This is a genomic window from Streptomyces sp. NPDC023541 (assembly GCF_055559995.1).
In genome coordinates this window covers 1-56,460 of sequence record NZ_JBVHJO010000022.1, presented here as the reverse complement: position 1 = coordinate 56,460, position 56,460 = coordinate 1, and the positions used below count along the sequence as shown (strand labels likewise).

Sequence of the window (56,460 nt, the reverse complement as noted above, 5' to 3'; positions counted from 1 at the left end):
GGCCAACGCCCGACCTCGGGCGCGCCGATCCGTGAGCGAGCCGCCCAGCGCCTCGGCCCGGTCGGTCCACCCCGCACTCGCCATGGCCACGGCGATGTCCGCTCGCACCCAGTCATCGGCATGGCGGTCCGCGACCGAACCCATGATCGCCGCCGCCTCCTCGGCCAAGGCCCGCGCACGCCCGGTGTCGCCGGCGTCGGCAAGCATCCGTGCGACGGTGGCCACGATGTCTGCCCGCAGGAAGGGCACCAGCCCGTTCCCGATGTCCAGGGCAAACTCGAGCCCGCCGGCCGCCGCGAGCGCACCTGCCAACTCGCTGAGCCGCCAGGTCTCCAGATCGGCATGTCGGTCGCTGCGTCTGGAGTCGTAGGCGTAGGCGCGTGCGGTGTAGGCGCCGGCCTCCTCGCGGCGGCCGGCCTTGGCGAGAGCGGCGGCAATACCGGCAAGTGCCAGCGCCTGGCTGTCCGCTGCCCGGATCGTGGCGGCGAAGGTGTTCGCCCGCTCGATGTCACCGGACCGGGCCAGTGCCACCACGACGCTCTTTTGAGCCGTCGAGTACTGCCACGAACCCCTGTCCGAGGCCTGGAGGAGGAGATTCTCCGCTCTGTGCGCCACCGGCAGGGCACGGTCAGGGGCGCCCGCGGCAACGAGGCCGACGGCGAGGCAGGCGAGGGTCTCCGCCTGTGACAAGGGCTCGGGTGAGCGGGCGGTTGCCTCGGCTTCTTCCGCCGTCGCGCGTGCGCGGTCGGTGAGCCCCGCATCCGCCATGGCGCGGGCGACGCGGGTGAGCGCAGTCGCCCTGTTCCGGGAATCGCCCACCTCCAGGGCGCTCTGCTTCGCCCGCCCTACCAACTCGCTGGCCCGGGCGGCATTGCCGGCTGCCGCCAGTACCCGGGCCGCCCCGGCCAGCACCGTCGTGCGCTGGAACGGGTCGTGGGAGCGAGCCAGTGCCTCGGCTGCCTCGGCGCGCGCGACGGCGGAGATCGAGTCGCCCACGGCTGCCTGTGCCTGCGCCAGGGTGATCAGCAGCCACGCCTCGTCCATGACCCCGCCGAACCTGGTCACGAGATTCACGGCTCGTTCGACCGCAGTTCGGGCGCGCGGCATGTCACCCACCGCGACCAGCGAAAGTGCTTGTTCGACCAATGCCCCCATCCGGGCCTCGGAATCGTCCAGGGCTGAGATGATGGCCTCCGCCCGCTCAAGGGCGCCTACGTACGACATAACACCGACGATTTTGACCATCGCCCAACGGATGCCGTGGGCTGCCTCTTCGGCCTCCTCTGCCATGCGCAGGGCCAGGCCCAGGTCGCCGGCCGCGGCATACGCCCGGGCCGCAGCAGCAAGTGCGGGCCACCGGTCACCCATGGGGAAGTGGGTGAACGCTTCGGTCTGCCGGGCCAGGACGGTGGCCCGGTCGGAGTCGCCGGCACTGGCGTTGTGCTGCGCCACGGCGCTCAGCGGCACCGCTCGCGCGTGCAGAGGCATCGCCCAGGACAGAGCCTCGGCCCGGTTCACCTGGCCCAGTGCACACCAGACGCCGGGCAGGTCTTGGGGCATGTTCCAGTTGCGGCCCGACAGGGCGGCCTTGTGCACGCTGAGCCGGCCGAGTGCGACCAGATCGGGCGGGGTCCCGGCAGCAAGGGCATTGAGGGTGGTGTTGACCTCTTCCAGTGCGGCGGCATCGCCGCCGCTCAGATCGAGCATGCGGTCGTGACGGGCGGAGTCCACCGCGCAGGCGAACATCCGGTCCAGGTCGCCGGCCCCACGGACCAGCCGGAAGTAGCCGCGCAGCAGGTACTCGGGGCTGTGGGCGGGCCACTCGCGGGCCCGGTAGCCGTCGGCCCAAGTGTGCAGCCGCAGCCTGTAGGCGTGCAGGTAGCCGCCGGCTACGTCCTCGCCCCGGGCAACACCCGCAAGCGCATCCGCGTCTACGGCGCCACGCGCAAAGAGGCGCTGGCCAAGCTCACCGAGAAGATCGCCACCAGCAACCGCGGAGTTCCCGTCCCGTCCGCACAAGGCAGCGTGGCTGTGTACCTGACGTACTGGCTGGAGGCCGTCGCCGTCCACCAGCTCCGCGAGAACACCCACACCCGCTACACGGCTTGCGTCCGCCAGCACCTCATCCCTGGCCTGGGCAAGAAGAAGCTCGCCAAGCTCACCGCCAAGGACGTCCGCACCTGGCTCAACCAGCTCCGCACCACCTGCCAGTGCTGCGCCCGCAGCGTCGATGCCAGCCGTAATCAGCCCCGTTGCTGCGCCGCCGGAGCGTGCTGCTCCAAGCGGCTCTCCCCGCTGACGCTGGCGTACATCCACTCCGTCCTCAAGTCCGCCCTGGAGCACGCCGTCCGCGAGGAGGAGATCACGCGAAACGTGGCCCGCAACGTCCGCACCGGTACACCGCGTCCTCGTCGGTTCGAACCGCTCACGGCAGATGAAGCCCGCCAGTTCCTCGCTGCCGCCCGAGACGACCGCCTGCACGCGCTGTACGAACTCGCCCTCCGCACCGGCCTCCGCAAGGGCGAGCTTCTCGGCCTCCAGTGGGAAGACGTCGACCTCAGTGCCGGCACTGCCAGCATCCGCCGCACCCTCCAGCGCACCCAGACCGGCGGGCTGACCAGCCTGCCCACCAAAACCCGCGCGTCCGACAGGCGCATCGCCCTCCCGCGCGAGTGCATCCACTCGTTGAAGGAACACCATGAAGGTCAGGTAGCAGGACGTGAGGCGGCAGCGGAAGGCTGGAAGGACAACGGCCTCGTCTTCACCACGCTGGCGGGCGGGCCGATCGATCCCGCGAACTTCAATCGCAACTTCCGTGCCCTCCTCGATCGGGCCGGGCTCCGCCGCATCCGCTTCCACGACCTACGGCACTCAACCGCCACCCTGCTGCTGGAGCAAGGTGTCGAACTCGTCGTGATCAAGGAACTCCTCGGCCACGCACACATCGGCGTCACCGCCACCGTCTATGCCCACGTAAGGCTCCGCCTCCAGCGCGACGCCATCGACCTCCTCGGCCGTGCGCTCCACAACCCTGCCGAGGCGGTCGACACTCAGCTCTCTTGCACGTCGCCAGTCCGCTGACGTTGCCGTCAACTACTGCCGTCAAACCGCCAGAAGCCCCACCGGACCGAAATCCGGTGGGGCTTCTGTGAATGTCCTCAGGAACACGTGGTGAATTTCAGCCACGCAACCCGCAGGGGACATGACTATTCGGGAGCGAGAGACCCTAGCTCGATCTCTTCAAACACCCGAGACCACCAAGATTCTTCACTCTCAAAAACCTCGGGGTCGGCATCTCCCGCCTCGGAAACAACTCGCTCTACCAAGGCGTCGTAGGCGTCATCATCTTCATGAACGCCAGAGAAGATGAATCCTTCCCAGACCTTCAGGATCTCCTGAAGGGCATGCAGCGATGAATTCACTCGCGTGAAGCTACCCTCCGAATTCCCGTACCCCTTCTTCATCCAAACGGATCCCGCATCGACGGAGAGCCAGTAGCTATTGACCCCGTCCTCGAAGTCGCCGAGGAATACCGCAGGCCCCACTTGGGGAATTTCCTGCACCTCCAGCTCGCGGCTCGGGTTGCGGACAAACATCCGGTTTGAGTCATCCGGCAGCCCGCGCTCGGACAGGAGCCTTACATCCTCACTCGTCAGCCTCAAGGGCTGCAGGGCCACTTCGCTGAAGGGAAACCATCGAACTGCACTCACGCCATACCTCCAGGAGCGTCGAGAACCTACAACAGCCCCTGCCGGATAGCCGTCAGTCCGCGCTTCAGCGCGTTCATTCCGGATCTCCTCCCGTTCCGGTCAGGGCCGTACGTGAAGCTATATGTTACTGGTACTCCTGCGGGCGCGTTCCGCCCAAGCCATGCAGAGCAATTCTGGTAGTCAGGACCGCACGGCGCGAGCTCGGTGTAAACACCCCTCAGGCTGCTTGAATCAAGGCCAAGCGAGGCCCATTCCTCAACAGCCAAACGTTCGGAATGGCGGCCAGCACTGCGCCTCACTATGTGGTCAATGGTCCCGTTGGCATTCTCGTAGGCGACCACTGCGACATTCCTGCCTCCGGTTGTCCAGCCGTTGTCCCTACGGGCCTGAATGGCGACCTGGCTGAGGTTGTCACCACCATATTCAACCTGGGTTGCACCACAGTTATGGACCAGGACCGGAGCGGCTCCCGCCAGCACATAGTACGTGTGGAAGTCGTCGACGGTGAGGTTGTGCGTGGTGACGGCGTAGGGGTAGCTGCGGTTGTTCTGGACGGTGAGGGTGGTGCCGTCGGGCTTGCGGAGCTGCTCGCCTGGGACGAAGTCACCCGCGTCGAGCCACTGGCGGCGAGTTTCGTTCCAATGCGGGTGGTGGGAGGTGGAGGTGAGGGTGGCTGGCGGGCCGCGGGGGCTGGCGTCGTCGGTGACGGTGAGGTCGGTGAATTCCTTGTCGTCGGGGGTGGTGATGGTCGCCGTGACCGTCTTGGGTGCGGTTTCGCCAGTCTGGGGGTCCGTGGCGAGGACCTTGTCGCCTACCTCGACGTCCTCAATGGCCTTGCTCATCCCGTCGGCCGTTTGGACGCGAGTGCCGGTCGGGAAGCTGTTCTGCTTTACGCACGCCGGTGCTGCTGAGTCGCCGGAGCGGGCGTCCGCCCCTCCACCGCTCGTTTCGGCGTCAGTCCCGCCCCTGTCCGCAGTAGATTGCGTGCCCGGGCTATCGCTGGCTGTCTCCGTCGTTGCTTTCTCGTCCGCTGACTTGCGTGCTTGAGCTGCTGCTGCGGATGCTTCGTCTTCGGCCTTCTTGGCCTTGGTGAATGCAGACATCGCCCGCTTCACCTTGGATTCGGCCGCATCGATGGCAGAGTAGGCCTTGTTGAGCTGTTTATAGATCTTGTAGGCCTCGATGCTGACCTTGATGGCCTTGGCGATCTTCCCGGCAGGGACGGCGTTGAGGCCGGTGCTGATGCAGGCCATGACGTCGCCCTTGGTGAAGCAGTCGCGGGCGTCGTTGTAGCCGATGAGGTCCATGACCAGATCGATGACGGCGTGCTTCAGTGCATCGCGACGCTTCTTGGCCTTGTTCAGTTCACCATTGGCCTCGGTCAACGCCTTCGAGGCATCGCCCGAACTGCTGCCTCCGCCCCCGTTGGCGGACTGGGAGGCGTTGGTGTTACTGGTCGTTCCTGTGGTGGTGTTGTGGGAGCAGGAGGAGAAGTTGTCGCAGAAGACCTTCAGGCCGGTCGCGTCCGACTTGTTGATCGGGTCGTTGTTGGAGTAGGCGTACGCGTTCCACTGCTGCGGGTCGCCCGGATCGATGATCGGGTCCGGGCTGATGAAGCGGCCGGTGGTGGGGTCGTATTCGCGGGCGCCGAGGAGGGTGAAGCCGGTGGCCTGTTCCTTGGTGCCGCCGACGAAGCCCTTGTCGCCGGCCCAGGTGCCGGGATTGGGCTGGGTGCCGCGATCGTTGCCGAAGGGGTCGGCGGGGCGGCGGATGTGGTTCAGGTCGGTGGCGTTGAACTGGACGCCGTTGGTGCCGTGGTGGTCCGAGGACTGGTAGGAGAGGTTGGACGTTCCTGCGGTGGTGGTGCGGGTGATGGTCAGGCCGCCGGGGGCGGCGTAGGTGCGGACGTTTGAGACCTTGCCGGTTGCGGTGTCCAGGGTGATCTGGTCGGTGCCGAGGTTGAGCGTGGTCTTGCCCGGGTCGCGGCGGATGAGCTGGTTGCCGCCGGTGTCGTAGAGGTAGCTGGTGCCGGCGCTCTCGCCGGTACCGGTGATCTTGTCGAGCTTGCCCTGGTCGTTCCAGGTCAGGGTCTTGGTGCCCGGCGTGCTCGTGATGGAGGCGGTATTGCCGCTGGCGTCGTAGGTGTACGAGGTGACCTTCGTACCGGAGGCACTGGTCTCGGTGGACTTCATCAGGGCGTGCGGGCCGCCCGTGCCACCACGGGTCGTCGGGTCCGAAGACGGGACGTTCGGGCCGATGCCGAAGGTCTGGGTGACCGTCGTGTCCTTGGCCGTGTTGCCGGTGACGTCCTTCTTCACCAGCTTGGTGCGGTTGCCGATCTTGTCGTACTCGTACTGGTGCCAGTACGGCGCCGGCCCGCCCACACTCGGCTTGCCCGTGCCGTCGACCGCGGGCGCAGAGCTGTTGGTGCAGCCCCCAATACCGCGGACGCTGGGCTGGGGCGCCGTCATCGTGGCGCCGGTGTCGGTCCACGCCTGGGTCAGACGGCCCAGGTAGTCGTGCGTGAAGCACTGCAGGTCCCGGCTGGCACCGTCCTGGGTATTGCTGACCGAGGTCAGCTGACCGACCCGGTTGTAGGTGTAGTCGACGACATCCACGCTGGCCCGGGTCCCGGTCTGCTTGTCCAAGGTGGAGCGGACAGGCCGGCCGGTTGCCTGGTCGTAGTCGATCGTGGAGACGACCTGCCTGCCGGTGTTGCCGATGGTGGTGCGGATGGCACGGCCGTAGGGGTCGTAGCGCATATCCACGACGTACGGCGTGACCACCGAGTTGATCGTGCTGTCGAGGAAGGTGAAGCTGCCCGCGATGTTGTAGTTGTACGTCAGCGTTTCCGCAGCCAGACCGGCGGCCGGGACGGCCGGCAGGTCGGTCGCCTGAAGCTGCCCGTACTTGTCGTAGGTGTTCTTCGATTCGTAGGTGCCGGCGAGCTGATTCTCGGTGGCGGGGATGGTGACCTTAGTGCCGAGGGGCCGATAGCCGCTGTCGTAGCCGGTGATCTCGGTGGTGTACTCACTGCCCCCCTTACCGCCTACATAGCGGGTGGTGATGGCGGGCTTGCCGAGGGCCTTGGGCTTGGTGTCGTAAATAAAAGCGCCGACCTGCTTCGCCGGGTCGACGGCCTTGCCCTCGTACGTCGCGACCGTGCGGCCGAGCATGTCGCTGGCGGTGGTTGCGCTCTTGCCGCGGGCGTCGGTGACGGTGACGAGGTTGTTGGCGTCGTCGTAGGCCGTGGTGGCGGTGCCCGAGTCGGGGTCGGTGGTCTTCACGATGCGGCCGAGGAGGTCGTACTCGAAGGTCCACTCGTTGCTGGCGGAGTCCTTGCGCCGCAGTTCCTGGCCCTGAGTGTTGGTCTCGTAGAGGGTCTCGTCGTAGGCGCCGGTGGGGGTGTTGCTCTTGTACTGGCGCAGGAGGGAGGTGGTGCCGTTGGTGATGGTGGCCGTCGCATAGCCGCCTGCGGGCGGGATCGAACGGACCTCGTCGGCTCCCGGGTACTCAGTCTTCGAGCGCCACTGCTCGATCCCATAGGACTGGAAGACGGACGCGGTCGGGCGGCCGAGGCCGTCGAAGACCGAGACAGTCTGCGCCGGAATCTTGCTGTCCGGGTTGACTCCGCCGTTGGGCAGGAACAGGACGCCACCAGGGGCGGCCTGGTCGTTGTAGTAGGGCGCGCTGGTCTTGACCTGCCGGCCGTGGGAGTCGAACAGCGCGTCGGTGATCATCCGGCCGTAGGCGCCGGAAGGCGTGTGGGCCTGGGTCTGGCGGACGCGGCCGAGGCCGTCGTAGATGGTGTAGCTGTTGATGTAGGAGTTGTCGTTCATGAGCGTCTGGCTCAGAACGGTCGTGGGCGCGTTGGCGCCGTTCATGCTGTACGAGAACTTGCGGACCGGCGGGTCGACGGTCCGGTCCTGCCCGGGCTGCCAGATGGTGGTGACCCGGCCGAGGGAGTCGTAGCCGCGTTCGGCGACGTGACCGTTCTCGTCGGTGGTCTTCATCGGCAGCGCGCGGCCGGTGTCGAGGGTGGTGGTGGTCTTCCAACCGAGCGGGTTGGTGTGGGTGACCTCGTACGGCAGGGCGTTGGGGAGGGACTTGTACTCGGTCTTGGTGACGGCGCCGTCGGGGTGGGCGGTGTCTTTGCGGAGCTTGTTGGTGCTGGTCGCCAGGCGCCCGTAGACGTCGTAGCTGGAGGTGATGTTCAGCCGGTAGACCGGCTGGCCCGCGGCGTCGTACTTCTCCAGGACCTCGGTGCCGGTCTGGTTGGCGGTCGCGCCAGCCTGGCCGAGGGGCTTGTCGTCGAAGTAGGCGCGGGTGTCACCGACCGTGTTCGCAGCCGTGGGCGTTTGGGCGCAGCCGCTGGCGCCCTTGAGGACCAGGGTTCGTGAGGCAAGCTCCGTCAGTGCGCTGCTGGGGCCGGCGGCGTAGGTGAAGGTGGTGCACAGCCGCTGGTCGGGGCGGGACAGGTCGCTCTTGTCGTCGACCTGGAGCGGCCTGGAGAAAGCGGTGTCATCGTAAGTGGAGCTGCGTTCGCTGACGCGCCAGGTGATGCCGTCGGCGAGCTTGGCGCGGCTGGTGACCTTGCCGGTGTTCATCACGCGGGCGGTGATGGCGGGCATGCCACCGGACTGGGCGCGGGTGGCGGTGGGCTTCTCGCGGGTCCAGGGGGTGGAGACCTCGTCGGCGATGACGGTGCCGCCGTCGCGGTCGTAGGTCTGGCTCTGGCGGACGAACCCGGAAAGGTGTTCCTCGTCCTTGATGGTGCCGCCGTGGGCGTCGGTGACGTTCACGCTGCGCTTGGTGCCGTTGGCGAGGACGTCGCCGTCCATGCCGCGCAGGAACGTGGCGACGGACTTGGTGCGCGGTGCCTCGGCGCTGTTGCCGTTGCCGGTGCGGGTGGTGACGGTGGCGTAGCCGCGGAACTGGTCCCAGGTGCGGGTCTTGGAGTCGGTGAACTCGGAGTCGTTGCGGTGCCAGGCGATGCCGCCGCCGTACTCGTAGTCGGTGACGACGGTGGTCTGGCCGGCGACCATGTCCTGCTGGGTGACGGACTGGACGACGACCTTGTGGAACCAGTCGTCGACCGGGTCGGGGAAGGACTGGTCGGGCAGGTACCACTTGACCGGCATGCAGGCCATCGCGTTGGTGTCCGCGGCGGCGGGCATGGTGCCCTTGACGCGGGAGCACTCCGGGGCCTTGTAGACGACGTTGATCCGGCCACCGGTCTCGGTGGTGATCTCCTGGATACGCGGACGGTGGAACGGCGAGGTGGTGGCCTCAGTGCCGTTGGGACGCTTGACCGGACCGTCGACCCGGTTGGGGATCTGCTTCGGCAGCCCGAAAGTCACGGGCGGTACGTCGAGCTTGGGCCGGGCGTTGGTCGCGCTGCGCTGGATGGACTCCAGCCACAGCGTGGGCGCGGAGCCGTCACCGGAGGGCTCGAGGCGCTGCTTGAGGTTGTAGGTGTCGATGTTGCGGTAGCCGCCGGTGCCGAGAACCTCGGTTTCGATCTTCGCCAGGCGCTTGGTGGAGAAGTAGGTGGGCGACAGGCTCAGGCACTGGCCCGATGCCGCGCATTCCTGGTCGACCGGGGTGTCACCCCACGCAGTCGGGTTGGTCTTGCGCTTGGTGGGGTCACAGGCGGTGGCCCCTTCGAAGCAGCGGTCTTCGATGCCCAGCTTGATCTGGGCGGCGGTATTGGCGGTGCCCTTGGCGGTGACCTGGTCGGGCAGGCGCTGGCCGTAGCCGATCCAGGTCGGGTACGAGGCCCGCTGGTAGATGGTGGGGCTGCCGGTGCCGTTGTTCTGGCCGCCGCCGCGTGCGTAGTAGTTGTGTTCCTGGGCGTAGCGGTAGGAGGTGAGGTTCTGGTGCGGGTCGATGACGTAGTCGAGGTTCCACTGCCAGCCCAGCTGCTGCCAGGTGCCGTTGGCGGGCGTGGCCGCGCCCAGGCACTTGTCCTGGCCGCTGTTGAAGTAGACCGGGACGGTGGAGACGGAGTCGGCCTGCGGGTCGGTGCCGTCGCCGCCGGGCAGGCGGTTGGAGCCGAAGTAGTACTGGGTGCCGTCGGTCGTGGTGACCTTGAAGGCCTCGCCCTTCCAGGCCGAGTTCCGCTGATCGGTCAGGCGCTCGATCTTCGTGCCGTCGTCACCCTGGAGGCGGTACTCGCAGGTGGTGTCGTCGCGGACGATCTGGCCGGCGTGGCCTGCCATCGAGAGGGAGAGGATGTCGCCGGCCCAGCACTCGTCACCCGAGTCCTTGATGCCGGCGTCCTTGCAGCCCTTGTAGGAGCGGGAGATAGAGCCGGGGTGCCAGTCCCAGCCCTCACCGATCAGACCGGCCTGCGCGTTCGTGGACGCGGTGCGGCCGTCGATCGAGGAGGAGTCATAGCCGAGTACGACGCTCGGCGCCGCGCCGGCGATGGCCGACGGAACCTCGGCCGTGTAGCCGTACGTGAAGTTTCCCGCGTTCGCTCCCGCCTGCCACGAGGCTGACGGCAGGAGCGGTGTTGCCGAATAGTCACCGAGGTTGCTCGAAGGGCCCGGCTCCATAGCCAGGACGACGTTCTGAGGGGCCAGCATCTGCGGCGCCGCTGCGAGAGCCGCCTTGGCGTCGGTCTGCGCTGTCAGGCTAGACGTGTGCGCTGCCGGCCTCTTCGGCATGTCGATCTCGGCGACAAGACGGCCGGAGGCGTCCCGGTGTGTGGTGAGTGGCTTGCGGCTGGTGCAGCCTGCTGTGCCCGGTGTGGTCAGCGCACAGGGGGGCAGCTGGACCAGGCGGGCACGGTCGCCCCAGTTGGCGCCAGCGTTGGTCGCCCAGGTCGAAGCGTCGACTGCGAGCTCGACCTTGCCGGATGTGGCGGCCCCGACGGGCGCGGTGAGGGCGATCAGTGCACCGTTTACACCGGCGGCGCGGGTCGTCTTCGCGTCCTTCACCTCGACGTTGACGCTGCCCGTGCTGGGCGTGGCCGGGGAGGTGGCGAGTTCGGACAGCGGCTTGGAGCGGTTTGCCGTCTTTCCGGGTGTGACCCAGACGGGCAGCTTGCCTGCCTGCCCTGCCTTCGACGGTTCGGCGTGACGGCCAGCCGGCTGGTTGCTGATCTCAACCCGGTGAGAACCGGTGGGTGTCTTCGATGCCTTGGCGGGCTTCCACGGCTTGCCGGTGGAAGCCTCCTTGGCGGCGTTCTTGGCGCTGGAACCCTTGACTGCCTTGGCGTTCGGCAGAGCCGTCTTCGGGGGAACCCACACCTTTGGCGGCTTGTCGGCCGCGTGGACGGCGGGAAGCCCCAAGCCTGATATGACAACTGCTAGTGCGGCGACTACCGCGACTCTCGCCCGGCCGCGCTGCGAACGCACGGCAAAGCCAACCCGATGAAACAAGAGAATCCCCCACAGAGCAAAAATGGACGAAACGGGACGGTTGTGCCCGAATCAGCCGCACTCTATGAAGGCTTTGTGTGAAAGGTAAGGGATCTTTAAGGATTTTCCGAGGTGGGAGATGTCACGCACGGTACAAGGTTCACGTCGCACCGATATGTGGACATCTTGATCTTCAACACTTTGACAAGCTCGCCAACGGCAGGCAAATGTGCGCCTGACTTCTGTTCATTTCTGCCGACAGCGAGGACCCTCGCCCATGAGGCCAGCCATCCGTTCATCCCATTCCGGCCCCGGGGTCCGACGCAGACGGCGAGCCACCGGCTCGCTCACGCTCCCCATAGCCGGGGCCGTGTTGCTCGCCCTCAGTGGCACGCTGCTCGCAAGTCCGCCCGCGTACGCGGAAGATGTCCGCGGACACGGCCCCGCCGACAGTGCGTGGCCCGTCCCCGGCTCGAACCCCAACGCCGCCCAGGCCGCGGCTGTCGACGCCGCGAAGGCCCAGGCCAAGAGCAGCGGCAAGCCCGTGCTCATCGAGTACCTGACGACGGCCAACTCGCAGACTTTCGCTACGCCGGGCGGCTCGCTCAGCACCGACACCTCGCCGGTGCCGCAGCGCGTCAAGACCGCCTCGGGCCAGTGGCAGGCGGTCGACGCCACGCTCCGGGCCAACGCGGACGGCACCGTGTCTCCGGTGGCCGTCCCCTCCGGGCTCAGCCTCTCTGGCGGCGGCACCGGCCCCATGGCCACCATGACCACCGCCGACGGCAAGAAGCTGTCCCTCAAGGCGCCTTTCTCGCTGCCGAAGCCGTCTCTCAACGGCGACAGCGCCCTTTACGCCTCCGTCCTGCCGGGCGTCGACCTCGAACTCAGCGCCACCACCCTGGGCGGCTGGCGCCAGGTCCTGATCGTGCGCACTCCGGAGGCCGCGGCCAACCCCGCCGTCAAGAAGCTGCAGCTTGCGGTAGAGGCCGACGGTCTCACCGTCAGCGCGGACGGAGCGGGCAACCTGAAGGCCGCCGACAGTCAGGGCAAGACCCGCTTCTCGGCCCCGACCCCGCTCATGTGGGACTCGGCCGGCTCGGCCGCCCCTGCCCCTGCTCCGCTCGCAAAGTCGGCGCAGACCCAGGCCGCCCGATCCTCTCTGGCGGAAACCTCCGCAACGCCGTCGAGCACCGACGGTCCCGGCACCGGAGCCACAATCCAGAGCATCGCCACCACCGTGGATGCCAAGGGCATCCAGCTCGTCCCCGACGCCGCGCTCCTCGGCCAGGGCACCGGCCCGTGGTACATCGACCCGGGCTGGAACCCCACGCTCGACAACGCCAACCAGGCCTGGGCGCAGGTCCAGGAGGCGTTCCCCGACACGAACGAGTACAACGGGACCCAGTACGGGCAGGACAAGCCGGCCGCCGGCTACTGCGGCTACATCGTGGGCAACCCGCCGTGTGACAGGGAAGGCCGCTCCCGCGCCTACTTCCAGATAGGCATGGACTCCCGGCTCCACGGCGCCGAGGTCATCAACGCGACGTTCTACGCGGACGTCGTGTCCTCCTCCAGCCCCAGCACGGTCACCCCGATGGGCCTGTACTCCACCGGCTACATCAGCAGCCCGACCAGCTGGAATCGCCAGCCCTGCGACAAGAACTCGCGCATGGGCGGCTGCAGCAAGGTCGGCACCGTCAACATGTCCGGCTCCGGCGACATCCAGTTCGGCGTCAAGGATCTGGTGAAGACCGCGGTCGCGAACAAGTGGCCCACCATCACCCTCGGCCTCGCGCCCGACGACGAGTACAACAAGTACTACCGTCAGCGGTTCACCAACACCCCTCACATCGTGGTCGAGTACGACATCCAGCCCACGGTGTGGTGGCCCCGCACCAGCCCCACCCCCGGCTTCGCCGACACGGCCTCGTACGCCGACTGCCGCACTCCTGGCACCGCCAACCCGTGGGACAACCCCGGCTGGGTCGGCGCGAACAACAACATCGCCCTCACCACGTCCACGTACTCGGCCACCGGCCAGCAGCTCTGGACGGCGTTCCAGTACTGGGACGACGACAAGGGCGGTGAGACCAAGTACGCCGAGACCGGATGGCAGAGCAGCTACGGCGCCGTCACGGTCGACATCGGGTCACTGACCGACGGGCATCAGTACGGCTGGGGGGCTCGCACCACGGACGGCACGCTCACCAGTGCCGACACCGAGATGTGCTTCTTCCGTGTCGACCGCACCCCGCCGACCGCGACCGTCACCTCCACCGACTTCCCCGCCTCCGGCACCATCGGCGCCCACCCCAAGCGTGCGGGAGAACCCGGCAGCTTCACCCTCACCGGCGCCGACCCCAGCCCGGCAGGCGGCGGTCGGACCTCCGGTCTGGCCTGCGCCCGCTGGACCACCGACCCCGTCAAGGCAGCGGCCACCGGCTGGAAATGCACCGACACGGCAGCCGGCATCGTCAAGCTGACCGGCGGCAAGGCGACCGTCAACATCACACCGCCGCGCTGGGGCACCAACTTCGTCTACCTGCAAACCCAGGACAACGCGGGCAACATGTCCCAGCCGTTCGTCTACAGCTACTACGCGCCCTCCAACCCGGACGCGGGCACGCCCGTCTTCGGCGACATCAACGGAGACAACAAGCCCGACATTCTGCTGCCCGACACGGCAGGCGACCTCCGCAAGATCGGCGGCGGCGAAGACCCCTACGGAGCGCCCCGCGCTAAGATGGTCACCGCGCCCGGCAACAGCGGGAACTGGAACGGAATCCAGATCAGTCACCGCGGCAGCCTGGGCTACAAGACCGTCGACGACCTCTTCGCCCACCAGTCCGGCAGCCCGTACCTGTACGTCTACGACAATGACGGCAACGGTGGCTGGTTCGACGGCCAGGCTGCCACCAAGATCGACAAGCCCACCGGCTGCCTGAAGTCCGACAAGACGACGGTTATCCCCTGCGCCACCAACGGCTACGGGACCGACTGGGCCAAGGTGACTCAGATCGCGGCGTTCGGCGGATTCGCCGGGGAATCCGGCGGGTCTCTCCCCCAGACTTCCCTGCTGTTCGTCGAGAACGGACGCCTGTGGCTCGCCACCGCCGGCACCGGCAGCAAGCTGGCACCCCAGGCGATCCTGCTGTCCGGGAACGACACCAAGTGGGACGGCTACGACCTGATCGCGCCGGGCCGCGCCCAGGGCACTGCCTTCCCGACCCTGTGGGCCCGCGCCAAGACAGACGGCGGCACCCTGCACGCCTTCACCGTCAAAAGCACCACCGACCTGTCCGGGTTCACCGACCCCGCGGCAGGACTGATCGCAGGCAAGGTCGATGCGAAGACCTACCCCCGTATCGGCTCCAACGGAGACATCAGTGGTGACCGCGTCCCCGACCTGTGGGCTGTCGACACCAACCAGCAGCTCGTCTCGTTCAACGGCACGGGAATCGGTTCCAATGGCCGAGATGTTCTGCATCCCACGGTCACTGGTGTCGACATCTCACCCGTCGCCCTGGCCGACCTGAACCGTCCCTCCGCCCAGTGGGGTCTCACCGGCCTGGCCGGTACCAAGGTCCGTGACGAGGTCGGCTTCGACGCCGCCACAGCACCCGCCGGCAGCAACCCCGCCACCCCGGCGGGCGTCACTTTCGCCAAGCAAGCCATCGACGGCCGCGAGACCACCCACGCGGCGTTCAACGGCAAGGCCTCGAGCATCACCAGCACCACTAAGGCCGTCGACACGCGTGGCAGCTTCACCATCACCACCTGGGCCAAGGCCGATACGGCCAACGGCGGCATCATCGCCAGCCAGGACGGCACCCGCAGCAGCGCCTTCCTCCTCTACGCCGACCTCAACGGTCAAGCATGGCGCTTCGCCATCGCCCGCGGTGACACCGACGGCCTGATGTACGACTGGACCGACCTCGCCGTCAACAGCGCGGCCCGCTTCACCCCCGGCCAGTGGACCCGCATCTCCGCCGTCTACGACGCCACCACCGGCCTGATGCGCCTCTACGTCAACGGCACCCTCGCCAGCACCGGCCACCACACCGCCACCACCAGCCAGGCCCCGACCGGTCCGCTCGTCATGGGCCGCTTCAAGAAGGACGGCGCGCCCGCCCACGTAACGGACAACGGGTTCGTCGGCGGCATCAGCAACCTCGCTGTCTACCCGTACGCGGCACCGGTCACCGCCCTCAATGCATCCAGCCCCATCCACCTGGCCGGCGCAGCAGCCAACTGCGTCGACAACGACTACGACCGCGACACCGACGGCAACAAGATCCAGATCGCCGGCTGCAACGGCACCAACGCCCAGCAGTTCCAGATCCGTAACGACGGCACGATCCAGACCCACGGCAAGTGCCTCAACGCCGCCGCTGCCGGCACCGCGAACACCACACTGATCGAACTGCGCACGTGTGATGCGAGCGCCAAGAGCCAGCAGTTCCTCACCCGCGCCAACGGGGCGATCTACAACCCCGTCTCCGGGCGCTGCATCGACCTGGGCAACTACGACACGACGCCAGGCCGGCAGCTCTGGCTCTACGACTGCAACGGCTCCCCCGCCCAGACCTGGACCATTCCCAGCCTCGGCACGGCTCCACTGCCCCTGCCGGTTCCGGTACCGGAAACTTCCAACCCGTAACCGCAAGATCGGCAGAGCACAGCACGGGCCCGCTACCCCCGACGCGGGGTGGCGGGCCCGCCCTCTGCCGCGAGCCCGAAACCCTAGGCTCAATGCCACACCAGCAGCCCTGACGCCTTGCGGGACTGCCCCAACAGAGCAGATACCGGCAAGCCCGGCAGCCTGTGCAAGCAACCATCACAGACCAAGGAGCCCCGTGCCCAAGCGCCGACTCGTCATAGCCGCAACTGCTCTAGCAGCCGGCGTCGGACTCATACCCGGCATGGCCCAGGCCCAGCCGGCGGCACCCGACCCCCACACGGCGGCCGCTCCCGATGTGGATCCGGTCAAGGCCAAGGCCTCCGGAGCCGAAGTCTTCAGCAGCTCTGAGGACCGCACACTCCGCACCCCGGCACCGGGCGCCAGGAACCAGACAGCGGCCGCCGCCGACAACGACGCCCTCTCGGTCAGACTGCACAGCTGGGGCACCACGGCGCACGGGATGTTTCTGCATTCCACCTTCACGGGTCTCGATGGCCCCCTCAATGTCACCATCTCCTGGGGCGACGGGACCACCGACACCGTCACGGCCACTACCGAGAGACCGTTGGAGAGCCAGCACGCCTACGCCGAGGTCGGCGAGTATACGATCACCGTCACCGCGACCGACCCCGTGAGCAACACTCAGGCCACCAACAAGGTCGCCGTGAGGACGAAGGGCTCGGACTTCACCCCTCACGCGCCCCTGCGTCTCCTGGACACCCGCAACGGCACCGGCGTCGCGAAGGGCAAGGTCCCCGCGAACGGGTACACCAGCGTCAAGGTCACCGGACAGGGAACCATTCCCGACAACGTCACCGCCGTAGTCCTCAACCTCACCGTCACCAACACCACCGACAGCGGCCACATCATCGCCTGGGATGGCTCTGGCCGGCCCAGGCCGGAAACGTCCAGCGTCAACTACGGGCCGGGGCAGACCGTCCCCAACCTGGTCATCATGCCCGTCGGCAGCGACGGACGCGTCAACCTGGACAACATCGGCTGGGGGTCCGTCGACCTCATCGCCGACGTCACCGGCTACTTCACCTCCACCCCGTCAAGCGGCTACAAGGCCCTCTCCCCGGCCCGGTTCGTCGACACCCGCGAGGGCAAGGGTGCTCCCAAGGGCCAGGTAGCAGGTCAGAGCTCCGTCGTAGTACAGATCGCCGGGGTGGGCGGGGTACCCAAGGGCGCCACCGCCGTCTCCCTCAACCTGACGGTCACCAACCCTCACGAGGCAGGACACCTGACCGTCCACCCCAGCGGACAACCCACGCCGACCGCGTCCAACCTGAACTTCACCACCGGCCAGACCGTCGCCAACTCCGTCATCGTCCCCATCGGCCCCGACGGCCGGATCACCGTCCGCAACGGCTCCTGGAAGCCCACCGACGTCGTCATCGACGTCAACGGCTACTACACCCCCGACAGCAACGCGGCCTTCGTACCCCCTCCGGCGATCCCGACACGGCACCTCGACACCCGCAAGACCGGTAGCCCTCTCGCGGCCCGCAACTACCTACCCCGACTGCACTCACCCGGCGTCGAGGCGTACGTGCTGAACACCACCGTGACCAACACCAGCGGCAACGGCTTCCTGTCCGTGGCCCCGGACCCTAACAGCCCGGAGCAGTACGAGAACGGCACCGCCACCCCGCCCGCGCGTCCGGTCTCGTCCAACCTGAACTGGACCGCGGGCACAACCGTCGCGAACCTCGTCCAGGCTCCCCCCGCCCCAGGCGGCATGGTCGCCTTCTGGAACCAGGGCTGGGAGAACATCGACCTGATCGTCGACTACTTCGGCCACTACGGCACCGACTGATCTACCTGTGACGGGGTGGCTGGCCGCACCCGACAGCCACCCCGTTCGACCAAGATCGAACTGGAGACGACTCTGGCACGGGCCTGCTATGAGCTGGGCCGGCACCAGACGACGGGCTCGCCATCGAGGACCAGATCCTCGGGCAGTTGCTCGGCGGCCGCGACCAAGTCGGTGAACCGGTCCTGACGGGTGCCAGGCCCGAAGCCAGCGGTGAGGGAGGCCTCCCCGAGTATCGCGCTGGCCACGGCCAAGCTCAGATCGTCCTGACAGATTGTGTGTGCATACAACGTCGAGTTCGACAGGTCCGTGATCCTCGGAGACATCGAGCGGGCCGGGAAGAAGCCCCCCTGCACCTGGAGCTCTACGACTCCTGGTACTGCCTCAAGGAGGAACACCTGAACTGCGAAAATGGCTGCGCGGCAAGCGCATCGGCGTCCGCATCGCCCGCAAGGACATCGAGTCCTCAGAGCGGCTCGGCCGCCGTCGGTGGGTGATCGAGCGGACCATGTCATGGCTGACCGGCTACCGCCGGCTCAACCACCGCTACGAGCGTCATCCCCGCAACTACCTGGCCTTCCTCGGCTTCGCCGCCGCCATCTGCTGCTACAAACGCCTCGTCCGTCTCACCACATAGGACACGGTCTTAGACGGGCACGACGCTGGTGACCGGAGCGAGCAGGCCGAAGACAGGATCGAGAGCCCCCGTCACCTGGCTCAGTTGACCGAGCTGATTCAGCTGGTTGCGCTTGTTGGTGGCTCCGGGGTAGATCGACTGATCGTCCGCGTTGGCCGGGCTAGCAGCAAAGGCGAGGGCGCCGGGTGCGAGCGCCGAAGAAGTAAGCAGGGTGCGCATGTTCATCATGTCTTGATCAACGAATGCAGAGGCGCGTGGACACCCCTGGCAACAGGTTCTGCCGGTGCTCCGGCAGGCGCACACAGCTGGCCAACTAAAACGCTCCTTACCTTGTTGGCGGGTTGGTTACGGTCCTTCGTACGATCGGGAGACCCGCCAACAAGGTAAGGAGCGCGATAGGTGGCGCCGATGGACAACTGCGATGCATAGAAGAGGGCGTGACCGAGGTACACGCCAAAGGGGCAATGGGATGATCTTGAAGTCCTGAGAGCTCCGCGGCCGCTACCCGTGGCCGGAGGACCCGGCTGCGGCCGAGCCGACCCGGCGGCTCAACGCGCCCAAGTAGCGGCAGGCTGCCCCGCACCGCCTGCCGCCGGCTGCATCGACGGGCGCTCCCCGGCCGGGGAGCGCCACGGGCAGCCCGGGGTCAGCCGCCACCCGAGTTGGCCGAGGCCGAACCGCCGGAGAACCAGGTCGAGTGGGACCGAGGCAGATCGCGCGTGCGGCGCTCGGTGCGCAGCTCCACCACGACCGCAGCCGGGCCGAGCAGGGCCTCCAGTGCGTCGGCGAGCCGCTGCGGGTCGCCGCCGAACGGGAGCGGGGCGAGCCGCTCCCGGCCGCCCCGCAGGACGAGTTCCAGCGCGAGCGTGGAGACGGCCGGCTTGCGGTCCCCCTGGTACGGCTCCACCACCTCGTGCGTCAGCCGCACCTCGCGCAGGGTGTCGACGGGCAGCCAGTCGTCCGGCCCGGCGGCCCGGACCAACCGCAGGGACGCGGGCACCCCTGTCGGCGCGAACTCCACCCGCAGGATGTCCCGGGCCTGGAAAAAGGCCATCGCAAGCCAGCCGAGCAGGTACTCCAGCCCGGCGATCACCCCCACCACCACGAACACGGTCGACGCCCGCGCCCCAGCCAGCGCCATGCACAAGGCGACGAGCAGGGTCGGCACGCCCAGAGCTAGCGGAATCAACAGCGCCGACTGGGCCGAGGTCAGCGCGTTCCATGCCGGCCCGGCCGGGCCGGCATGCATGACCAGTTCCGTCGAGTCGGGGCCTTGTCTCAACAAGGGATCGGTGGCCATGCCTCCAGCGTAGGACCGGTCCGCAAGAGCGCCTCGACCCCATTCGGCCGATGAGGCAGAACTTCTGACGGCCCGTATCCCTCAGTCGGCGGGCGCGGCGGGTTCCCAGGGCTCGAACCACGGGTCGGGCCACTGCTCGGCGACGGCCATCAGCGGCTAGAGGGTGGCGCCGTCCAGGGGTACGCGGTGATCAGCTCGACCCGCTCCCGCCGGTCCGTCGCTGGCCACAGTCAGATAATTGCTGACCCGTTCCACACAACGAGCGGTCGCCACCGGGTGCACGCGGAGGGGCGCCCGGGCGCCTCCGACCGTGCGCACCCGCTGGGCACCATACGGGCGACGCGCTCGCGCGGCCCGGCACGAGGGCCTGCACCGCGTGCGACGCCGCCGAGACGCTGCTACCGCCCAGCGCGCCGCCCTCGTCGAACTGGGGTGGGCTGGGGCGTTAGGTAAGACAGCTGAAACCTCATGGATCCCGCGGACGATCCTCTGGGAAGATCCCCACCATGCCGAGTCCCACCGCAGAAGAACTGCTCGCCTCAATCAGCGGGCTCTCCCCCGAGCTGGCGCAGCAGGCAGCCGACCGCATCGATGCAGAGCCCTCCTCGCGGCAGGCATCGACATGGACGCCGTCCAGCAGCATCTGAAAGACCAAGGCGTCCCCCTCATGCACGCAGTGCTCGTCACCACCAGACTGATCGGCGACCACCCCAGCAAACTGAAGGCTGCACGAGAGATCGTCGAAGGCAGCCCAGCACGCACCCCCGACAGTGCACTGAGCAGGCCACGGAACTGACCGACACCTGCACCAGGCAGCTGCAAGGCACCCCGCCACGGTCAGGGTCCCCACCCGCAGCAGTGCCGCTCGGACAGCCCCCGGCATGGCGAGGACGTCCGACGGTGGCTCGCACCCAACGACGCAACTGAGACCGGCCGGGCGCCGAGCAGCAACAACGGCTCGGCGAACTCGACGTGACCAAGGCCCCACGGGCCCGCAAGGCGGCGGCGAAGGCGACCACGGCCGCCGGGCCGCGCACGGGCGGGGAGGCCTTCCAGAAAGGCCTGAAGGCACTGCAGCCGTACACCGCGCGGGGGCCGGCTGCCGGGGCGCGCCATCGTCGAACGGTTGCCCGACGCGCCGAACACCGCACCGGCATCTGGTACGCCAACCAGAAAGCCCACCGCGACCGGCTCGACCAGACGCAGCTCGCCGAACTCGCGGCGTTGGGCGTCGGCGGCCGGTGACGGTCCGGGCGGACGGTACTGCGGACCTGGAACGTGCCAGACGGCCCGGACCGGACTGCGGGCAGTCCACCGACGCGGCAGGTCGTTCGTACACCGGGCCGGCGACATGGGTCTACGACACCTACCCCGACGAGAAGCCGGGGATCAGGTTCGGCTATCAGGGACCCGCCACCGCCAAGCCGTGCAAGATCTACCTCGTGGTCTTCCCCCAGAAGGACGGCGCGAAGGGGTTCCTCCCTCAAGACCCGCCCGGCGTGAGCTACGTACGCTCGCCCGGCCAGCAGAACTGAACCAAACCATCACTTCGCACCAGAAGGCCCGCCGCGGCTGGGGGACCTCTTCGGGGGTGGTGAGCATGGACACCAGTGCGTAGAGCATGTCGGCCTTGCCGTTGGGGCTGCTCTCCTCGGCCCGCTGTTTGATCATGTAGAGGATGCGCTCGCTGAATTTGCCGCCCCGGTGCTCGGTGAAGTCGTCGGCCAATTCCAGGGCTGGCCCTCGGGGCGGGGCCAGTGGGCGTTGGCGACGGCCGCCCGCTGGGCGCCGCTGAAGAGCTCCTCCAGCTCGTTGTAGCCGTCGCTCTCGCCGGCGTATGAGACCTGCCGGGTGAGGTCGAGGCCGACTTTGATGAGTTTCTCAGTCTTGAAGTGCTCATTTGTGCGGCTGTCGGCGTCCACCATCAGCATGACGGAGCGGTGGTGCTTGACGAGGTAGCCCGCGAGGTGGAGTGCTCCTTCGTTGTTGTCGCAGGCCCACAAGGCGGTGCCGGCCGCCTGCAGGGCAGTTCCTGCGAGGAAACAACGCTCGGGCAGCAGGACGGAGTTGCGCAGTCCCACCGCGGCGGCCGACTCCCCCGGCGTCCGCCACAACGTCGTCCAGCGCCGCCACGGAACCGAGGAGCAGGCCTACGCCGACAACCGCGGCGGCCCGGGGTCCGGCGAAGAAGGCTTTGACGGAGCCGAGTTCAAGACCCTGGTCGCGGCGGCCGGCGGGGGGCGTCCCGGCCGCCGTGCAAAAGCGGCTCGTCGACACAACAAGACCGCGGGGCTGGTGGCCTTCCTTTGCGCCGACGAACCGTACCCGGCGATCAGGCGCGGGAAGCGGAAGGGGGGCACCTCACAGGACCGTCCTGCTGGCGATGGCCGCCACTGCCGCACTTGCGGCGGTATACCCGTTATGGAGCCAGGCCCCCTGGTGAGTTGCCTTGCTGATCTGCACGCCTGGGGTCGAACTGCTGACGACGCCTCTGTGCAGCACTGATCAGCAGACGGACAGTCCGGCGCCGACGGAGCGGGGCGCGGGAGATACAGGGCGCCCGAGCACCACGCGCCGGCCAGCACCACCCCCGGCTACGCCCTCGGGCTCCGTCGGGTCGCTGCCTCACAGGAGCAGTCGTGGCCGCCAAGCACTTCCTCGTGTTGGTGCGCTCCCGGAGGGGCGGTCGATCACCGCCCCTTGTCCTTCTTGCCCTTGGCCTTTCCGGGGATCTCCTCCGCCTTCGCCGCCCCAGGAGCCTTCGACGGGCGTTCTGTGACCTGCCGCGCCGAAGAGGTACTGGTGAGTGCCTGGAGTTCTTGTGGAGTCGAGGGCGCTGCGGCCGGCGAATGCGGGGTGGACGTCGCGGCTGCGGGGAGCGACGGCGCGGGCGGCCCTGCTGGTGAGGATCCTGCCGGGGCTGCCGCCTCGGTGTTCTTCGATGCCGCGGGCTGCTCATGCGTGGGAGCGGTGACGGGTGGGTTGTTGCCCGCTTGGATGCCGCCCATCACCAGCACGCAGGTGCCCGCGACGCTCGCCGCCGCAAGGCTCCACCGGAGCGGACGGCGCCCTCGGGCAGCCCCAAACGGATCGGGCGTTCGCACGGCAGCAGCGGCAGAGGGCAAGAAGTGGGAGCGATGTGTGCTGGTGCCGTTGGGCGTGGCGCCGGCTGGGGTGCGGGGTCGCGGTGCTTGCGCCATGTCCTGCAGGCATTGGTGGACTGCGGCGGCGTCGGGACGTGCCGCAGGAGCCTGGTCGGTCATCCTTTCGAGCAGGCGGGCGAGGTCTTCCGGCAGTCCTTCGGGTATGTGGGGCCGGCGCAGGAGGTGGGCGGTGCCGATCTCCATGGGAGTTCCCTGGTACTCGCGCCGCCCGGTGAGAGCCTCCAGGAGAGTCACTCCCAGGGCGTAGATGTCGCTGGCCGTACTCGCGCCTTCGCCCAGGAACTGTTCCGGGGCCATGTAGGCGAGGGTGCCGACGAGGGTGTCGGGCGCGCTGTGGGAGCGCTCGTGGACGGTCCGTGACAGCCCGAAGTCGGCCAGGTGGGGCGAGCCCTCTTCACCGAGGAGGATGTTGGAGGGTTTCACGTCGTGATGGATGACGCCGTGGGCGTGCACGTGGTCGATGGCCGAGGAGATGTCGGCGCCGATCCGCATGACCTGGACGGGGCTCAGGGGGCCCGCGTCCATTCGGGTGCGCAAGGTGACGCCGCGGATCAACTCCGTGACCATGAAAGCGCCTTGGCCGTGTCGGCCGGCGTCATAGACGGTGACAAGGGCGGGATGGGAAAGACGGGCCAGTGTGCGGGCCTCGTCGCAGAAGCGGTCGGCAGTGACCGTATCCGTGCCCGCGCGGAACACCTTGACGGCCACCTCACGGCCCAGCACCTCGTCGACACCATGGAACACGTCCGCCGTACCGCCCGACCCTATGGGGCCCTGGAGGCGATAACGGCCGCCCAGGACGGTGTCGCGTAGAGGCGGTACTCCGTGCTCTGGGACGGACAGGGCCGACATGGGTCCTCCTCTACTCGCTGGCAGTGACGCGCGCCTACCCCTCGGAAGTCGCGCTACTCACCGGGCTCCGGGAGCCTCTGCCCAGTACACGGGACACAGTGCCGCCAGCAGCTCACCGCCCTCGCGAAAGCTGGGCGTGGACTGGGCGTGAGACGCCACCTCCCTCGTTGTTGCGCCGGGAGGTCAGCGAAGTGGAGGCCCGGGACGTCGTGCCCCTGGGGCGAAGTTGTACTCCTCATCTGCGTCGGGGGTGGGCGTCAGACGGCACCGGGGCCGAACCCGGGGCTGCGTGCGTCAAGGGCGCGCACCGTGGTGGATGCATGCCTGGCAAGCAGGCCGTGAATCGTGTCGGACAGCGACTGCAGCGTTCCAGCCCCTTGAGTGGACCGCCGACGAGCGCTCGCCCACCGCCACGCCGCGACCGGCACGGCAGCCGGCCCGCAATCTGGCCCTCGTCGAACACCTCACGCACCGGACGCCGCAGGCAGGCCGCCACCATCCGGTGGCGGCAGTCCTGCCGAGGGAGCCACCGGCCCCCGGGCGATCAGCACATCGGCTTCGTGGCGCCAGCCGAGGCAGGAGTAGAGGCGCCGGCCCTCCTCACTGGCGATGAGGAGACCGGTACGGGCGCCCTGGGCCACGGCGGCCTCCGCCAGAGCGCTCATCATGGCGCGGCCCAGGCCGCGTCGCCGGTGCGCCGCGTCCGTCTCGATGCGATCGGCGATCGCATCGGCGCCGACCACGGCGATGGTGCCGCGCGCCGCCACCTCTCCGGAGGAGTCGTGGAGGGAGACGACCGTGACCGGCCCCTTCCTGCGGACCTCGCGCTCGTACGGCGCGGCGGGCGCGTGCTGCGGGTGCTCGGCCAGATCGGTCGTCATGAACGACTCGGACCGGTGGAGCAACTCCAGTCCGGCGGCGCCGACGACGGCTTCGACGGTGCCTGGGCGCAGTGTGGGGACCGTGAGCCAGGTGGTCTGCCTCGCGGCCGCGACGGCTGCCGCCAGCCGTGCCACGGACTCGGGCTCCTCGTCCGCGCGCAGCGCGAAGACCTCGACCTCGCGGCCGGGTTGGTCGCACTTGGACCGCAGGCCGTCCCCGGCGGACTCGACCGGCTCGGCCTCGGGCAGGTCGCGAGCCGCGGTCCAGCCGTTCAGCCAACGTCGTATCAGCTCTGATTCGATCTTCGCCATCCGGCGATTAGAGCATGACCGCAACCGGTGGACTGCGAACCGTCCTCCCCGTCTTCCGCCGCCGTCAGGCGACGCCGCCCTCCATTCACCGAGCGGTCTGAAACGGACATACGTGGCACCGGGCAAGGGAACCGTCGTGTCTTCCGACGACCGTGATTTCCGTGCGGCGGCTGCGTGTCATGGCGGCCGGCGTTCGCGGTGCCCAAGAGGTGGAGGGGGTGCCAGCCGCTCCCGTGCGGACCGTGTGGTCGGTGATCGGTTCGCGATGGCCTCGAGTCTTCGGCGGTGATCAGCCCACCGGCGTCCAGGGACCGGATCGGCCGGCATCAGCGGCTCGATCCGGCCCCGCACCGCATCAGTGATCACTAAATCGGGCGGACACATCCGATCAACTGACCACCTCATCGAAGAGCCGGGCGCCAGCCCCTCAACCGACCGGGTTCAGAAACAGGGGTCCAGGAGCCGCCACGCGGTGAGCGCGATCCTGGCCCGGGTCAGGCCCGTAGGTTCGGTGAGTTCGATATCCAGGGTTTTCGCGATGTGTTCGAGGCGGCGAGCGATGCTGCTGTGGTGCAGGTGGAGCACGTCGGCGGCCCGGCGCAGCGATCCGGTGGTGCAGTAGGTGTCCAGCGTCTCCAGATCCTCGGAGTTGCCGGCGATGCGTGCGATGGCGGCCACGTCGGCGTTGTCCCGCGCGGTCTGCGGGGGCACCTCGGCCAGGAGCGCCAGCGCGCCCAGGTCGGCGTGGCGGATGACGGGTTCGCGCGGGGTCGTGAAGCGGAGGGCGGTGCGCGCCTGCCGCCAGGACCGGTCGGGGCTGTCGGCGGCGCCGATTCCCGCGCGCACGTCTGCCGGGAACCGGGCCGGGTCCACGAAGGTGGCCAGGATGACGCCGACGTCGGCGAGTGGCGCTGCCTTCACGGCGCGGGCCGGGCAGATCAGGCCGCCGATCCGGTCGAGCGGCAGCTGCGAACGCACGGCGACGACGTGGAGGGGCAGTTCGGCAGCGAAGCCCAGGAGCCGAAGGGCCCGGGCTCGGGCCGCGTCGTCGCCGTCCGAGCTGATCGCCAGTTCGACGAGGGCGGGGTCGGCCATGGTGGTGCGGGCAGGGCCGTACCGCTCGGCGACGGCCGCCGCGGCGATGGCGAGCCTGTCGAGGAGCACTTCGTCGAGCGGGTTGGGCCGGCCGGGGCGTTCCAGCCACACCCTGCCGATCTCCTCCTCGTCGAGCGTGATCGGCGCCGTGGTGGACGCGGGCGCCGGCGGGGCGGAGGCGGGCCTGCCGTCGGGCGCGACGCGGGTCGCCCGCCCCGCGCCGTGGAGCCGTATGCCGGCCACGCACTCGGCCAGTCCCGCCGAGGCCCGGGCGAGCGCCGGGAGATCCACCCGTCGGCGCATCAGGGTGTCGTAGAACGCCACGATGCGCATCGCCCCGTCGACATAGGGATCCAGTCCCGACAGCCGAACCGCCAGTGCCTCCATGGCAGAAGGATAGAAGGGCGGGGGTGCGCCGACCGGTGCGTGATCGGGGCGGGATGCGCGACGGATGGCGGGTGACCCCCCGGGTGAGGACCGTGAGGATGGTCGCCATGGACGCCGAACTCGAAGCATTCATCCCGTTTCTCCCGCAACTCGACATGAACGAACCGGTCACCGCGCGCAAGGACTTCGCCGAGCGTGCGGCTGCGGCGCCGGCACCGGACACCTCGGACATGGAGGTCGAGGACCGCACGGTGTCCGCCGATCCTGACGTGGCGGTCCGGGTCTACCGCCCGCACCGGGCACAGGGCGCCGTCGTCTGGCTGCACGGCGGCGGCGGAGTCTTCGGTGACCTGGACACCGAGCATCCGTGGGCCGCCCGGGTCGCGTCCCTTTCCGGGGCTGTGGTGGTCTCGGTGGGCTACCGCCTGGCGCCCGAGGACCCGTTCCCGGCCGCCTTCGACGACGCCTACGCCGCACTGGCCTGGACGGCCGAGCACGCCGGCGAACTCGGTATCGACCCGGCGCGGATCGCGGTCGGCGGTCACAGCGTGGGCGCGAACCTCGCGGCCGCGGTGACGTTGCGGGCGCGTGACGAGCAGGGACCGGCCATCTGCTTCCAACTGCTCAACCAGCCGGGGCTCGACGACCGGCAGGAGACGTGGTCGGCGCGGAACTTCACCGACACGCCCTGGTTCGACCGCGACAGGCTTTCCGCAGCGTGGCGGCACTACCTGGGCTCCCGGCCCGCCACACCGTACGCCGCCCCCGCCCGGGCCGCCGATCTGTCCGGGCTGCCACCGGCCTACATCGCCACCGCGGAGTTCTGTCCGAACCGCGACGAGGGCATCGCCTACGCGCTGCGCCTGATGCAGGCGGGCGTGTCGGTCGAGCTCCACCAGTGGCCCGGCACCTTCCACGGATCGCAGGCGCTTTTGTCCGCCGAGGTGTCGCAGCGCCAGAACGCCGAACTCGGCGCCGCTCTGCGCCGCGCCCTGGCCTCTTGAGCCGTGCACGTCGTAAGGCACGGGGAGCGTCCCCGCCGCCTGCACTCATTGATCACGAAAGGACGACCGTCTTGAAGATCCGACTGGCGATGTGTGGAACCGTGGCCGCGCTGAGCGTCTGCGCGGGCACGGTGGCGGCAGCTCCCGCGCCCGGCGGGACGCATACCGTGACGGCCGGCGCGAGCCCGTCGTCCCCCTTCCGCCCCGCCGAGCTGAAGTCCGCTCTGGACGGTGTCCACCGCGCGGGTGTGCCCGGGGTGTACGCCGAGGTGCGCGACGGCGGCCGGACATGGCGGGGCGCTTCCGGGGTCGCCGATGTCACCACCGGCCGTCCCGTCACGCCCGACATGCGGCAGCGCGTCGGCAGTATCACCAAGACCTTCACGGCCGCCGCGGTCATGCAGCAGGTCGAGCAGGGCCGGATCGAACTCGATGCGCCGATCGGCGACTACCTGCCGCAGCTGGTGCCGGGAGAGCGGGGCCGGAGGATCACGGTGCGGATGCTGCTCAACAACACCAGCGGCATCCCCGATTACATCCGGTACGCCTTCCCGTTCCTCCAGGCCGGCTCGCCCCAGAGCCTGGACGACAACCGGTTCAGGCAGTTCCGCCCGGCCGAGCTGATCGAGTTGGGCCTGAACGCGCCTCCCGCCGGCGAGCCAGGAGGCCCCACCGGTGTGTACTCCAATACCAACTACCTCCTCCTCGGCCAGCTCCTGGAGCACGTGACCGGTACCCCGGCCGAGGAGTACATCACCCGGAACGTCATCCAGCGGGCGGGCCTGCGGCACACAGGGTTCCCGACCGGGACGCGGATCCGGGGGCCGCACTCACGGATGTACGAGGCCCTGTGGGGACTGCTCGACCCGCCCCGCGACTACAGCGTCTACAACATGTCCTGGACGGGGACGGGGGCCGCCCTGGTGTCGACCACGGATGATCTCAACCGTTTCTACCGCAAGCTGCTCGACGGCGAGATCGTGAACCGGTCGTCACTGGAGCAGATGCAGCGCACGGTCCCGGTCATCGCCCTGGACGGATCGACGATCCAGTACGGCCTCGGTCTGCACAAGGTCGACATCACGGATTGCGGCACCTTCTGGGGCCACGACGGCACGGTCTGGGGGGCCGGAACGATCTCCCTGACCCGGGCCGACGGCAAGCGTCAGATGTCGGTCGCGGTCAACCTCCAGAGGTGGAACGCGCCCGACTCCTCGGGGAAGCCGCAGCACCACCCCATCGACGACGCGCTGGAGACGCTGTACGGGCAGGCGATGTGCGGCGACGGTAAGGCCGCGCGGCAGTAGCCGTCCGGGGCGAGATCGAGGCGGCGGCCGCGGAGGCGTTCGAGGCCACGGAGGGGGCCCGCCGCGCGGGAGTGCGTCCGCGCCGGCGAGCCGGACCCGGTGCTCATGGCGAACGTGGCTTTCGCGTCGTTCCCCGAGGCCTTATCAGGCGGGCTGGCAGTAGAAGTCGCCGGCGCCGGTGGGCGGGGTGCCGTCGCAGGCGTGGCTGGTGCCTGCCGAGCCCATGGCGACCAGGACGGTGAGGGCGAGTGCGGTCAGGGTCCTGCGCAGTGCGGTCATCGAGTTGTCCCCCTATGGGCGGACGGGACTCGGAGTCCGTCCCGGAAGGGAGGCCAGGGCCGCAATCCGGGCCACCGAAGACGGTATACGGCCAAAGGCGCCCGAAAGGCGGCGTGTGACGGAAGGGAGACGGGGATTCCCGAAGCTGGGTGAGCGTGTCCGGCTGCGCCGCGATACCTGGACCGGCGCGCCATGCGCAGGGTCCAGCTGGGTTGAGGCGGCTGCTCTCAAGAAGGGACAGCGCAGCGGCCGGCGCCGGGGACAGGCATGGCGCTGCGTCGTCCGTCGGGCTCGGCCCGTGCCCTGGAGGAGGGCGCGGGCCGAGCCCGTTTCGGAGCCGCTGCGCCCTGGCGCGGAAACGGCCGAGCACCCCAGGTGCGTCGCGAACCGCTGCAGCGTCGCGGGGAGCCCGCCGCCGTGGCGTCCGGTGCGGCGACGGCCGTGGTCTCGTTGATCGGGACCTTTGGAAATCCCCACCCTGTTCCGCCCGCCGGCTGAGGGTTCGGGGCGCTTCCTCTCAGCGCATCTTGTCGAAGAACTCGCGGAGGTCGCTGACGAGCAGTTCTGGGGCTTCCATCGCGAGGAAGTGGCCGCCGCGGTCGAGTTCGGTCCACCGCACGATGTGGTGGTCGCGTTCGGCCCAGCGGCGGATGGTCACATCGTGTGCGGAGAGCAGCACGGCGGTGGGCACGGTCCCCCGTGGCCCGGCTGCCCAGTCGCCCTGACCGTCGCTCCACGCGGTGCCGTGGGCGGCGCCGGGTTCAGTCCAGTCGTCGGCTGCGGCTTCGCTCCGGGTGTTCGCTGAGATCTCCTCGTAGTAGACCTGAGCGGCCGAGGCGGCGGTGGAGGTCAGCCAGTACAGCGAAACCTCGGTCAGGATGCGGTCGAGGTGGATGCTGTCCTCGGGCAGTGCGTCTTCCGGGGCGGTGAGCTCCTTGAATTTCTCCACGGTCCAAGCGAGCTGGCCCGCAGGGGAGTCGGTGAGGGCGTAGGCCACGGTCTGTGGACGTTTTGAGTTGCACTGCAGATAACCGTCGTTGAAGTTCTGCATGCGATGCCATCGTCGCTGTTCGGCCTCCGTCAGGCCGTCCATCTCACCCTCCGCCCCGGCGGGAAACGTGATCATGGCGTTGACGTGGACGCCGATCACGTGGTCCGGTGCCTGCCTGCCCATCTCCGGGGCGACCCATGAGCCGGTGTCGTAACCCTGAACGCCGTAGCGCGTGTAGCCGAGGCGGGCCATCAGCTGGATGAACGCCCCGGCCATCCGGGCCGCGTCCATGCCGGGCCCGGCCAGCGGGGTGGAGAAGGCGAATCCCGGCAGCGAGGGAATGACCAGGTGGAACGCATCCGCCGGGTCACCGCCGTGCGCATCGGGATCGGACAGCGGCCCGATGACATCGAGGAAGTCCGCCACCGAGCCCGGCCAGCCGTGCAGCAGCATCAGCGGCGTGGCATCGGCCCTGGGTGAGCGCACGTGCAGGAAGTGGATGTTCTGCCCGTCGATGGTGGTCATGTAGTGAGGGAACGTGTTGAGTTCCGCCTCGTGCGCCCGCCAGTCGTAGGCAGTGCGCCAGTACTCGGCCAGGTTTTTCAGGTAGGCCGCCGGGACGCCGCGGCTCCAGCCGGCACCGGGCAGCTCGTCCGGCCAGCGGGTGGCGGCCAGGCGGGCTTGCAGGTCATCGAGCTGGACCTGCGGTATGTCGATGTGGAAGGAACGGATACCGCTGGGTGTTGTGTTCGCCATAGCTGCGACGCTAGGACTCGCTTAGGTCAGTTTCGGTCCTCACCTTCCGGCAGTCTTACGGCATGCTGGAGACCTCCGGGCGGCTGCTGAAGCTGCTCTCCCTGCTGCAGAACCACCGCGACCGGTCCGGGGTTGAGCTCGCCGAACGCCTCGGCGTCAGCCCACGCACCCTGCGCCGTGATGTGGAGCGGCTGCGCGCGCTCGGCTACCCGGTGAACGCCACCCGGGGCACTGCGGGCTACCGGCTCGGGGCCGGGGCCACGCTGCCGCCGCTGCTGCTCGACGACGACGAGGCTGTCGCCGTCGTCGTCGGCCTGCGCACGGCGGCCGGTGGCTCGGTCGCCGGCATCGAAGAATCCTCGGTGCGCGCGCTCACCAAGCTCGAGCAGATGCTCCCACCCCGGGTGCGGTATCGAGTGAACACCCTGCACACGGCTACCGTCCGGGCCGGCGCAGCCCCGGCTCCCAAGGTCTGCGCGGACACCCTCATGGCCATCGCAGAGGCGTGCCGCCGACGCGAGCGGCTGCGTTTCGACTACGCCGGCCCTCGCCGCAACCCCAGCACGCGCTTGGTCGAGCCGTACAGCCTCGTCAGCTTCGACCGCCACTGGTACCTGGTCGCCTGGGACACCGACCGCGCCGACTGGCGCACCTTCCGTGTCGACAGACTCACTCCGCGCACGCCCGGCGGACCGCGGTTCACCCCCCGCAAACTTCCCGACACCGACGTGGCCGCCTATCTGGCTCACCGGCTGTCGTCGCGGACCTGGCCGTTCCAGGCCACCATCACCCTGCACGAGCCCGCCGCAGCGGTCACCGACCGCATCTGGCCCGGCATGGGCGTCATCGAACCCGTCGACGACGGCAGCTGCCTACTGCACCTGGGCGCCGACAACCCCCGTGACCTCGCCTGGATGATCACCTCGGTCGACGCCGACTTCACTGTTACGAAAGCACCCCCCGAACTCGCCGACGCGCTGCGTGCCCACGCCGCCCGCTGCCTGAACGCCGTACGCAGGGCACAGGCGCCCCAGCCGCGCAGGAGTCTGGACATTTCCTGAAGAACGGGTTCCATCACTGCTCCGGGCCCCTCACAGGGCCGCGGCAGCGGACCGCGCGGGGCGGGGCGCGAGGGCCGGGGGCTCGTGGTGTCCCGGCCCTCGCGTGTCTGGGGTGTTACTTGAGCGCGCCCGCCCCCGTCGTCGTCGCCAGCGATGTCGGAAGGTTGCTCGCCGAGGCCTCCATGCCCGTCGTCAGGGTCGGGGTCCAGTTGACCGTGGTCTTCAGGTCCTTGGACGAGGCGGCGTTGTAGGCGGCGACGAGGTCGGTCACCGTGCCGTTGACGAGGTTGCCGGAGCCCTTGACCGAGCCGGTGCCGTCACCGCTGAGGAGCTTGGCGGCCTTCGCGCCGGACGGCAGCTTCCAGTAGTTGTTCTCCGCGACGACCTGGGCCTTGGCGCGGGAGTTGATGGTGTACTGCGGCGTGTACCCGTTCAGGGGTGTGACGTCGTAGTAGTTGTTGTAGATGTGGATCTGGCCGATGCGGGCCAGCGGGGCGCGCTGCATGATGCCCTTCCACACGTTGTGGTGGATGGAGACGCGCAGCTTGCCGACGCTGTCGGTGTCGCTGCTGCCGATCAGCATCGTCTTGTCGTGGTTGGTGAACTGGTTGCGCGAGACGGTCACCAGGTCGGATCCCTTGGTGATGTCGAGGGCGCCGTCGTGGATCTGGTACTCGCGGCCGAAGTACTTCGGGTTGGCGCTGTCGAAGTGCGGCGCGTCGGTGAACGTGTTGTGGTCCGCCCACACGTGGGTCGCGCCGCGCAGGGACACCGAGTCGTAGTTGGAGTTCCAGTTGCCGTCGTCGCCGTCGGTCGGGTCCCACTGCGGGAAGCAGTCCTCGGTGGCGGCGAAGGTCAGGTTGCGGACGATGACGTTGTCCACGTTCTGAATCTGGAGCATGGCCCCGGTGAGGCCCGCGTTCGTGCCGGGGACGCCCACGATTGTCGTGTTGGCGGGGACCTTGAAGACAATGTTCTTGCCCTGCTTGGCCTGGGCGGCGGCACGTGCCGTCTCCTGGGTGCCGGAGGGCAGCTTGGAGCGGCCGTAGGTGGCCGGGTCGTAGGCCTTGAGGTAGGCCGGCAGGGAGTAGCCGGTCCCGAGGGCGTAGTCGGCGCAGGTCAGCTTCTTTCCGCTGTCGTCGGTGTTGGCGTCGATCATGCCGTTGATCTTGATGATGCGGGGCGTGGTGTCGGAGGCCGATCCCAGCGCCTTCACGAGCTGCGCACGGGTGGAGACGGTGACGGTGTGGGCGGCGTGGGCGTTCGTGCCACCGGTGGTCCCCGTACCGGAGGCCGCCCAGCCGTCCTTCGCGGTGAGCGTCTGGTGGTACAGGTCGACGGTCCCGGCGTTGGCGTTCATCACGACAGCACCAGAGCCGAGGCATGCGGCCACGACGGCCGTGCAGATGACGGCGGCACGACGGGAGCGGAGGGACCGGCGGTGGGAGCGAGCAGCCACGGGGCTTCCTTTGCGGGGGAGGAACGGGTTACGCCCTGTCAGTGGCCGCCGCCCCGTGAAAGGTTGCCGCGTACGGGGATCTCTTTTTGCAGGCCGGGTCAGCAACCGAACCTCATTCGGGCGAAGAGGTCGCCGGTACCCATCGCGCCACCCCCAGACAGCTGTCGGAGGTGGCTACCTCTGTCTTTGCATGCGCGTCCAAGACGCCGTCCACGGTCCCGGTCCGATCGCGCATGGATTCAGCCGATCGCCTTGACGGCTGCGGGCACCCCCTGCCCGTCCGCGCCGGGACCTGCGCCGCGCCGGTCAAGACCGGGAGTGCCGTCAAGTGGCAGGCACGTGGCTGACCAAGCGCTTGCTCACTGCTACTCTTGCGAATCCCGTCCGGACATTCACATGTCGCACACATGACAGGCAGGCGCCCGGTTTCCGGGCCCCGAGGTCGCTGCGAGGAGGCATCGCCCGTGGCCGCAGTCGTCGATGACGCCGCCTCCGTGGAGTTCCATGCCTTCTTCGAGCGGCACCACGCCGAATTGGCCCGGCTCGCCCACCTGTTGACCGGCGAAGCGGATGCCGCCGACGACCTGGCCGCGGATGCGCTGCTCGCGCTGTGGCACCGCTGGGACCGAGTGCGGGCGAGCGAGCAGCCGGTGGCGTACGCGCGGGGCGTCGTCGCCAATCTGGCCCGGACGCGGATACGCAGAGCGGTGCGCGAGCGGCGGCGTGTCGCGCTGTTCTGGGCGCAGCGGGAGGAGAAGACAGAGAATCCGGACGTGGCCGGGGTGGTCGACGTACAAGGGGCGCTGCGCAGGCTGCCGTTCCGGAAGCGAGCGTGTGTCGTGCTGCGCCATGCGTTCGACCTGTCCGAGAAGGACACCGCGACGGCCCTGGGCGTGTCGGTCGGTACGGTGAAGAGCCAGACGTCGAAGGGGATGGCCGAGCTGCAGCGGCTGCTCGGCACGCAGGACGCTCCGCGTAAGGTGCACGCGGCGATGGCGCGTACCGGGAATGCCGGAGGAAGGAACCGATGAGCATGCGGCGGGACGTGCACGAGGAGCTGCGCACCCGGCTGCACGAGGCGGCCGGGGCGCACCGGCCCGACCGCGCGCGGATCCTGGCACGGCTGGAACGCGGCATGGCGCAGGAGGACCTGCCCCGCTCCCGCGCGGCCCGCCCTCCCCGGTTCGGCTGGGTGCGCGTGGCGGGCGTCACCGCGGCGGTCGCGGGGATCCTCGCCGCCGGCGGCTACGGCGTGGCCTCCGTGGTGAACGACGAGCCTGCGCAGCAGACGGTAGCGGTCCCGCCCACGCCCGCCCCCACCTCCACGCCCGCCCCGTCGACGGACGCGACGCGCCGTACTCCCTCGCCGGTGGACCCGACGCCCGCGGACCCGGCGCCCGCGGGTCCGACACCGAGCGCCTCCCGCGAGCCCCGCGAGCCGAGCGTCTCCCCGCCGCGTACGCCCGATGCCGGCGCGCCCGCCGCCGGCGAGCAGGACGGGCCGCTGTGGTCGGACGGCTCGGTGGACCCGCACAGCAACGACTTCTGGGCGCAGAGCAACGTCACCCTCAAGACGCGCGAGGTACTGACCGCACTGACCGTCGAGTTGCGGATCGCCCAGACCGGCGGGGTCACCTCCGCCGGTGCGTGGCGGTCGCTGCCCGAGGCCGACTTCACGCTGACGGTCGCCGAGAAGGACGGCTACCTCGTCCACACCTGGGTGCTCAAGCAGGGCCGTACGGTGCCGGCCGGGCAGTGGATGTTCGCCGGGCAGTACCACCACGCCCGCGGCGGCCGGGACGCCCGGGACGACCGCTACGCGGCCACCGCCCGGACGCGGAGCGAACCGCTCGCCGTGTCGGGCGACTTCGCCCGGCACGACGACTGACCGGCACAACGCGTCCGCGGACGGCGGCAGCCGCTGCGCCGGATCCCGGTCGGCCTTGCTCCGGAAGTGCCGGCGGAGTCGAGGGTCAGGTGCGCGGCCGGGGGGAGAGCCTCTTCTTCGGGCGAATCGATCTGCTGTACGCAACTCATGAACCGAAGGCCGGGCGGCGGGCCGTGAGTTCCGCCTGGGTGCGGCTACCTGGGCGGGCACGAGTGGGCCGGGCGGCCAGGGTCGGGCCTGGCCATGTCGCCGGGCAGAAACGCCGCAGGGGCGCGCTGCGCCGTCCTGGAGAATCGAGACCGGGCCGCCGCCCTCCCCTGGAAGGAGGTCGTGCGGCTCGCCCTCCCGGCGGGCACTGGCAGGCGAATGCCGACACGCGCCGGGGTGGTGTTAGGCGGGCTGTGGGGCGGGCGTTGCCGGAGCGGCCCCGGTCTTGCGGGTCTCTCGCATGATCAGCAGGCCGTTGAGCACCATCAGCGTCGCGGCCGCCGTCGCCGGACGGCCGGCTCGGCAGGCCGAAGCCCGGTGTCGTCATCTCCGGGCTCAGGATGAATTCCGTCCCGAACCAGAGGATGAAGAGGTTCCCGGATGTCGGGAGTTCGGGGGGTCCGCTGCCGGGCGGGGAGCGGGGATCGTGCGCCCCGGCGCGGGGCCGGCATGCGGGCTCAGGCGAGGGCTGTGACGAGCAGGGCGAAGGCGGCGATGATGACGGCGACGCGGACGTAGTGGAAGCGGTCCCAGCGGTTCATCTGCTCCTTCCAGTCGGCGGGCCGGTTCTCGGGGGTCCACGTCTTGGTCCGGTTGTTGATCGGGACGAGCAGCAGAATCGACATGATCACGCTGAGGAGCAGCAGTGCGCCGGCGGTGACGACGAGGCCGGTGGGGTGGTGGTGCCGTCCGGCGATGGCCCAGACCGCGACGAGGGCGAGCGAGGTGATGTACCAGACGGGCATCACGGCGCCGAGCATCCGGCCCCCGTGGGCGCGGCCGAGTTGGCCGCTGTCCTCCGGGAGGGCGCTGAGGATCGGGTTGATGACGAAGGCGACGGAGAACTCCACCCCCACCATCACGCCGACGACCACGGTGGTGATGACCTCAAGTGCGTTGAGCATGACGGCCCTCTCTCGTATCTAGCGTTGCTAGCTGATGGGGCAACGCTAGTGCTGCTGCCGCTTGATTGTCTAGCGGTGCTAGGATCGAATCATGTCGGTACAGGAACGCAAGGAGCGCGAGCGGGCGAAGCGCGAGCGCCTCATCGTGGCGACGGCCCGCGAACTCGCCGAGCAGCAGGGCTGGGACGCGGTCACCACCCGCCGGCTCGCCGAGCGCATCGAATACAGCCAGCCCGTCCTCTACAGCCACTTCCGCGGCAAACGGGAGATCATCGGCGCCGTCGCCCTGGAGGGCGCCGCCGAGCTGGCCGCGGCGGTGCGTGCCGCGACCGCCGCCGCAGGCGGCCCGCGCGAACGGGTGTCCGCCCTCGCCCGCGCCTACCTCGACTTCGCCGCACGCAACCCGGCGGTCTACGACGCCATCTTCCAGCTCGACGGCGGCCTGGCGTACGCGCAGGAGGACACCCCGGAACCTCTCAAGGACGCTTTCGCCGCGCTGCTGGAGCACCTGGGCGAGGTCGCCGGGGACGGCGTCGCCCCGGGGCTGTTCACCGAGACGTTCTGGGCGGCCCTGCACGGGCTGGCCACCCTGACCCGAGCCGGACGACTGCCGCCGCAGGACACCGAGCAGAGGGTGGAACTGCTGGTGGACCGGCTCTCCGTGGTCTGACACACCATCGCGCCGGCCGCGTCGGCCCACCTCGCTCTGGAGGGGGCAGCGATGGGACGCCCCTTCTCCCCAAGCCCCCATAGTCGTCAGCACGAGGAGACCCCCGTGCCGGACCGCGACGAGGAGGCCGTGTGGGAAGCCATGGCCGCGATGGCCGCGGTGGCGGGTTCGGCCGCGGGGTTGGAGCTGGGGGTGACCGGTCTCCGAGCGCGGCCGGCCGCAGAGCGAGGACGGGAGCCGAGGCGCCGTGTCCGCCGCCGGTGGACTCCTCCGGTTCGATCCAGCCGTCGGCGCGGCCGTCGGCGCTTCGTGATGCCGGCCGAGGCGGACTCGGACTCCGCGACGAAGGTCAGGGGGACGTTGCGGGCCAGAGCGCGGGCATCGCCCGCCTCGACCTCCACATGCGCCGACGTGGCGCGGCCGAGGCCGCGAGGACCGCGATCAGCACGGCGGCGAGCACGGCGGGGCGGGCTTGGTCACGGGACATGGCGCTCCCCGGGGTGCGGTGAGGAGGCTCCGTGCACGGCCTGCGACGCCCCCTCGGCAGATCCAGGGCCGTCCGCGCGCGGGATGGGGGGCCATCATGGTCGATCTGTCACAGGACGGGTGTGAAGGTGTCGCTCCCGGTGCGGGGCTCTCTCGCGTACGGCCGGGAGCGGGCAGGGGCCGAGGCGGGCTTCGGGGGCGTCAGGCGGGTTCGCGGCCCAGGGCGTCGGCCCGCCGGTAGTACTCGTGGAGGCCGTCGAAGAGGGGGTTGGCGACGGCCATGGTGCGGGTGTCGTCGCCGGTCATGGACAGGCCCCGCAGGACGACGTCGAGGCCGGGGGCCTCGGGGGCGTGGAAGCGTTCGTCGTCGATGTCGGCTTCGTGGACGATCTGTGCGATGCGTCGCAGGGCAGGGTCGTCGGTGAGGCGGTGGACGCGCAGGATGGTCTCGAAGCTGCAGTCGCCGTGGTGGTGGCCGAGTTCGGCGCCGCGCATGTCGAAGGGGGTGGCGTCCTTCGGGACCTGGGCGGGGTCGGTGACGAAGACGAACTCGGCTGCGGGGTCGATGAAGCGGCCGATCAGCCAGGCGCAGGCGGCGCGGTCGATGTGGATGCCGGCGCGGGTGGCCCACTTCATGGGGTGCTCTCCTCGGTGGCGTTGGCGGGGTGCAGGGCGTTGACGGCGGCTTCGGCGGCGAGCCGGTCGGGTGGGGGGTAGTAGTCGCGGCGCTGGATGCGCCGGAGTTCGGCGCGGAGTCTGGTCAGCGTGCGCAGCCGTTCGGCGTCGCCGGTGTCGTGGGCGGCTTCGGCCCGGGCGAGGACCTGCTGGTACTCGGTGGCCCGGGCCTGGGTCATGGCGTGGACGAGCTGCTGTTCGTGGCCGGCGGCGGCCGGGTGGGCGATCCACACCGTGGCGTGGCCGCCGAAGTCGGTGACCTCCTCGGCGATCCACTCCAGCTGCTCCTGGGTGCGGGCGTCGGCGGGCAGCGCGATGAGGCCGTCGCTGATCTGCGCGACGCCCAGGCGCTTGAGCTTGCGCCACACGGTGATCCGCGGGGTGGAGGGCTCGCGGGGCAGACGGTAGGAGAGCAGCACCCATTGCTGCTCAATGCCCGGGCTGCTCACGCCGGGTGCCCTGAGGGGTCTGTTCCGGCCGCGTCCAGAGGCTGCAACGAGCTGTTCATGTCCATCCCCCGAGATCTCCCTTCCGACGACCCGAGGACTGATGTAACCATGGTTGCACAGCAGGGGCGGGTGGGGATGCGCGGTCGCGCACCCCCGTGCCGTCCGGACCCCCGGCCGTCTCGTGCGGCTCCATCAGGACGGAGACCGTGCCGGTGACCGCCACCGACCAGCCCCCGAGCACCCCGGACAAAGCCGATCAAGCCCTGGCCGGTGGCGATGTCATTGCGCTGCGGCAGGCGATCCGCGCGTGGTTCGCGATCTCCTGGCAGACGTTCGGCGGTCCGGCCGGGCAGATCGCGGTGATGCAGCGGGCCCTGGTGGAGGACAAGCGCTGGATCGGCCAGCAGCGGTTCAACCACGCCCTGAGCTACTGCATGCTCCTGCCGGGACCGGAGGCCCAGCAGCTGGCGATCTACACCGGGTGGCTTCTCAACGGCACCCGCGGCGGGCTGATCGCCGGCACCCTCTTCGTCCTGCCCGGGGTCCTCGCGCTGCTCGCGCTGTCCGCGCTCTACGTCTCCTTCGGCTCGACGGCAGCCGTCACCGGCGTGTTCGCCGGCCTGGCGCCCGCGGTGGCCGCCATCGTCGTCCAGGCGGTCTCCCGGGTCGCCAAGCGCTCCCTGACCCACCCGCTCCTGGTCGCCCTCGCCGCCGTCTCCTTCGCGGCGCTGGCGTTGTTCTCGGTGCCGTTCCCCGCCGTGATCGCCGCCGCCGCTCTCGCCGGGTGGCTCATCGGCCACTTCAGGCCCGGCGCCCTGAAGCCCGCGGCCGGGCACGGGGCCGGTGACGGGCCGCCGCCGCTGATCCCCGATGACGCCCTGCACCACGAGCAGCCCGGCCGTCGGCGCACCTGGCGCATCCTCACCGCGGGCCTGCTGCTGTGGGCCGTCCCGGTGGCCGCCGTCGCTCTCCTGACCGGCGCCGACAGCGTGTTCACCGCCCAAGGCCTGTTCTTCTCCGGCACCGCGCTGGTGACCTTCGGCGGCGCCTACGCCGTCCTGGCCTTCGTCGCGCAGCAGGCCGTGCAGACCTACGGCTGGCTCAGCGCCAAGGAGATGGTCAGCGGCCTCGCTCTGGCCGAGACGACGCCGGGTCCGCTGATCATGGTGGTGCAGTTCGTCGCGTTCCTCGGCGCCTACCGCGACCCCGGCAGCCTCGACCCGTGGGCCGCGGCCCTGCTCGGCGCCCTGCTCACCACCTGGGTCACCTTCGTGCCGTGCTTCCTGTTCATCCTCCTCGGCGCCCCCTACATCGAGCGCCTTCGCGGCAACCGCAGGATTTCCGCCGCCCTGACCGGCATCACCGCCGCCGTCGTCGGCGTCATCGCCAACCTCGCCCTGTACTTCGCCGAACACACCCTCTTCACAGACGTGGCCGACAAGAGCTTCGGCCCTGTGCACATCGCCCTGCCCGACCTGGCCACACTGCGCCCTGCCGCCCTCGCGATCGCGGTGATCGCGGCGCTGCTGATCTTCAAGCTCCGCTGGAGCGTCCTGCGCACCCTCGGCGTCTGCGCGGCCCTCGGACTGGGCGCAGCCGTGGTAGGCCTTCCCGGCGTCTGAGCCGTCGGGCCGGCCGAGGATCCGCTACAGGGCGGCGTCGGCGGGTGCCGCGGCGGCGGGTGGGGTGTCGCGCAGGCCCATGCGCAGGTGCTCGACGTGGAAGAGGGCTTGGTCCAGGAGCTGGGCGACGTGGTGGTCGTAGAGGGCGTAGATGATCGAGCGCCCCTGGCGCTCTCCGGCGACCAGGCCGAGGTTGCGCAGGAGGCGCAGCTGGTGGGAGCAGGCGGAGGGTTCCATCTCGACGGCTTCGGCGAGTACGGCCACCGCGCACGGGCCTTCCTGGAGGCGGGCGAGGATACGCAGCCGGGAGGGGGTGGCCAGGGCCTGGAGGGTGGCTGCGACGTCGGCGGTCCCGACGGCGTCGAGGCGTTCGCGGGTGGTGGCGCGGTGTCCGCCGTCGGTTTCGTGGCCCATGGCGCCCATCCTACCGGCAACACATGAAGACCTGTTCAGGTGTTCTTGTATGGTGGTGGTGTCGCACAGAGCCGCCAAGGTCCTGGGCTGGGCCCTCCCTTCGTCTCCCGGAAGGCGCTTTTGCCGTGAGCACCCACCACGAACACGATCACAACCACGGCCCTGCCGACGGGCATCGCGACCGCCATGGCCATGACCATGGTCATGGCGGTGCGGGTTCGCGGTGGTCGCGTCTGCGTCATCTGCGTCATCACGTCGCACATCTGGTGGCCCCGCACAGCCACGAGGCGGGCGACAAGGTCGACTCCGCGATGGAGACCTCGAAGGAGGGCATGCGCACCCTGTGGCTGTCACTGGGCATCCTGGGTCTGACCACCGTCGTCCAGGCGGCGGTGGTCGCGCTGTCGGGATCCGTGGCGCTGCTGGGCGACACCGTCCACAACGCGGCCGACGCGCTGACCGCCGTCCCGCTGGGCATCGCGTTCGTACTGGGACGGCGGGCGGCGAACCGCCGCTACACCTACGGCTACGGCCGCGCCGAGGACCTCGCCGGCGTCGCCATCGTGCTGACCATCGCCGCGTCCTGCGCCCTGGCCGCCTACACGGCCGTCGACCGGCTGCTGAACCCGCGGGAGATCACCCACCTGTGGGCGGTGGCGGCCGCCGCACTCGTCGGGTTCATCGGCAACGAATGGGTGGCCCGCTACCGGATCCGCACCGGCCGGAAAATCGGCTCGGCCGCACTGGTCGCCGACGGACTGCACGCCCGCACCGACGGCTTCACCTCGCTCGCCGTACTGTTCGGCGCGGGTGGCGCTGCCATCGGCTGGAGGTACGCCGACCCCCTCGTCGGCCTGCTCATCACTCTCGCGATCCTCGCGGTGCTGCGCGGCGCGGCCCGGGAGGTCTGCCGACGGCTGATGGACTCCGTCGACCCCGCCCTCGTCGACAACGCCGAGCACGCCCTGCGCAGTGTGGACGGCGTCCGCGGTCTGGGGCAGGTGCGGATGCGGTGGATCGGACACACCCTGCGCGCGGAGGCCGACATCGTCGTCGATCCCCAGTTGACGGTCGTGCAGGCCCACGAGCTCGCGGTCGCGGCCGAGCACGCGCTGATCCACGCGGTGCCCCGGCTGACCGCCGCGACCGTTCACACCGACCACACCCACAGTGCCGGCCAGCACGCCGTGCTCGCGCATCACGGGGCGGGCCGGCCCTCCCTGACCCCGCCCTGACCCCGCCCAAGAGCCCAGAACGGCCCGGCCGCCGGCTCCCCCGGTCTCGTGCACGAAGGCGCCCTTCTGCGGCCCATCACCCGGGCGGCGATCCAGCCGCGCTCAAGCGGCCGGTGCTGGAGCGGCCGACCTGGCGGCCCGACATCCGGCCGCGGCCATCTCCACGGCGCGGGTCGCCATGCACCGCAAGACGGCCAACACCGCGAAGGCCACCGGGCAATACCCGCTCGGTGTTCTGTCCGAGTCGTCTACCCGAGCCCGGGGCCCTCCCCGCTCGACTTCCTGCCGTTGCACCACCTCCGGCAAGCCCCTCCCCCGGGCTTTCCGCCTCGGCACCACGCCCGGCCTCGCGAAGGTCGACTGCGTCCAGCAGATGGCGTGGGCCGTCGATTGACTCCAGGACATCCACTTCGAAGACGGCGGCACCTGCGCCGACCAGCTCGAAGCCGAATTCACCGACCTCGCCTCCATCGACGTGTCGTTCCAGGCGGCCAGCGTCCGCCCGCAGCAGGAGGCATACCCCTTCAGTGAGCCGAAGCACGACAGTGGCCGCGTTCTCGGGGCGGTGCCCGGGTCGGCTGCCGGCCCGGGCACCCGGTTCACGCCTCTACTCCATGAACTGGAAGGTCCACGCCTGGCTTCGGTCGTTGACGTCGAGTGGCCTCAGGGCGATACGGGGCGGGAAGATCCGCAGCACGCTGAGGTCCAGGGCCAGCTCCTCGCCGTCGACGGGGCCTCCGGGGACGACGACGTGGAAGGTGTGGGGCTGGTCGCACTGGTAGAGCGCCCACTCGCGCGGCTCGGGGTATCCGACGACCGGCTTGTTCGTCTCCGGCTCGCCGTCGTAGGAGACATAGGTTTCACTGCGGAGATTGCGGATCGTGTAGTTGCCGTTGCCGAGTCTCTCCAGCTGCCACTCCTGCTCGCCGGGGTTGCCGGTGGGAGGCAGCAGGACAACGGGGGTCTTGGGCTCCGATGCCCCGTCCAGCAGCGTGAGCAGCTGCTCGCGAGGGCGGGTGATCGTGTACGTGCCGTTCGGTACGGGTGTCATGGCCGACTCCACTTCTGACGTGCGGCGCCCGTGCGGGTCGCCACTGATCTGTTGGGCCAGGCGGATCCCTTCCCTGCCAACGTGCGACAGAGGGTCGGAAAGGCTCTGCGTCACCCTTCAGGAGTACAGCGAATGCGTCCCGGTGTTCGACCGGCTCGGTGGAGGCGTCCTCCGATGCCTCCCATGGTGTGTCCGGGGGCAGTTGCTCTGCGCGAGATCCCGTTGCCGGCGACTGGCAGCGTGCCCATCCGGTGACAACTACGGCGCCTCACCAACGCCACAACGCAGGTCGACAGCTGCCGCTGGTGACACCTACCGTGCGTCGGCAGCGGCGCTCACCGTGCCGGTGACCGCCACCGGCGTACCTGTCCGGCGCGGGGGTTGCCTCAGCTGCCGGTCGGCTGCCCGGCGCCTGACGGGACGGGGGCTCGGCCCGGCGCGGAGTGTCCTGTCGGGCTCTTGCTGCTCCGCCCGCACGGGCGGCATCAACGGAGCCCTGGAGGGGGTGGCGCAGCAGTTGGGTGGGGCCGTCGTGGTTGCCGTTGCGGTCGGCGGGTGGGTAGAGGCTGTCGATGAGGAGATCGCCTTGGCGCTGCCGGGGCCGGAGGGCACGGTGCCGCATGCAGCCGGCCGCCCGGGCGGCGCTCACGGGCGGTGGGACGGAGGGCCTGCGCGTCCGGCTGGCAGCGGACGCGGCCGCGCTCAAGGCGCACGGGACAACCCGCTACGGGCGGCGGCGCCGGCGGGGCAGGTCCCGCCGGCGCGCTGCCCCGCGGTCGGCCTGTCTCAGCCGAGTGCGTCGAGGAGTTCGTTGCACGCCTGTTCGCAGGAGCGGCAGGCTTCGGCGCAGAGGCGGCAGTGCTCGTGCATGTCCGCGTGGCGTCCGCGTTCGTCGCCGCACGCCTTGCAGACCATGGAGCACGCCTTGAGGATCGCGGCGGTGATGTTGGCGTCGTAGCCGGTGTGGCGGGAGAGGACCGCGGCGGCGGTGGTGCAGATGTCGGCGCAGTCCATGTCGGTGCGGATGCACTTGGCGAGATCGCCGGCCATGCCTTCGGACAGGCAGGCGTCGGCGCACGCCGTACACGCCTGTGCGCAGGCGATGCACTCCTCGATGCCTCCGTTCCCCTGCGGGGCCGGCGATCCGGGGCGGCCTCCATGGAAGCCCCCGGTACCTCCAGCCAACACCTCCGGACGCGGGGCCGCACGGCTGCGGTCAGTGGTAGGCGTGGACGACGGCGTGGCCCTTGCCGCGGCCGATCATCCACTTGTTCACCGGCGTCGTGACCACGAAGGCCACGACGAAGCCGCCCAGCAGCGCCGTCCAGAACAGCGCGTCCGACAGGTGGGCGTCCATCGCCCCGGGGACCAGGGCGATGATCCCGTTGTCGACGAGCTCCATCACCGCGATCGAGACGGTGTCAGCGGCCAGCGCCACCTTCACGGCCGTCTTGAAGTCCAGGCCGGCCTTGCGGACCGCGAACAAGGTGAACGAGTAGCCGAAGACGAACGCCAGGGTGATCGCCAGGACCATCGTCTGGACGTTGCCCCACATCAGGGCGGTGCCGATGACCATGCCGAGGATCTCACCGATCGCACAGCCGGACAGGCAGTGCAGCGTCGCCTTCGCCGCGGCCCCCCACGTCACCCCGCCCCTCTGATGCCCGGCGTGACCGGCGTGCGCCTGGTGCGCGGCGTGGTCGTGCGCGGTGCTGGTGTGGTGTGCGCCGTGGTCCATGACCGTCATCCCCAATCCCGTCCAGTGTGACCCCGCCCCCGCGGACTCACAGCACCACCATATACCCCCCAGGGGTATATGCAAGAGGCGGCGGTGTTCCCGGATCCTGCTCGCGCGGCGACCTACGGACCGGTTGTTGCCCAGCCGGCTGCCGGGGGGGCGCGGACCACAGGCAGGTGGCGATGCCGATCGGGACATGGATGATGAACACCCACGGCCGGCTGGCCCCCTCGGTGAACATCCCACCCGGGACTTCCGCGGTGCCGCCGGCCGGGGCGGCCGCGCCGTACAGGGCCAACGCCTTGCCGAGCTCCGTGGGGCTGTGGCCGAAGAGCATCACAGCTCCCCCGCTGTTCGGTCACGGTCAGCCGCCGAGGACGCCGTCGCCGGTCGGAGGCATCGACAGCGTTCTTCCACTGGCCGCCGGCCGTCACAGGAGAGCCAGGATCGCGAGCGCTCCGCCCACGTCGACGACCGCGCACCATTCGGACCAGGCCCTTGGGACAACCCGGCCCGTGCGGTGGTGGGCGATGTCCCAGACGCCGTGAGCCAGCCAGCCTGCGGCCACCACGTGCAGGCCCACGGTCTCTCCCAGTGCAAGGGCCAGCGCGGCCACGGCGGCCAGGCCGACAAGGCCTGCCAACTGAAGGACCAGAATGCGGAGGTCGCGCAGTTCTCCGCGGAACGCCCCGAAGAGCAGATAGCAGACCGGCATGATCGCGAGCAGAGCGGCGAGCATGGCGAGGGGCGGAACGCCGTCCACGAAGGTTGCGATCACTACTGCGACCGCGGCGACGGTGGGCCAGCGGTGCACCAGCCGGCGCGGCAGGGTCCCCGTGGCGTTCTCAGGTGCGGAGTTCATCGCGTTCCTCTCGGCGGGGGGTGCACCAACGGCTCCACCGTCCAGGCAGATCGAACGTCGCGGAAGAGCCGGAAGGAACGATGTCCGGCTTCTTGGGGTACCCGTCCTTCCGGCATAGGGTCACCGCATGGCGGAGCGGCTGATGGTGGTGGTCGGATACGAGGCAGCCGAATTGCTGGACATCGCCTGCGTGACGACGCCGTTGGGCATGGCCAACGGGATCGGTACGCCGACTGTGCCGTACCGGGTGCGCCTGGCCGGGCCGGGCGGCAGTCCCCTCGTCTGCGGTACGGGGCTCACGCTGGGTGCCGACGAGGCCCTCGAACGGCTTGTCGGCCCGCTGGACACCCTGATCGTCTCCGGTGGCGTCGGTTTCGAGCGGGCGGCGGCCGACTCGCGGCTCGTGGCACACGTGCGCCGGCTGGCGAAGGAGAGCCGCCGCGTGGCATCGGTGTGCACCGGGGCGGCGGTCCTGGCCGCCGCCGGGCTGCTCGACGGGCGACGGGCGACCACGCACTGGCGGTATGCGCGTGCACTCGCCGACGAGAACCCGCAGGTCACGTTCGACCCCGCGCCGATCTACGTTCGCGACGGCAACGTCTACACGGCGGCGGGAGTCACCAGCGCCCTGGACCTCACGCTGGCCTTCATCGAGGAGGACCACGGACCGGACCTGGCCCGACAGGTGGCCCGGGACCTGGTCGTCTACCTGCAACGGCCCGGCAGTCAAGCGCAGATGAGCCTGTTCACGTCCGCCCCCGTTCCGCGTGACGAGGTGACCAGGGGACTTGTGGAGCACATCGCGGCGCACCCGGGCGCCGATTTGAGTACGAAGGCGCTGGCCGCGCGGGCAGGGGTGACACCACGGCATCTCACCCGGCTGTTCACGCATCATCTGGGGCAGACACCGGCCCGCTACGTCCGTCTCGCCCGGGCGGAGGTCGCGGCGCAGTTGCTCGCTTCCACCGCCCTGCCGCTGGAGGCCGTGGCGGACCGATGCGGGTTCGGCAGCGCGGAGGCGATGCGGCAGGCGTTCACACGCCGGTTCGGGATCTCGCCCTCGCGCTACCGGAACGCAGCGCGGAAGGCGGAGTGACGCGGCTCGGCGGGCCCCGCACCCTCACGCCGCCGTACGCCCGGTGACGCCGTTCACGCCCCCCGGGCGGCGGGTGGGTGCAGGGCTGCGAATTCCAGCGGCGCCGACGGGTCGATCGACAGATCCAGCTGCGCCGGGGCGGACCGCCCCGGGCGCGGATCTGAGGAGGCCGCCGGCGGCGGAGCGATCCCCGCGCCGTAGGCGCAGACCGCGGCCTCGGCCGGGCCGCACCTGCCTGGTCAGGCGCAGCCCGGGCGCTGTCGGGCAAGCGGCGCTGCCAGCTGGAGGGGATTGACGCGTCATTGTGCCCGAGGAGGGCGGGAACCGGGACGGGACGTGGGTGGTTCTTCAGCGGGCGCGGCGGTAGTGGTGCGCGGTGGTGGCGACCCAAAGCATCGCGGTGATGGCTCCGACGGCCAGCGTGAGGGTGCCGGCCCTGCCGCCGGTCATCGCCCAGCCGTTGCCGAGCAGCAGGGCGGTGCCGGCGGCGCGGGAGGCGATCGCGTGCCTGCGGTTTCCGATGCGGCTGAAGTGGCGGCCCAGGACGTAGCAGGCGGCGATCAGCGAGGTGAAAGTGATCGACCCCGCTGCGAAGTGGGCGTAGCTGTGCCAGGTGAGTGCGGCGGGCGGCCCGTAGGGGGTGCCGGAGGGGAAGCCGTCTGCCGGGTCCATGACGAACAGTCCCGCAGCGACCATGCCGACGCCGCTGATCCTCACCAGCCGTGGCGCCCAGGTGCTTCCGGGGGTGCCGCGCAGGGCGCGGCGCAGGCCGGTCGCGCCGACGGCGAGCAGGGCTCCGGCTACCAGGAAGTTGGCGATCTGGAGCCAGCCCAGGGAGCCGTTGCTCAGTGCGCTCAGCGGGTGGCGGGTGATGTCGAAAGTGAGGAGGGCGGGGGTGGTGGCGGCAGCGCGGGGTGGCGGTGGAAGCGGCGGTGGTGGTCTGGGGGGGCACGGTGTGCCTCTCGGGTTCGTCGTGTTCGCTCTCGGTGACACGTCGATCAGCCGATGTGACAGGGAATGCGGGACGTTCCCTGTCACATGCTCCTGTTCGACGTAGAGGCAGAAGATCCGTACGACGAGACGAGGGAAACCCCATGCGTTACCTGATGACGACCCGGCCTACCGACACCGCTCCCGACGAGAAGCTGTACGTGGAGATGGGCAGGTTCGTCGAGGAGCTGACGGCGGCAGGTGTGCTGCTGGCCACCGGGGGCCTGGAGCCGGGCGGAGTACTGGTGAGCTGCGCGGGCGGCGACATCACGGTGACGGACGGGCCGTTCGCCGAGGCCAAGGAAGCCGTGGCCGGCTTTGCGCTGATCGAGGTCCGGTCCAAGGAGGAGGCGATCGAGCTGGCCCGCCGCTTCCGCCGGATCGTCGGTGACGGCGAAAGCGTGGTGCAGCAGGCCTTCGGACCCTGAGCGGCGAGGAGCGCGGGCCCCGGCTTGCGGGCGGGCTGGGGCAGGTGCTGTGATCATGGCTGTGCCGGATACCCGTCGCACGATCGACGCGGTCTGGAAACTCGAGTCGGCAAAGATCATCGCCGGGCTCACGCGGATGGTGCACGACGTCGGTCTCGCCGAGGAGTTGGCCCAGGACGCGCTCGTCGCCGCGCTCGAGCAGTGGCCCGCCGCGGGCGTCCCGGAGAACCCCGGCGCCTGGCTGACGACCACCGCCAAGCGGCGGGCCGTTGACCACATGCGACGCTCCCGGCTGCTGATGCACAAGCAGGAGCAGCTCGCCCACCACCGGCCCCCTCACCGGGCGCATGCTCATCGGCAGCGCCGACGGCTTCTGGGGCCCGAACGTCTCTTCGGCCCCGGACTTCCTCGCCTGGTATGAACGATGGCTCGACCACATGGCTGCCGGACAGGACAACCGGGCTCTGAAGCTCACCTCACCCCGGCTCCGAGCACATCCGATGCGGCAGCGGCTCGCGCACTCACCGTGAACGCACCACCCCGCCCGAGCCGAGATCCTTGAGGAACTGCCGTTGGCCGTCCAGGAATCCGTCCGCGAAGAGCGAGCGGGGCGTGAAGAGCGCAGTGAGCGTGATCTTGAGGTCCGACCGCTCGATGGACTGCTTGAGAAATGAATGGGTCGCGTCCGGGTAGCGCTCGGCGGTCAATACACCGCCCGGGTCCAGCACCTCGCGGTAGACGCGCTCCGTGTCGGCGGTGTCCACGTTCATGTCATGACCCGCGAGGGCCAGCAGCACCGGTACGCCGCGCAGGGCGCGGAGGTCCTGCGTGGCGTCCGCGGTGTAGTTCTTGGAGATGAAGCCCCAGCGATCGGCGGTCATGCCGTCCGCGTCGCCGTCCATGGCCCTGACGTACTCCTCGAAGGTCGCGTGGCGTTCCAGCAGCCGTCGGGTGGTGTCGCTCTTGGCGATCGCCGCGCCGGTACGGCTCGCTGACGCTCCGTCGGCGCGCAGTTCGGCGAGGAGGTGGTAGCGGCCCTGCCGGAGCCAGTTGATCGCGGGCGAGACGGCGATGACGAAGCTCACGGGCGTCTTGGCTGCGACCTTCGGCAGGACCCAGCCTGCCTGGCTGGCGCCCCAGAGCCCGATCCGGTCGCCGTCGATGTCGGGGCGGGCGCGCGCCCAGGCGATGGCGGCGGCCGCCTCGTCGGCCCGGTCGTCCATGGACTGGCCGAGCCAGTTCCCCGGCGCGCCCGCGACGCCGGGCTTGTCCCAGGACAGGGAGGCGTAGCCGGCTTTGGCGTTCGCTTCCCACAGGGGTTTGTACCCGTCGTCATGGGTGGCGTCGACGGGGCCGTCGCCGTGGACGTACACGACCAGGCCGTGGTGCTTGCGGCCGTCCTTGGGGGTGGCCAGTACTGCGTTGAGGGTGTGGCCGCCGTGGCGGATCGACACCCGCTGCTCGTCCATGGCGTAGGAGTGCTGCCACAGCACCACACCGACGAGACCGGTGGCCACGACCAGGGTGGTGACCAGTGACCACACGGCTGTGCGGAGCCCGCGCCGTCGGGGCTGGAGCTGTGGATGCATGGGACTGACCGCCTCTGTTCGGATGAGCCCAGAAACTATCAGCACAAGCACGGTCGTTGGAAGAATGATAGTTTTGAGCTCGGGTTGCAGTGACGAAGGAGGGCACGGCATGGGAGTGGACACGACGGACACCGGCGCCGGACCGGTGGTGGTCAGGCGGGGCCTTCCGGCCGGCGCCGAGCGGCGGGCGGCCGAGATGTACTGGGACGCCTTCGGCCGCAAGCTCGGCCCTGCGCTGAATCCGCCGGACAAGGCGGTGCCCTTCATCGCCGCCCACCTGAACGCCGACCGAGCGGTGTGCGCGCTCCTGGACGGGCAGCTCGTCGGCCTCGCCGGCTACCAGCTCGGCGGCCGTGCCCTCACCGGGGGGTCGGCCTGCGCCGTACTGCGCGCCTACGGACACCTGCGGGGGCTGCCCAGACTTCTGCTGCTCGCCCTGTTCGAACGCCACGCGGCCCCCGGCCAGCTCGTCATGGACGGCATCGCCGTGGACCCGGGCATGCGCGGGCGTGGCGTCGGCAGTCTGCTCATCGAGGAAGTGGCCGCCGTCGCGGCGGAGCAACATTGCCGGGAGATCAGACTGGATGTGATCGACACCAATCCGCGCGCCCGGGCCCTGTACGAGCGACGCGGCTTCACGGCCACGCGGACCGAACGCACGCCGTACCTGCGCGGGCTGCTGGGGTTCGGCGCGGTGACCACCATGCGTCGCGCCGTGGGAACGGGAAGGGCGAGAGAACTGTGAGCGCCGAGGCGGACCCCGTCGAGGTCCCCACCCGCATGCTCGTCCACGCGCTGATCCGCGAGGACGGCACCGTCGGCGCGGACGAGCTCTACACCGTCGCCAACACCCTGGGCATGAGCGACCAGCAGGTGCGGCTGTGCGTCAAACGCCTCGTGGCCGAGGGCCGGTTCACCCACGAGGGCCGCGGCCGCAAGGCGCAGTTGCACGCGACCGCGGACACCACGCGTGCCCTGGCTCCCCGTGCGGACTTCCTCCGGCACGCTTTCCGGCAGGACGCCGGGCTCGCGCCCTGGAACGGTGTCTGGCACCTGGCCGCCTTCGCGGTGCCCGAATCGGCGCGCACGGCCCGGGACGCACTGCGTGAGACGCTCGTCCACCTCGGCGGCGCCCCGCTCCAGGGCGGACTGTACGTCTGCGCCAACGCCTGGGAGCCGTACGTCGAAGAAGCGGCCCACCGCCTCGGCGCCCATGGCGCGCTCACCCTTCTCACCACGACCGACCTGCGCAAGGGCGACGCCCGAGAGCCCGTCGAACTCGCCCGCCGCCTGTGGCCCCTGCAGGAGATCGCCGACCGCTACCACCGTCTCAGCCGCATCACCCGGCCCCGCCTGGCCCGGCTCACCGGCCGTGTCCAACTCTCCCCGCCCGCACTCCTCACCATCGCGGTCGAGCTTGCCGCTGAACTGACCCGCGCCATGGAGCCCGACCCGCTGTTGCCGCCTCAGCTCCTGCCCCGGCCCTGGCCCGGCACCCGGGCCCGGGAGCTCGTGGCCCGGTGCTGGGCGGTCCTGCACGAACGAGAGGGCGGCGAGGCCCGCCCGGCCCTCTTCCGCCTCTACGCCGACATCACCCGGGAAGCTGCAGCCCGGGCCCGGCGCTGAAGAAGGACAGAGGGCGTGCACTTCCATTCGTACCGGCCGGTGCATTCGCCGGGGGTACGCCGATGCCTCCGAGACCGACCGGTCACCCGCCCGGCCACCCGGGGTCAGCGCAGGCCGTGGAGGAGCAGGCGGGGCGTTGCCCGCAGGAGCGCGGCCGCGGCCAGCCCGATGGCTGCCCCGGCCGCGACGTCGGTGGGGTAGTGCGCGCCGCTGTGCACCCTCTCGACCGCCACCATCACGGTCGGTACGCAGCATGCGGCGCCCGCCCACGGCCATGTGGGCGCGATGGCCGCGGTGAACGCCACGGCGGCGGCGGTGTGGCCGGAGGGGAAGGAGGAGCTGTCAGGGCGGTCCTGGACGTCCGAGTGCGGGATCCACTCCTTGGGTGGGCGGCGGCGCTCGATGAGCTGTTTCGCCACTCCGTTGGACAGCAGCTCCGCCAACGCCATGGCCGTGATCCCGGCGGCGGCCGCCTTGCGGCCGCGCCGGCCCCCGCCGGCCGCCATCACCCCCGCGGCCGCCCACCACAGCTTCGTGTGCTCGACCGCCTCCTCGACCGGAGGCAGGAGCCGGCGCGCCCAGGCGGAGTCCCATGCGGCCATCCGTTGGGTCAGGCGATGATCGGCGCCGCGCAGCGACGCCAGGATGTCCATGTTCCCCAGGCTTCCCCCACCTGCGGCGTCGCACGCCCCGCTCATGCCAGGCGGCGGCGGTCCTCGTCACTCCACTTGCGGGTGTCGCGGGGCTCGACGTAGGGCTCCTCGTCCTCGGGGTGGCCGCCGGCGATGGCGCGCTGGCGGACCATCTCGGCGTCGAACTCCAGGCCGAGGAGGATGGCCAGGTTGGTGATCCACAGCCAGATCAAGAAGACGATCACTCCGGCGAGGGTGCCGTACGTCTTGTTGTACGAGCCGAAGTTGGCCACGTAGAACGCGAAGCCCGCGGAGGCGATCATCCAGATCACCAGTGCCAGGAAGCTCCCGGGGGTGATCCACTTGAAGCCGCGGCCCTTGGCGTTCGGCGCCGCCCAGTACAGGATCGCAATCATGATCGTGACAAGCAGGACCAGGACCGGCCACTTCGCGATCGACCACGCCGTCATCGCCGTGTCACCGACCCCGAGAGCGGCTCCCGCCTGCCGGGCCAGAGTGCCGGTGAAGATCACGATCAGTGCACTGGCCACCGCGAGGATCATCAGTGTGATCGTCAGCGCCAGCCGTAGCGGCAGGACCTTCCACACCGGCCGGCCCTCGGGCATGTCGTAGACGGCGTTCGAGGTGCGGATGAACGCGGCGACGTAACCGGAGGCCGACCAGATCGCCACGGCCAGGCCGACGATCGCCACGAGCGAGCCGATACCGGCGTTCCCCTGCAGCTGCTGGACCGCATTGCTGATCACATCGCGTGCGGAGCCGGGCGTCAGCTTCTGCAGGTTGTCCAGCACCTGCTTGGTCGCCGACTCTCCGGCGATACCCAGCAGCGATACCAGCACCAGCAGCGCCGGGAAGAGGGCAAGCACCCCGTAGTAGGTCAAGGCGGCGGCCCGGTCGGCCAGCTCGTCGTCCTTGAACTCCTTCAGCGTGCCGCGCAGCGTCGCCGTCCACGAGTGTTTGGGCATGTCCGACAACCGGTCCGGAGCCCGCTCTTCCACCTGCCCGTCCGGTCCCGCGCCCTCGGTCCGATCCGTCCCCCGCGGCCGGGGGGTGCCGCCGGGCTCTCGTTTCGGTGTATGTGTCATACCCGGCGGCTTTCCTCTCCCGCGCGTCTCATGCACCAACCGCCGGTCCAGCCGGTTCCGGGTGGCCGGCGGGGCAGTCCGCGGTGCGCCGGGCGACCGAAAGCGGCCTCTCACCTGCGGTTGAGCGGCCCCCATACGCCCTGCTGCTGGTGGATCTCCTCCTCCGCCTCCGTGATCACCTTCTGATCGACCCACCCGAGGGGCTCCACGTCCCGCACGAGAGGCTCGTTGTCGGGTCCGCGCCCGGCCTCGGTGCCCACAAGCAGCCAGGGCCTGACCCGGGTGTCCTTGACACGCGGCAAGTGCGAGTAGTCGTACAGGCGTCGCGCGGCCCATGTGCGCAGCGGCCGCTCTCCCCACCAGTCCTCGACGTCCATGGGGTTCGCCGACAGGCCGGGCAGTTCGATGCCGGTGAGCGCGTCCCGGCTCGACGGCTCGCGCGAGAGATCGAGTTGCGGGCCCATCGACCAGCGCACATACAGTCCCCGTCGGCCGGTGAGCAGCGCCGTCAGTTCGTCCAGCGACCCGATGACCGCCATCGACCAGTCCCGAACCCCGTCCATACGCGGCGGCTACCCAGCTCTGCGCCGGATAGCGGCAGAGCCTTTCCGGACCGCCTGGTCCGCTTTGAGGATCACGGCGCGGGCGGAAGGCGCACGGCGGCGCCATCCCGGCGGAGCGTGCGGGCGCCGACGGGCGGAGCAGTTCTGCGCCCTCGGGCACAACACCGACGCGTACAAGCGAGCGCGTTCCCGCTGCGGGGCGGATGTCAGCCAGCGACAGGAACAGCGTTTGCGTGCCAGTCCGGGCCAACGCCTGCCGACCGTACACTTCGACACCGTCCACCGCGTCCGACGCCGGGAGTTCATGGGTTTCCAATGCCTTCGCGCAGTTCTGCTTCTCGTCCTGCTCCACAGCCGCCCGGGTCTCCGGCGCCGGCAGGTCGCACGCCTTCGCGAAATCCCTTTCCGCCACGGCCCGTTCGAAGAGGAGCCCCGCATCCCGGGCGCCGTCCACGCGCACGGCGGACGCCCCACACCCGGATGGGAGCTCGCCTGCCCTCCCGGTACATCTGCGACTTCGCCGGCATGCCGGGGGCCGTGGGCGGAGGCGTCCGGGCCGGCGGCATTTCGCCGATCCGAGGGCAGAACCGCGTCGTCAGAGGTCTGTGGCCGGTGAAGCCCGCCAGGACGGCGGGAAGCCGGCGGTGTGCATCACGCGGCTGCTCCGCGGGCAGTCGCAGGGCATGAAGCGATTCCCCGATGCGAGCAGCTACTGGATGCAGACGGTCGAGATGCCCGCCTTTCGGTCCCTCGCGGCGCCGACGCAGGCGGACGTAGTCGTAATCGGCGCAGGTATCGCAGGTCTCAGCACCGCCTGGGAACTTTCCCGCGCGGGCCGCCACGTCATCGTCCTCGAAGCGGGCCGGATCGCGGCCGGTGTGACCGGTCATACGACAGGCAAGGTCACCGCTCTGCACACGAGCATCTACAGTCAGCTGCGCTCACAGCACGGGGAGGAGGCCGCCGGCCTCTACGCCACTTCCCAGAGCGCCGCGCTCCACCACCTCCTGGAGGTGGCAGCGGAACTCGATGTCGACTGCGAGCTCGAACGGCGTCCCGCCTTCACCTATTGCGAGGACCCCGAGGGAGTGCAGGCACTGCGTACGGAGGCGCAGGCAGCCCGGGAGGCGGGGCTGAGCGCGGACTTCGTCACCGCTACCGGCCTGCCCTATCCGGTGGCGGGTGCCGTCAGGGTCGACGGCCAGGCTCAGTTCCACCCTCTGAAGTACCTGCGCGCCCTCGCCGACGACCTCACCGCGCGCGGCGGGCAGATCTACGAGGGCACCCGTGTCACCGAGCTCGACGAGGGCGAGCCCTGCCGGCTCACCACGGAGTCGGGAGAAACCGTCACTGCCCGGCACGTGGTCGTCGCAACGCACCACCCCGTCTTCGACCACGCCCTGCTGTCGACACGCCTCACGCAGCACCGCGACCTCGTCATCGCCGGCCCCGTCCCCGCAGGCCTCGACCCGGCCGGCATGTACATCACGAGCGAGGACGGCAAGCGATCCGTACGCACCGCGCCCGGACCCGACGGTGAGAGGCTGCTGATCGTCACCGGGGAAGCCTTCACGCCGGGCGCCGGCGAAGACACCGAGGCCCGGTACGCCCGTCTCCAGTCCTGGGCCGAGCAGCGGTTCCCCGGCTTCAAGACCACTCATCGGTGGGCGGCCCAGGACAACAGTGCCACCGACACCATCCCCCTGATCGGGCCCATGCGCCCCGGAAACCAGAACGTCTACACCGCCACCGGGTTCGCGGGATGGGGCATGACCGGAGGCGTGCTGGCCGGCCGGCTCCTCGCCTCCTTGATCACCGCAGCCCCCCGCCCGGCATGGGCCGAGTTCTACGATCCCCGCCGCCTGGGATCGGCCGCCCGGACCGCCCCCGCATTCCTCAAAGCACAGTGGGACACCGGCAAGCACTTCGTGAAAGGCCGCCTCGACTCCCTGGGAGACGGCACGAACGGCCCGGGTGCCGCCCTGCGCCCCGGCGAGGGCACCGTCGTACGCGCCCACGGCAGGCCCTGGGCCGTCCACCGCGACGAGCAGGGCGAACTGCACGCGGTCTCCGCCGTCTGCACGCACCTCGGCTGCATCGTCGCCTTCAACAATGCAGAGCGGACGTGGGAGTGCCCCTGCCACGGGTCCCGGTTCGCCCTCGACGGCGAGGTCCTCCAGGGTCCCGCACTCCACCCGCTGGAACAGCAGGACACAGACGGGCTCTGACCCTCGACCGGGACGAACGCCCGGCGAGGTGGTGCGTTCGGCCCCAGCGATGATGTCGCCCGGCAGCTCGCGAAGGCCGGCCCAGGACCTCGCCGTCACGACCGCCACCGAGCTCCTGGCCAGGGAGTGTCGTCGAAGTAGCGTCGGCCGCCAGAGACCGGACGGAACTCGTCGGCCGGCAGCTCCAGCAGCTCAGGACCGAGCCGAGCGCATCGTGGACAGGTGTGCCGGACGGCTGCCGCGGGTCTACCGCGATCGTGATGCGGCGGCTGTCCGGCCCACGGGGCTTCCCCCGGCCCGTACCCCGGCGGTTCGGCGGGCTGCGGCCCGATCCTGCAGGCTGCGGCGCAGCAGGCTGGTGGATGTGCAGCGCGGTTTCCCGTTGATGTCGGGGGGCGGGTACAGGCCGTCGATGAGGTCGAGGAGGCGGCGGGGCTGTGGCTGCCAGTTGTAGGCGAAGAACGCGATGCCGCGTCCGTTGAGACGGCGGGCGAATTCGAGGAGGCCGTCCAGGCCGGTGACGTCGATGAAGCTCAGGCGCCGCATGTCGCAGGCCACGACGGTGACGCCGTCGTCGAGGTCGGCCAGCGTCTCGTCGAGAGCGGATCGGGTGTGCAGGTCGAGCTCACCGGCAGGGGTGAGGTGCACGGTCGGCCCGTAGCGCCTCATCGGCATGCGGAAGTCCATGTCGTCTCACCTCGCCATGATCGGCTGGTTCGATGCGCTCCCGCCCGATTTTCGGGCGGGAGCGACCCGCGCCGGTCCCGGGGTGCCCGGAGCCGGGCAGCCCGGGACGCTCGGGTCGGTCAGGCAGCGTGCTGCTGCGGGCGCAGGTCTGCTTGCCCGAAGAGGAGGGCGTAGCCGTCGGGGAGCTGGTGGAGGATGCGGGCGAGGAGGTCGGGTCCGGCGAGGCGGGCGACGACGGCGAGGACGGCTCC

Annotated in this window: 45 protein-coding genes and 7 pseudogenes (1 of these 52 only partly in view); 22 read left to right on the top strand and 30 right to left on the bottom strand. The window is 69.9% G+C overall.

All coding sequences use genetic code 11. The features are described 5' to 3' along the window. Positions 1-1,707 carry the 5' portion of a hypothetical protein gene (locus ACZ3X1_RS33600; protein WP_467282792.1) on the bottom strand. 291 nt of this gene lie to the left of the window's left edge, so 1,707 of the gene's 1,998 nt are visible here — the first part of the coding sequence; its start codon is at positions 1,705-1,707; the stop codon falls past the left edge of the window. 174 nt (positions 1,708-1,881) lie between these two features. Between ACZ3X1_RS33600 and ACZ3X1_RS33595 the strand changes: the two are divergent. After that, positions 1,882-3,081 (top strand): annotated as a pseudogene (locus ACZ3X1_RS33595) (tyrosine-type recombinase/integrase); the annotation flags it as partial. A gap of 125 nt (positions 3,082-3,206) precedes the next feature. Here the strand turns inward: ACZ3X1_RS33595 and ACZ3X1_RS33590 are convergent. Both ACZ3X1_RS33590 and ACZ3X1_RS33585 read right to left on the bottom strand, forming a co-directional pair. Next, complete coding sequence (locus ACZ3X1_RS33590) at positions 3,207-3,710, bottom strand: SUKH-4 family immunity protein (RefSeq protein ID WP_467282790.1); 504 nt, start codon at positions 3,708-3,710, stop codon at positions 3,207-3,209. A 26-nt stretch (positions 3,711-3,736) separates the two neighbouring features. Then, entirely contained in the window at positions 3,737-11,008 is a 7,272-nt protein-coding gene (locus ACZ3X1_RS33585) for a polymorphic toxin-type HINT domain-containing protein (RefSeq protein WP_467282788.1), read from the bottom strand. Between the two features lie 439 nt (positions 11,009-11,447). Here ACZ3X1_RS33585 and ACZ3X1_RS33580 point away from each other — a divergent pair, with 439 nt between their 5' ends. Continuing rightward, a complete protein-coding gene (locus ACZ3X1_RS33580) occupies positions 11,448-15,740 on the top strand; it encodes a ricin-type beta-trefoil lectin domain protein (protein WP_467282786.1) in 4,293 nt (1,430 codons plus the stop codon). A gap of 262 nt (positions 15,741-16,002) precedes the next feature. Then, a complete protein-coding gene (locus tag ACZ3X1_RS33575; protein ID WP_390076307.1) occupies positions 16,003-17,580 on the top strand; it encodes a PKD domain-containing protein in 1,578 nt (525 codons plus the stop codon). An 86-nt stretch (positions 17,581-17,666) separates the two neighbouring features. Here ACZ3X1_RS33575 and ACZ3X1_RS33570 read toward each other — a convergent pair whose 3' ends face one another. Further along, positions 17,667-17,825, bottom strand: coding sequence for a hypothetical protein (locus ACZ3X1_RS33570; protein WP_467282783.1), 159 nt, complete (start codon positions 17,823-17,825; stop codon positions 17,667-17,669). 149 nt (positions 17,826-17,974) lie between these two features. Between ACZ3X1_RS33570 and ACZ3X1_RS33565 the strand changes: the two are divergent. Beyond that, positions 17,975-18,214: pseudogene (locus ACZ3X1_RS33565) on the top strand (transposase); the annotation flags it as partial. A gap of 9 nt (positions 18,215-18,223) precedes the next feature. Here the strand turns inward: ACZ3X1_RS33565 and ACZ3X1_RS33560 are convergent. Together ACZ3X1_RS33560 and ACZ3X1_RS33555 are read right to left on the bottom strand one after the other, a co-directional pair. Then, positions 18,224-18,442 carry a hypothetical protein gene (locus ACZ3X1_RS33560; protein WP_467282781.1) on the bottom strand — a complete coding sequence of 73 codons (219 nt, stop codon included), beginning with the start codon at positions 18,440-18,442 and terminating at the stop codon, positions 18,224-18,226. A gap of 418 nt (positions 18,443-18,860) precedes the next feature. Next, entirely contained in the window at positions 18,861-19,514 is a 654-nt protein-coding gene (locus tag ACZ3X1_RS33555; protein ID WP_467282779.1) for a hypothetical protein, read from the bottom strand. Positions 19,515-20,020: 506 nt separating this feature from the next. Between ACZ3X1_RS33555 and ACZ3X1_RS33550 the strand changes: the two genes are divergently transcribed. From ACZ3X1_RS33550 to ACZ3X1_RS33540, 3 genes are all read left to right on the top strand, one after another. Beyond that, the gene (locus tag ACZ3X1_RS33550; protein ID WP_467282777.1) at positions 20,021-20,161 is read left to right on the top strand and encodes a hypothetical protein; all 141 of its coding nucleotides are present in this window, start codon (positions 20,021-20,023) and stop codon (positions 20,159-20,161) included. A gap of 325 nt (positions 20,162-20,486) precedes the next feature. Next, complete coding sequence (locus ACZ3X1_RS33545) at positions 20,487-20,759, top strand: hypothetical protein (RefSeq protein WP_467282776.1); 273 nt, start codon at positions 20,487-20,489, stop codon at positions 20,757-20,759. Further along, positions 20,756-21,049, top strand: a complete 294-nt coding sequence (locus tag ACZ3X1_RS33540) for a hypothetical protein (protein ID WP_467282774.1) — start codon at positions 20,756-20,758, stop codon at positions 21,047-21,049. The genes ACZ3X1_RS33545 and ACZ3X1_RS33540 overlap by 4 nt, the downstream gene beginning before the upstream one ends. Before the next feature lie 132 nt (positions 21,050-21,181). Here the strand turns inward: ACZ3X1_RS33540 and ACZ3X1_RS33535 are convergent, their stop codons facing one another. The 5 genes and pseudogenes from ACZ3X1_RS33535 to ACZ3X1_RS33515 form a co-directional block, all read right to left on the bottom strand. Continuing rightward, on the bottom strand, positions 21,182-21,595 hold the full coding sequence (locus ACZ3X1_RS33535) for a hypothetical protein (RefSeq protein WP_467282772.1): 414 nt from the start codon (positions 21,593-21,595) through the stop codon (positions 21,182-21,184). 609 nt (positions 21,596-22,204) lie between these two features. After that, a complete protein-coding gene (locus ACZ3X1_RS33530; protein ID WP_467282769.1) occupies positions 22,205-23,530 on the bottom strand; it encodes a serine/threonine-protein kinase in 1,326 nt (441 codons plus the stop codon). Between the two features lie 464 nt (positions 23,531-23,994). Then, positions 23,995-24,723 (bottom strand): GNAT family N-acetyltransferase, encoded by a 729-nt coding sequence (locus ACZ3X1_RS33525; protein WP_467282768.1) that lies wholly within the window; start codon positions 24,721-24,723, stop codon positions 23,995-23,997. A 261-nt stretch (positions 24,724-24,984) separates the two neighbouring features. Next, positions 24,985-25,107: pseudogene (locus ACZ3X1_RS33520) on the bottom strand (transposase); the annotation flags it as partial. Between the two features lie 57 nt (positions 25,108-25,164). Then, the gene (locus ACZ3X1_RS33515) at positions 25,165-26,205 is read right to left on the bottom strand and encodes a helix-turn-helix domain-containing protein (protein ID WP_467282765.1); all 1,041 of its coding nucleotides are present in this window, start codon (positions 26,203-26,205) and stop codon (positions 25,165-25,167) included. 107 nt (positions 26,206-26,312) lie between these two features. On the opposite strand from ACZ3X1_RS33515, the gene ACZ3X1_RS33510 reads away from it, so the two are divergent. Next, positions 26,313-27,209: an alpha/beta hydrolase gene (locus tag ACZ3X1_RS33510; protein WP_467282763.1), complete on the top strand. Its 897-nt coding sequence runs from the start codon at positions 26,313-26,315 to the stop codon at positions 27,207-27,209. 71 nt (positions 27,210-27,280) lie between these two features. Next, positions 27,281-28,516 carry a serine hydrolase domain-containing protein gene (locus ACZ3X1_RS33505; protein ID WP_467282761.1) on the top strand — a complete coding sequence of 412 codons (1,236 nt, stop codon included), beginning with the start codon at positions 27,281-27,283 and terminating at the stop codon, positions 28,514-28,516. Positions 28,517-28,660: 144 nt separating this feature from the next. Here the strand turns inward: ACZ3X1_RS33505 and ACZ3X1_RS33500 are convergent, their stop codons facing one another. Both ACZ3X1_RS33500 and ACZ3X1_RS33495 read right to left on the bottom strand, forming a co-directional pair. Further along, a complete protein-coding gene (locus ACZ3X1_RS33500; protein ID WP_356814810.1) occupies positions 28,661-28,795 on the bottom strand; it encodes a hypothetical protein in 135 nt (44 codons plus the stop codon). Between the two features lie 517 nt (positions 28,796-29,312). Next, on the bottom strand, positions 29,313-30,542 hold the full coding sequence (locus tag ACZ3X1_RS33495) for an epoxide hydrolase family protein (protein ID WP_467282759.1): 1,230 nt from the start codon (positions 30,540-30,542) through the stop codon (positions 29,313-29,315). Between the two features lie 62 nt (positions 30,543-30,604). Here ACZ3X1_RS33495 and ACZ3X1_RS33490 point away from each other — a divergent pair, with 62 nt between their 5' ends. Then, positions 30,605-31,603, top strand: a complete 999-nt coding sequence (locus ACZ3X1_RS33490) for a helix-turn-helix transcriptional regulator (protein ID WP_467282757.1) — start codon at positions 30,605-30,607, stop codon at positions 31,601-31,603. A gap of 115 nt (positions 31,604-31,718) precedes the next feature. Here the strand turns inward: ACZ3X1_RS33490 and ACZ3X1_RS33485 are convergent, their stop codons facing one another. Continuing rightward, the gene (locus ACZ3X1_RS33485; protein ID WP_467282755.1) at positions 31,719-33,062 is read right to left on the bottom strand and encodes a pectate lyase family protein; all 1,344 of its coding nucleotides are present in this window, start codon (positions 33,060-33,062) and stop codon (positions 31,719-31,721) included. 464 nt (positions 33,063-33,526) lie between these two features. Between ACZ3X1_RS33485 and ACZ3X1_RS33480 the strand changes: the two genes are divergently transcribed. Together ACZ3X1_RS33480 and ACZ3X1_RS33475 are read left to right on the top strand one after the other, a co-directional pair. Then, on the top strand, positions 33,527-34,093 hold the full coding sequence (locus ACZ3X1_RS33480; protein ID WP_356814814.1) for a SigE family RNA polymerase sigma factor: 567 nt from the start codon (positions 33,527-33,529) through the stop codon (positions 34,091-34,093). Next, entirely contained in the window at positions 34,090-34,950 is an 861-nt protein-coding gene (locus ACZ3X1_RS33475) for a hypothetical protein (protein WP_467282752.1), read from the top strand. Before ACZ3X1_RS33480 ends, ACZ3X1_RS33475 begins: the two co-directional genes overlap by 4 nt. Before the next feature lie 665 nt (positions 34,951-35,615). On the opposite strand, the gene ACZ3X1_RS33470 is transcribed toward ACZ3X1_RS33475, so the two are convergent. Further along, positions 35,616-36,062 carry an anthrone oxygenase family protein gene (locus tag ACZ3X1_RS33470; RefSeq protein ID WP_467282750.1) on the bottom strand — a complete coding sequence of 149 codons (447 nt, stop codon included), beginning with the start codon at positions 36,060-36,062 and terminating at the stop codon, positions 35,616-35,618. Positions 36,063-36,153: 91 nt separating this feature from the next. Between ACZ3X1_RS33470 and ACZ3X1_RS33465 the strand changes: the two genes are divergently transcribed. Continuing rightward, a complete protein-coding gene (locus ACZ3X1_RS33465) occupies positions 36,154-36,732 on the top strand; it encodes a TetR/AcrR family transcriptional regulator (protein ID WP_467282748.1) in 579 nt (192 codons plus the stop codon). A 687-nt stretch (positions 36,733-37,419) separates the two neighbouring features. Here the strand turns inward: ACZ3X1_RS33465 and ACZ3X1_RS33460 are convergent. Both ACZ3X1_RS33460 and ACZ3X1_RS33455 read right to left on the bottom strand, forming a co-directional pair. After that, on the bottom strand, positions 37,420-37,854 hold the full coding sequence (locus ACZ3X1_RS33460) for a chromate resistance protein ChrB domain-containing protein (protein ID WP_390080288.1): 435 nt from the start codon (positions 37,852-37,854) through the stop codon (positions 37,420-37,422). After that, positions 37,851-38,342, bottom strand: a complete 492-nt coding sequence (locus ACZ3X1_RS33455; RefSeq protein ID WP_356814819.1) for a Chromate resistance protein ChrB — start codon at positions 38,340-38,342, stop codon at positions 37,851-37,853. Before ACZ3X1_RS33455 ends, ACZ3X1_RS33460 begins: the two co-directional genes overlap by 4 nt. A gap of 212 nt (positions 38,343-38,554) precedes the next feature. Here ACZ3X1_RS33455 and chrA point away from each other — a divergent pair, with 212 nt between their 5' ends. Then, on the top strand, positions 38,555-39,964 hold the full coding sequence (gene chrA, locus ACZ3X1_RS33450; protein WP_467282745.1) for a chromate efflux transporter: 1,410 nt from the start codon (positions 38,555-38,557) through the stop codon (positions 39,962-39,964). 24 nt (positions 39,965-39,988) lie between these two features. Here the strand turns inward: chrA and ACZ3X1_RS33445 are convergent, their stop codons facing one another. Further along, complete coding sequence (locus tag ACZ3X1_RS33445) at positions 39,989-40,378, bottom strand: ArsR/SmtB family transcription factor (protein ID WP_362635105.1); 390 nt, start codon at positions 40,376-40,378, stop codon at positions 39,989-39,991. A gap of 242 nt (positions 40,379-40,620) precedes the next feature. Here ACZ3X1_RS33445 and ACZ3X1_RS33440 point away from each other — a divergent pair, with 242 nt between their 5' ends. After that, the gene (locus ACZ3X1_RS33440) at positions 40,621-41,613 is read left to right on the top strand and encodes a cation diffusion facilitator family transporter (protein ID WP_467282890.1); all 993 of its coding nucleotides are present in this window, start codon (positions 40,621-40,623) and stop codon (positions 41,611-41,613) included. A gap of 607 nt (positions 41,614-42,220) precedes the next feature. On the opposite strand, the gene ACZ3X1_RS33435 is transcribed toward ACZ3X1_RS33440, so the two are convergent. From ACZ3X1_RS33435 to ACZ3X1_RS33415, 5 genes and pseudogenes are all read right to left on the bottom strand, one after another. Continuing rightward, positions 42,221-42,664, bottom strand: a complete 444-nt coding sequence (locus ACZ3X1_RS33435) for an RICIN domain-containing protein (protein ID WP_467282742.1) — start codon at positions 42,662-42,664, stop codon at positions 42,221-42,223. Positions 42,665-43,450: 786 nt separating this feature from the next. Beyond that, positions 43,451-43,780, bottom strand: a pseudogene (locus ACZ3X1_RS33430) (four-helix bundle copper-binding protein); the annotation flags it as partial. Between the two features lie 100 nt (positions 43,781-43,880). Further along, the gene (locus ACZ3X1_RS33425; protein ID WP_467282739.1) at positions 43,881-44,402 is read right to left on the bottom strand and encodes a DUF4396 domain-containing protein; all 522 of its coding nucleotides are present in this window, start codon (positions 44,400-44,402) and stop codon (positions 43,881-43,883) included. 169 nt (positions 44,403-44,571) lie between these two features. Further along, positions 44,572-44,742 (bottom strand): annotated as a pseudogene (locus ACZ3X1_RS33420) (MFS transporter); the annotation flags it as partial. Positions 44,743-44,832: 90 nt separating this feature from the next. After that, positions 44,833-45,264: a hypothetical protein gene (locus ACZ3X1_RS33415; protein WP_467282737.1), complete on the bottom strand. Its 432-nt coding sequence runs from the start codon at positions 45,262-45,264 to the stop codon at positions 44,833-44,835. A gap of 127 nt (positions 45,265-45,391) precedes the next feature. Between ACZ3X1_RS33415 and ACZ3X1_RS33410 the strand changes: the two genes are divergently transcribed. Then, positions 45,392-46,360: a GlxA family transcriptional regulator gene (locus ACZ3X1_RS33410; RefSeq protein WP_467282735.1), complete on the top strand. Its 969-nt coding sequence runs from the start codon at positions 45,392-45,394 to the stop codon at positions 46,358-46,360. A 348-nt stretch (positions 46,361-46,708) separates the two neighbouring features. Here ACZ3X1_RS33410 and ACZ3X1_RS33405 read toward each other — a convergent pair whose 3' ends face one another. Further along, positions 46,709-47,353, bottom strand: coding sequence for a DUF998 domain-containing protein (locus ACZ3X1_RS33405; RefSeq protein WP_467282733.1), 645 nt, complete (start codon positions 47,351-47,353; stop codon positions 46,709-46,711). Positions 47,354-47,454: 101 nt separating this feature from the next. On the opposite strand from ACZ3X1_RS33405, the gene ACZ3X1_RS33400 reads away from it, so the two are divergent. The 3 genes and pseudogenes from ACZ3X1_RS33400 to ACZ3X1_RS33390 form a co-directional block, all read left to right on the top strand. After that, positions 47,455-47,778 carry a YciI family protein gene (locus ACZ3X1_RS33400; protein WP_467282731.1) on the top strand — a complete coding sequence of 108 codons (324 nt, stop codon included), beginning with the start codon at positions 47,455-47,457 and terminating at the stop codon, positions 47,776-47,778. Positions 47,779-47,833: 55 nt separating this feature from the next. Next, positions 47,834-48,199 carry a sigma factor gene (locus ACZ3X1_RS33395; RefSeq protein WP_467282728.1) on the top strand — a complete coding sequence of 122 codons (366 nt, stop codon included), beginning with the start codon at positions 47,834-47,836 and terminating at the stop codon, positions 48,197-48,199. Next, positions 48,102-48,308, top strand: a pseudogene (locus ACZ3X1_RS33390) (SMI1/KNR4 family protein); the annotation flags it as partial. The gene ACZ3X1_RS33395 and the pseudogene ACZ3X1_RS33390, both read left to right, overlap by 98 nt. Here the strand turns inward: ACZ3X1_RS33390 and ACZ3X1_RS33385 are convergent. Then, on the bottom strand, positions 48,300-49,367 hold the full coding sequence (locus tag ACZ3X1_RS33385) for an alpha/beta hydrolase family protein (protein WP_467282725.1): 1,068 nt from the start codon (positions 49,365-49,367) through the stop codon (positions 48,300-48,302). The pseudogene ACZ3X1_RS33390 and the gene ACZ3X1_RS33385 overlap by 9 nt on opposite strands. Before the next feature lie 109 nt (positions 49,368-49,476). On the opposite strand from ACZ3X1_RS33385, the gene ACZ3X1_RS33380 reads away from it, so the two are divergent. Both ACZ3X1_RS33380 and ACZ3X1_RS33375 read left to right on the top strand, forming a co-directional pair. Beyond that, positions 49,477-50,112 (top strand): GNAT family N-acetyltransferase, encoded by a 636-nt coding sequence (locus tag ACZ3X1_RS33380; RefSeq protein WP_362635122.1) that lies wholly within the window; start codon positions 49,477-49,479, stop codon positions 50,110-50,112. A 35-nt stretch (positions 50,113-50,147) separates the two neighbouring features. Beyond that, positions 50,148-50,993, top strand: a complete 846-nt coding sequence (locus ACZ3X1_RS33375; RefSeq protein ID WP_467282888.1) for a PaaX family transcriptional regulator C-terminal domain-containing protein — start codon at positions 50,148-50,150, stop codon at positions 50,991-50,993. A 104-nt stretch (positions 50,994-51,097) separates the two neighbouring features. On the opposite strand, the gene ACZ3X1_RS33370 is transcribed toward ACZ3X1_RS33375, so the two are convergent. The 3 genes from ACZ3X1_RS33370 to ACZ3X1_RS33360 form a co-directional block, all read right to left on the bottom strand. Further along, positions 51,098-51,646, bottom strand: coding sequence for a phosphatase PAP2 family protein (locus ACZ3X1_RS33370; protein ID WP_467282721.1), 549 nt, complete (start codon positions 51,644-51,646; stop codon positions 51,098-51,100). Between the two features lie 41 nt (positions 51,647-51,687). Next, positions 51,688-52,731: a YihY/virulence factor BrkB family protein gene (locus ACZ3X1_RS33365; protein WP_467282719.1), complete on the bottom strand. Its 1,044-nt coding sequence runs from the start codon at positions 52,729-52,731 to the stop codon at positions 51,688-51,690. Between the two features lie 110 nt (positions 52,732-52,841). After that, the gene (locus ACZ3X1_RS33360) at positions 52,842-53,294 is read right to left on the bottom strand and encodes a DUF6098 family protein (RefSeq protein ID WP_356815047.1); all 453 of its coding nucleotides are present in this window, start codon (positions 53,292-53,294) and stop codon (positions 52,842-52,844) included. Positions 53,295-53,977: 683 nt separating this feature from the next. On the opposite strand from ACZ3X1_RS33360, the gene ACZ3X1_RS33355 reads away from it, so the two are divergent. After that, a complete protein-coding gene (locus ACZ3X1_RS33355) occupies positions 53,978-55,522 on the top strand; it encodes an FAD-dependent oxidoreductase (RefSeq protein ID WP_467282716.1) in 1,545 nt (514 codons plus the stop codon). A gap of 246 nt (positions 55,523-55,768) precedes the next feature. On the opposite strand, the gene ACZ3X1_RS33350 is transcribed toward ACZ3X1_RS33355, so the two are convergent. Further along, complete coding sequence (locus ACZ3X1_RS33350) at positions 55,769-56,209, bottom strand: STAS domain-containing protein (RefSeq protein WP_467282714.1); 441 nt, start codon at positions 56,207-56,209, stop codon at positions 55,769-55,771. 119 nt (positions 56,210-56,328) lie between these two features. Then, positions 56,329-56,460, bottom strand: a pseudogene (locus tag ACZ3X1_RS33345) (DUF2267 domain-containing protein); the annotation flags it as partial.

Bases quoted from the DNA above. Each gene is read 5' to 3' on its own strand.
- ACZ3X1_RS33575 (WP_390076307.1), top strand. From the start codon at position 16,003: ATGGCCCAGGCCCAGCCGGCGGCACCCGACCCCCACACGGCGGCCGCT.
- ACZ3X1_RS33560 (WP_467282781.1), bottom strand. From the start codon at position 18,442: ATGATGAACATGCGCACCCTGCTTACTTCTTCGGCGCTCGCACCCGGC.
- ACZ3X1_RS33555 (WP_467282779.1), bottom strand. From the start codon at position 19,514: ATGGCCACCGATCCCTTGTTGAGACAAGGCCCCGACTCGACGGAACTG.
- ACZ3X1_RS33550 (WP_467282777.1), top strand. From the start codon at position 20,021: ATGCCGAGTCCCACCGCAGAAGAACTGCTCGCCTCAATCAGCGGGCTC.
- ACZ3X1_RS33530 (WP_467282769.1), bottom strand. From the start codon at position 23,530: ATGTCGGCCCTGTCCGTCCCAGAGCACGGAGTACCGCCTCTACGCGAC.
- ACZ3X1_RS33525 (WP_467282768.1), bottom strand. From the start codon at position 24,723: ATGGCGAAGATCGAATCAGAGCTGATACGACGTTGGCTGAACGGCTGG.
- ACZ3X1_RS33515 (WP_467282765.1), bottom strand. From the start codon at position 26,205: ATGGAGGCACTGGCGGTTCGGCTGTCGGGACTGGATCCCTATGTCGAC.
- ACZ3X1_RS33510 (WP_467282763.1), top strand. From the start codon at position 26,313: ATGGACGCCGAACTCGAAGCATTCATCCCGTTTCTCCCGCAACTCGAC.
- ACZ3X1_RS33500 (WP_356814810.1), bottom strand. From the start codon at position 28,795: ATGACCGCACTGCGCAGGACCCTGACCGCACTCGCCCTCACCGTCCTG.
- ACZ3X1_RS33495 (WP_467282759.1), bottom strand. From the start codon at position 30,542: ATGGCGAACACAACACCCAGCGGTATCCGTTCCTTCCACATCGACATA.
- ACZ3X1_RS33490 (WP_467282757.1), top strand. From the start codon at position 30,605: ATGCTGGAGACCTCCGGGCGGCTGCTGAAGCTGCTCTCCCTGCTGCAG.
- ACZ3X1_RS33475 (WP_467282752.1), top strand. From the start codon at position 34,090: ATGAGCATGCGGCGGGACGTGCACGAGGAGCTGCGCACCCGGCTGCAC.
- ACZ3X1_RS33470 (WP_467282750.1), bottom strand. From the start codon at position 36,062: ATGCTCAACGCACTTGAGGTCATCACCACCGTGGTCGTCGGCGTGATG.
- ACZ3X1_RS33465 (WP_467282748.1), top strand. From the start codon at position 36,154: ATGTCGGTACAGGAACGCAAGGAGCGCGAGCGGGCGAAGCGCGAGCGC.
- ACZ3X1_RS33460 (WP_390080288.1), bottom strand. From the start codon at position 37,854: ATGAAGTGGGCCACCCGCGCCGGCATCCACATCGACCGCGCCGCCTGC.
- ACZ3X1_RS33445 (WP_362635105.1), bottom strand. From the start codon at position 40,378: ATGGGCCACGAAACCGACGGCGGACACCGCGCCACCACCCGCGAACGC.
- ACZ3X1_RS33435 (WP_467282742.1), bottom strand. From the start codon at position 42,664: ATGACACCCGTACCGAACGGCACGTACACGATCACCCGCCCTCGCGAG.
- ACZ3X1_RS33425 (WP_467282739.1), bottom strand. From the start codon at position 44,402: ATGGACCACGGCGCACACCACACCAGCACCGCGCACGACCACGCCGCG.
- ACZ3X1_RS33415 (WP_467282737.1), bottom strand. From the start codon at position 45,264: ATGAACTCCGCACCTGAGAACGCCACGGGGACCCTGCCGCGCCGGCTG.
- ACZ3X1_RS33410 (WP_467282735.1), top strand. From the start codon at position 45,392: ATGGCGGAGCGGCTGATGGTGGTGGTCGGATACGAGGCAGCCGAATTG.
- ACZ3X1_RS33400 (WP_467282731.1), top strand. From the start codon at position 47,455: ATGCGTTACCTGATGACGACCCGGCCTACCGACACCGCTCCCGACGAG.
- ACZ3X1_RS33395 (WP_467282728.1), top strand. From the start codon at position 47,834: ATGGCTGTGCCGGATACCCGTCGCACGATCGACGCGGTCTGGAAACTC.
- ACZ3X1_RS33385 (WP_467282725.1), bottom strand. From the start codon at position 49,367: ATGCATCCACAGCTCCAGCCCCGACGGCGCGGGCTCCGCACAGCCGTG.
- ACZ3X1_RS33380 (WP_362635122.1), top strand. From the start codon at position 49,477: ATGGGAGTGGACACGACGGACACCGGCGCCGGACCGGTGGTGGTCAGG.
- ACZ3X1_RS33375 (WP_467282888.1), top strand. From the start codon at position 50,148: ATGCTCGTCCACGCGCTGATCCGCGAGGACGGCACCGTCGGCGCGGAC.
- ACZ3X1_RS33370 (WP_467282721.1), bottom strand. From the start codon at position 51,646: ATGGACATCCTGGCGTCGCTGCGCGGCGCCGATCATCGCCTGACCCAA.
- ACZ3X1_RS33365 (WP_467282719.1), bottom strand. From the start codon at position 52,731: ATGACACATACACCGAAACGAGAGCCCGGCGGCACCCCCCGGCCGCGG.
- ACZ3X1_RS33360 (WP_356815047.1), bottom strand. From the start codon at position 53,294: ATGGACGGGGTTCGGGACTGGTCGATGGCGGTCATCGGGTCGCTGGAC.
- ACZ3X1_RS33355 (WP_467282716.1), top strand. From the start codon at position 53,978: ATGAAGCGATTCCCCGATGCGAGCAGCTACTGGATGCAGACGGTCGAG.
- ACZ3X1_RS33350 (WP_467282714.1), bottom strand. From the start codon at position 56,209: ATGGACTTCCGCATGCCGATGAGGCGCTACGGGCCGACCGTGCACCTC.